Consider the following 48,346-nt stretch of genomic DNA (forward strand, 5'->3'; position numbering starts at 1 on the left):
GGCTCTCAGGATAGAGCGCGTTTTTCAACGCCTCCCCTCATCCGGCCCTCCGGACCACCTTCTCCCCTCCACAGGGGAGAAGGGACTTGAAAATGCTTCCGCTGCGCCTTCCCGAACCGCCCGCCAAGATTGACTCCCGCGCGGCGCTGATTAGGTTCTGGCCCAGTCGTGGGAGAGACCGGATTCGTCCGGCGCCGAAGGCGCAACCGCCCCGGAAACGCTCAGGTGCAAGGGACCGCGACTGACAACACGCTGGAAAGCGGCGCGGCATTTTTTCCGCCGACGCCCGCCGAAGGAGCAAGCGGAGAGCATATTCTCCCGCGAATCTCTCAGGCGCCACGACAGCGGGGGCGGATTGCCGGGCGATGAGGCCCGGTCAAGCTGTCGAGGCAAAATGAGCGATCAAGCGTTGAAGCGCACCCCCCTATATGACCTCCACGTCGCCCTTGGCGCGCGCATGGTGCCGTTTGCCGGCTATGAAATGCCGGTTCAGTACCCCATGGGCATCCTGAAGGAGCACGCCCAGGTGCGAGAGCGCGCCGGCCTGTTCGACGTCTCCCACATGGGTCAGGCCCGCCTGACCGGCGATGACGCCGCGGCCGCGCTGGAAAGCGTTTCCAGCGGCGATCTGCAAAGCCTCGAACACGGCCAGCAGAAATATACGCTGCTGCTGAACGGGGACGGCGGCATCATGGACGACCTCATGGTCTCGCGGCCCGACGAGAACGGCCTGTTCCTGGTCGTCAACGCCGACACCAAGGACGGCGATTTCGACTATATCGCGAAGACGCTGGAAGGCCGCGCCAAGCTGGACCGCCGGGACGACCGCGCGCTGCTGGCGCTGCAGGGCCCCGCAGCCATGCGCGTGATGCAGGCCGTCGCCCCGAAAGCGGCGAAGCTGACCTTCATGCAGGCCGCCCGCGCCGATATTTTTGACGTCAACGCCATCGTCTCCCGCTCCGGCTATACCGGCGAGGACGGGTTCGAGATTTCCGTGCCCGCCGACAAGGCCGTGGAAGTGGCCGAGAAATTCCTGTCCTTCGACGATGTGGAGCCCATAGGCCTCGGCGCGCGGGACTCGCTGCGCCTGGAAGCCGGTCTCTGCCTCTATGGCCACGACATCGACAACACGACCTCCCCGGTCGAGGCCTCGCTGCTCTGGGCGTTGCCCAAGGTGCGGCGCGAGCGCGGCGATTTCCCGGGCGCCGAGCGTATCCTGAAAGAGATCGCGGACGGTCCGACGCGCAAGCGCGTTGGCCTGAAACTGGCCGACCGCGCCCCGGCGCGCGAAGGCGCGGACGTGGCGGACAAGGACGGCAACATCATCGGCGTCGTCACCTCCGGCAGCCTCGCCCCGACGCTGGGCGAGCCCATCGCCATGGCCTATGTGACGCCCGATTTCGCGAAGACCGGAACGGAACTGGACATCCTGGTGCGCGGCAAGGCGCGCGCCGCCGAGGTCGTGAAGACCCCCTTCGTCCCCCAGAATTACTATCGCGGTTGAGGAGACCCCGCCCATGACCACCAAATACACCAAAGACCATGAATGGATCCGCGTTGAAGGCGAAGTCGGCACGGTGGGCATCACCCCGCACGCCGCCGAACAGCTGGGCGACGTGGTGTTCGTCGAGCTGCCCGATGTCGGCGCCAGTCTGAAAAAAGGCGACGAGGCCGCGGTCGTGGAATCGGTGAAGGCCGCCAGCGAGGTTTACGCCCCGGTCTCCGGCGAGGTCGTCGAGGTGAACTCCGCCATCGCCGACAATCCCGGCACGGTGAACGAAGCCGCCGACGGCGCGGGCTGGTTCATCAAGCTCAAGCTCTCCGATGCGGGCGAGCTGGACGGCCTGATGGACGACGGCGCCTACAAGGAATTTGCCGCCAACGAGGGCTGATTTGGCCGAAAAGCGCACGATGAACGCGGGTACCGGCATCGCCATTGGCGTTGCCATCGGCGTGGCGATCGGCGCGGCCATGGATGAAATTGCGCTTGGCGTCGCTCTGGGCGTGGCGCTCGGCGCGGCTTTCGGGGCCGGCTTTGGCCGCCGCGAGCGCAAAAAAGACGATAGTCGAGGCGACGGCGAAGAATGACCTTCCGGGTCGCCATAGCCCTGATTGCCGGACTTCTGATCGGCGCCCTGTTTGGCCTCCAGCTCTCAGAAGGAACGGGCGCTGGCTGGATAGGCGCGGTGATGGGCGCCGTGGCGGGTTTGCCGATTGGCGTGAACTGGGCGGCGCGGACAGAGAACAAATTGGACGTTTCAAACGGACGGAACGAAGACGAATGAGATATCTCCCCCTATCCGACGCCGAACGCGGCGAGATGATGAAGACGATCGGGGTGTCCTCGATCGATGAAATCTTCTCCGATGTTCCGGAATCGGCCCGCCTGGACGGGTTGATCGATCTGCCGCGCCAGAAATCCGAGATGGAGGTCGAGCGCGCCCTGAGGAAGCTCTCGAACATGTCGCTCAGCGCGGGCGAGGCGCCGTTCTTCTGTGGCGCGGGCGCCTATCGCCATCATGTCCCGGCCAGCGTCGATCACATCATCCAGCGGTCGGAGTTCCTCACCGCCTACACGCCGTACCAGCCGGAAATCAGCCAGGGCACGCTGCAGACCCTGTTCGAATTCCAGACCCAGGTCGCGCTCCTGACCGGCATGGAGGTCGCCAACGCCTCCATGTATGACGGCTCCACCTCCACGGCCGAGGCCGTGCTGATGGCCGCCCGCGTCACGCGCCGCAACAAGTGCGTCTTTGCCCCCGGTCTGCACCCCCATTACGCCGAGGCCACCCAGATGCTGGCCCGCACCACCGATATCGACATCACAGAGATCCCGTCCGCCATCGACGCGGACGCGCAGGTGATTGACCAGATCGATGACGAGACCGCCTGCGTGGTCGTGCAGACGCCCAATGTCTTCGGCACGCTGGTGGACCTTGAACTCATCGCCAAAGCCGCGCACGAAAAGGGCGCGCTGGTCATCGCCGTGGTGACCGAAGTGGTCAGCCTCGGCGCGGTGAAGTCGCCGGGCGAAATGGGCGCGGACATCGTCACCGCGGAAGGCCAGTCCATCGGCAACCCGCTGACCTTCGGCGGCCCGTATGTCGGCCTGTTTGCCTGCCGCGAAAAATTCGTCCGCCAGATGCCGGGGCGCCTGGCCGGCGAGACGGTGGACGCCGACGGCAATCGCGGCTTCGTGCTGACCCTCTCGACGCGGGAGCAGCATATCCGCCGCGGCCGCGCCACTTCCAATATCTGCACCAATGCCGGCCTCTGCGCGCTGGCCTGGACCATTCACATGACCCTGCTGGGCGAGAAGGGGCTGAGGGAGCTGGCGACGCTCAATCACCGCCGCGCCCGACAGCTCGCCGAACGCCTCGGCAAGCTGGACGGGGTCGAGGTGGTCACGCCGCGCTTCTTCAATGAATTCGCGCTGCGCCTCGCCAAGCCCGCCGCCGGGGTGGTGGAAACGCTGGCCGCCCAGAACGTCCTCGCCGGCGTGCCGTTCAGCCGCCTGGATCCCAACGCGGGCCTGCACGACATCCTGCTGGTCGCGGTCACAGAGACCGTCACCGACGATGATTTCGACGCGCTGGAAAACGCCCTGAAGGGAGCGCTGTAAGATGAGCGCAATGAAAAATAGGTCAGATATTGAGCTTCGTGATTCAGGTTACGATATTGTTCATCAAACTGAAAAAGTTAGCGAAATCACTCTGAATCTCTCAAGCCGTTATATTTACACCTCCAAGGAGTCGTCCGCATGGAACTTCATAGCTCATCCGGACGATCATCGTTTGTTGCGGCATATCTCGGATTTGAGATTGGGTAAATACATGGAATATTTCAATTCTAATATGCGAAACTTTCCGAAAAAGCTCAATAAAGGGTCAGAGCCGACTTGCTATGGAATCAAGCTTGAATTCCCGGATAGGTCACAATTCATTGAAGCGGTTAGCGACTACGAAGACAATACGAAATAGGGCTTTGGTTTAACTCGATGAATACGCTCAACAAGCAAGGACGCCCGTCCCGCCCCGCCGTCGCGCAGGCAGAGAATGAAGGCCAGTTCGAGACCTTTTCCGGCTCCAAGGCGCTGCAGCAGACAGAGCTTCTGCTGTTCGATCGCGGCGACAATGAACGCACCGGCGTGGACCTGCCCGAGACTCCGGACATCGCGGACGATCTCGGCGATTTCGCACGCAAGGACGCCATCGGCCTGCCCGGCCTGACCGAGCCCGAGGCGATGCGCCATTATGTGCGTCTCAGCCAGAAGAACTACGCCATTGATCTGGGCGTCTATCCGCTCGGCTCCTGCACGATGAAGCACAATCCGCGCCTGAACGAGAAGATGGCGCGCCTGCCGGGCTTTGGCGATCTGCACCCGCTGCAGCCGGAATCCACCGTGCAGGGCGCGCTGGCCCTGATGGACCAGCTCAGCCACTGGCTCACCACGCTCACCGGCATGCCCGCCGTCGCGCTCAGTCCCAAGGCCGGTGCCCATGGCGAGCTTTGCGGCATGCTGGCGATCCGCGCCAAGCTGGACGCGGATGGCCAGACAAAGCGCCGCCGCGTGCTGGTCCCGGACTCCGCCCACGGCACCAATCCGGCCACGGCCGTGCAGTGCGGCTTCACCGTCGACGAGATCCCCAGCGATGACACCGGCCGCGTCGATCTGGAGGCGCTGAAGGGCAAGCTGGGCGACGATGTCGCCGGCATCATGCTGACCAACCCCAATACGTGCGGCCTGTTCGAACGCGACATCCGCACCATCGCCGACCTGATTCACGAGGCGGGGGGCTATTTCTACTGCGACGGCGCCAATTTCAACGCCATTGTCGGCCGGGTCCGCCCGGGCGATCTCGGCGTCGACGCCATGCACATCAACCTGCACAAGACCTTCTCCACCCCGCATGGCGGCGGCGGCCCCGGTGCCGGCCCGACCGTGTTCTCCGACGCGCTGGCCCCGTACGCGCCGGTCCCTTACGTCGTGAAGGACGGCGATAAGTGGAAACTGGTTGAGCGCAACGAAGACGCCGAAGGCGCGCCCTTCGGCCGCATGTCGGCCTTCCATGGCCAGATGGGCATGTTCGTCCGCGCGCTCTCCTACATGATGAGCCACGGCGCCGACGGCCTGAAACAGGCCAGCGAGGACGCGGTCCTCAACGCCAACTACCTGCTGGCCCTGCTGGACGGCCCGATGACCCGCGCCTTCGACGGCTATTGCATGCACGAAGCGCTGTTCAACGATAATTTCCTGAAAGACACCGGCGTGGAAACGCTCGACTTCGCCAAGGCGATGATCGACGAGGGCTACCACCCCATGACCATGTATTTCCCGCTGGTCGTGCACGGCGCCCTGCTGATCGAGCCGACGGAGTCGGAGTCGAAAACCTCGCTGGACCGCTTCGCCGACACGCTTCTGGCCCTGGCCGAAGCCGCCAAGGCGGGCGAGACCGAACGCTTCAAACAGGCCCCGGTCCACGCCCCCCTGCGACGCCTCGACGAAACCCGGGCCGCCCGGCAACCCGTCCTCCGCTGGAAACCCGCGGAAGCCGAAGCCCAGGCCGCACAATAAGAAAAGCCCCTCCCGGAAACGGGAGGGGCTTTTTTTCCCCGTCTTTCTCTGGCCTGAGCGGAGGTTGACGGGGAAACTCCGCCGAATTTCCCGGGAAAGTCCCGCCTTCTGGACCCCGCCTTCGAGACGCTGCTCCGCAGCTCCTCAGGCTAAGGAATTGGGGTTGGAAACTATTGTTTCTCCATCCCTTCCTATCACCCTTCCCCTGAGGAGCCGCGCCTTCAGGCGCGGCGTCTCGAAGGGCCGTCACAGAATAAAACGCGTCCTCCCTATCCCCCCATTGTCATCCCGGACTTGATCCGGGATCCCGGCGAACAAGCGCGCAAGCTCCGCCGAGATCCCGCATCTCCGCTGCGCTCCGTGCGGGATGACAATTTAGGAGGATGAATCACAAACAATCCGCCCGGCTTCCCACCTGAGCCATACTCGTCGGTGTTCGCCGTCATGCGAGGGGCTTCGGATCCGGTCGCCCGAGGGACGGAGTGAACGCGGTTCCCGGGATACGGCATGGCTCGGCCGAGTCCGTGCGCGTCCCGGCGCACCGCCAGGCGCCAGTCTGAGGCTGAAATGCCCTGGCTATTAAGACTCTGGCGGAAAGCGGATGGAGAGGCCGGTCGAGGCGACTCCCGCCCTCCGCAAAAGAACCGCGCGGCGCGTCTCAAGGACGCGAAACATACAAACACACGGTAACCGGCGTCCCGAAAGACGCGCCGCACCACCCTCGTGTTTTCTTGGATAACTCTGCGGCGGACGCGCCGTGGAGCCAAACGCGTAACCGAAGACACCAACCACCATCGTCATCCTCCGACGAAGCGAAGCGGAGATCGGAGGATGACGATGAAGAGAGGTGTGGGGCCGAAAGAGAGAAACCCTCGTCCCCTTAATTGGGGGAAAGGGAGAAACTGATAATCGACGCAAAGGCCCCGCGTGAAACCGTAACCCGCCGGCCATGCAGACGCCTTTGCGCGCCTTCCGCCCAGCCCTTATGCTCCGCGCCAAATATTCACAGCCTGAAAAGAGGCCCTCCATGCGCGCTCTGCTGCTTTCCTCCGCCGCCTTCGCCCTTCTCGCCGCCTGCGGGTCCGACGCGCCCGAAGCGCCGGAAGACGAGGCCCCGGCGGGCGAGGCCCTGCCGCAGGACGCAGATCCCGCCGATGAGGCCGGCGCGATGGACGAGGCGGACGCGGACGCGGACGGGACCGCCGCCGAAGACACCGCTTCCGCCGCCGAGGCCGCTTATGACATCAAGGCCCAGCGCGCCAAGATCGCCCGCATCGAGATGAACCCCGACGTCTCCTTCCTCAATGAGGAAGAGCGCGAGGTCGTCAATATCCTGATCGACGCCGCCGAGATCATGACCGATCTCTATGTCCGCCAGATCCGCGAGGGCAATCAGGAATTGCGCGCCGAAATCGCCCGGAGCGATCCGGAAAATCGCGGCCGCCTGCTGGACATGTACGATCTGCATCTGGGCGCCTGGGACAGCCTGGACGAATACCATCCCTTCTATGGCGACGAGGAACTGCCGCTGGGCGCGGGCTTCTATCCCGAAGACATTACGCGTGAGGAATTCCAGACCTGGGTTGATGAGCACCCCGATCAGGCGGACGCCTTCACCGATCCCTATACCGTCATCCGCCGCACCGATGATGGCGGGCTGGAGGCGACCCCGTATTCCGAGTTCTACGCCGGCAAGCTGTCACAGGCCGCCGATCTGCTGCGCCAGGCGGCGGAGACGACCTCCAATGAAAGCCTGAAAAACTATCTCAACCTGCGGGCCGAGGCGTTCCGCACGAACGACTATTTCGACTCCGACATGGCGTGGATGGACCTGGAAGGCACGCCCATCGAAGTCGTGATCGGCCCCTATGAGGTCTATACGGACCGCCTGCTGGGCCAGAAAGCGGCCTTCGAGGCCTTCATCACGGTCAAGGATCCCGAGGAAAGCGCGGCGCTGGACAAGTACAAGGCGCATCTGCGCGACATGGAGGAAAACCTCCCGGTCGAGGATTCCTACAAGAATTTCCAGCGCGGTTTTGAATCGCCCATCGTCGTGGCCGATCAGGTCCATGGCGGCGGCGACAATGTGCCGGGCGTGCAGACCATCGCCTTCAACCTGCCCAATGACGAGCGCGTGCGCGAGGCCAAGGGCGCCAAGAAGGTGATCCTGGAAAACGTGCTGGGCGCGAAATACGACCGCATCCTGTCGCCGATGGCGGACAAGGTCCTTGTCGCCGATCAGGCGGACCTGGTGTCGCGGGTCTATATGCAGCGTAACACGCTGTTCCATGAGCTGAGCCACAGCCTCGGCCCGGGTACGATCACCCTTGACGGCCGCGAGACCACCGTCAGCGCCGTGCTGAAAGAGGTTTATTCCGCCTCGGAAGAGGCCAAGGCGGACGTCATGGGCGTCTATAACATCCTCTACATGATGAATGAGGGCGAGCTGCCCGAGGCCGAGCGGGACGAGCTGCTGGCGACCTATTTTGCCGGCATTTTCCGCGCCGTCCGCTTCGGCATTGACGAGGCGCACGGCCGCGGCGCGGCGCTGCAATACTCCTATTACAAGGAGAAGGGCGCATTTGAGTGGGTCGCTGAAGAGAACCGCTACCGCGTCGATTATGACGCGCTGGAAGGCGCCGTCACCGACCTGACGGGGGACCTCATCCGTCTGCAGGGCGACGGCGATTATGACGGCATGAAAGCCTTTTTCGAGAAATATGCCCGTCTGGACGGCAATGCGCGGGCCGTCCTGAACTCGATGGGCGGCATCCCGGTGGACATTCAGCCGATCTATCCGGACGAGATCTGATCCGGGCGCCGGGCCGCGCCAGCGCCGCGCGGCCCGGCTACCAGATGCGGGAGGCGATGCGCCCGCCTTCGGGCTTGCGCGCCGCGAATATCCGGCTGCGCAGCCGCGCCGCCGCGCCGATGACCGGCCGCTCGAAAAAGGTGAAGGCCAGCCAGGCCAGCATGACCGAGGCCCCGGCCATCACAATGGCCGCAAGCACATTATCCCAAAGCGTTCCGTACGCGGAGACCGGCGCCCACAGCCGCGACAGGGCCGAAATGACAAGGAAATGGCCCAGATAGAGCGAATAGGACCAGTCGCCCAGCCGCACCGCCCATCCCGGCGCGCGCCAGCCATGGTCCAGCTCCAGCCCCACCGCGCCATAGACGATCAGCGCGCAGGCCGGCGCGAAGATCAGCGTGCGGGGCCAGTTTGTCGCCGTCCCCGTGGTCGCCTGCTCCGGCCCGATGGCGCCCATGCCAAGGATCAGGCCGGCCAGCCCAAGCGCCAGCGCGACATGCGCCCCGGCGCGCCGCCCGGACGTTAACAGCAGGCCCACGACCGCCCCGGCGATGAATTCCAGCGTCAGCGGGTCGAAGATCAGGCGGATGACTGGCCGCGCCTCCCCCGCGCCCAGCGCCTGCCCGCCCACAACCATCGCCGCCCAGCCGGCCAGCAGGAAAGGAAGGAAGCGGCCCGGCAGCAAAATGAACAGCGTGAAGACCAGGTAGAAATACATCTCGTGAACCAGCGTCCACGCCAGGCCCAGAAACATTGTCGCATCCGACGGCCACAGTGCCAGCGACGCGGCCAGATTTCCGGCCTCCAGCTTCACCGCCAGCGACCCGGTGAAGGCGAAGGCCAGCGCCGCCAGACCGCAGAACAGCCAGTAGGTCGGATAAATGCGCGCGAACCGGCTGAACAGAAACGACCCGGCCTGCGTTTTTGAGCCCAGCCGCCCGCGCGTGACCAGGACCATGACGAAGCCGGAAATGACGAAGAACAGATCCACGCCCGAATAGCCATAGAGCAGGAAGACCGGAACGGCGGCCTCCGCATGGTCGCGCATCTCGATGTAGTGAATATGCGAAAAAAGCACGAGGCAGGCGGCCAGAGCCCGCAGGGCCTGAACGCCCAGTATCCTGTCTGTCATGTCCGCCCGCCCGTTGCGATTCCGTGACCGATGTTAGCCGCCGTGGCGAAGGCTTGGTAGAGAAAGAACCGTTCGTGGAAAGCGTGACCGGGAGCCCCTAGCGATGCAATTTCTTCAGGAACTGACGATGGGCGGGCTGGATTTCCTGGCCACGCTTTTCATTTTCTGCATCGGCGCGGGCCTGTTCGCCGTGGTGGTCCTGTGGATCGCCGACGCCACGCAAAGCCAGGATTCCATCCGGCACAACTATCCGGTGATTGGCCGCTTCCGGACCATCTTCAACCGGCTGGGCGAGTTCTTCCGGCAATATTTCTTCGCGCTGGACCGGGAGGAAATGCCCTTCAACCGCGCCCAGCGGGAATGGGTCTACAAGTCGTCGAAGGGCGCGCCGAACATCCAGCCTTTCGGCTCCACCCTCAATCTGAATCTCATCGGCACGCCGGTCTTCATCAACGCCGCCTATCCCTATCTGGACGCCGGCGGCGACCATGACGATCCGCCGGAACTGGTGTTCGGCCCGCAGACGCCAAACCCCTATCGCACGCAGCGCCTGATCAATATCTCGGCCATGAGCTACGGCTCGATCTCCAAACCGGCCGTGCAGGCGCTGTCGCGCGGCGCGGCCCAGATCGGGTGCTGGCTGAACACGGGGGAGGGCGGGCTCTCGCCGCACCACCTCGAGGGCGGCTGCGACATCGTCTTCCAGATCGGGACGGCGAAATACGGCGTGCGCAATTCCGACGGCTCGCTGTCGGACGAACGTCTGGCCGAAATCGCCGCGCATGATCAGGTGAAGATGATCGAGGTGAAACTCAGCCAGGGCGCCAAGCCGGGCAAGGGCGGCATCCTGCCCGGCGACAAGGTGACAGAGGAAATCGCGGAAATTCGCGGCATCCCGGCCGGGCTCGATTCCATCTCTCCCAACCGGTTCGAGGAAATCGCCGATAATTCCGACCTTCTGGATTTTATCGCGCGGGTCCGGGGCGTGGCGAACAAGCCGGTCGGGTTCAAATCCTGCTTTGGCTCCTATGACTGGCTGGAAGATCTCTGCGACGAAATTCATCGCCGCGGGCCGGACAGCGCGCCCGACTTCATCACCGTGGATGGCGGGGAGGGCGGCACCGGCGCCGCGCCCATGCCGCTGATGGACAATATGGGCCTGTCCATCCGCCAGTCCCTGCCCGGCGTTGTCGATACGCTGATCCGCAAGGGGCTGCGCGACCGCATCAAGGTGATCGCCTCGGGCAAGCTGATCACCCCGGCGGAGGCCAGCTGGGCCTATTGCGCCGGCGCGGATTCGGTCAATTCGGCGCGCGGATTCATGTTTTCGATCGGCTGTATCCAGGCCATGCGCTGCCACACCAATAACTGTCCGACGGGCGTGACCACCCACAAGGAAAGCCTGCAAGGCGGGCTGGACCCGGAACAGAAATCAAAATCGGTGGCCAATTATGTCGGACGCATCGAATACGGCATCGGCGTCATCGCCCATTCCTGCGGCGTCGCCCATGGCCGGAACCTGGAGCGGCGGCATGTCCGCATCGTCCAGCCTGACGGGCGCGCTGTGCCGCTCAGCGAAATCTGCCCGGCCGCCCCTGCGAAGCCCGCCGCCGCGGCGGAATGATGGGAAAGCCGTTTGAGGCCGCGCCGGGCGCTGCTACCAGAAACCCTGTTGTTTGACGCTTGAACGGAATAGCCCATGGAAATCGCCGCCATCATCGCCGGACTTGTCTTCCTGACCGTCGGGGGGGACGCGCTGGTGCGCGGATCGGTGGCGACGGCGCGGCGGCTGGGCGTTTCGCCCATGATCATTGGCCTGACGCTGGTCGGGTTCGGCACCTCGACGCCGGAACTGGTGACCAGCCTGCAGGCGGCCTTCGCCGGATCGCCGGGCGTGGCGGTGGGCAATGTCGTCGGCTCCAACATTGCCAATTTCCTTCTGATCCTGGGCGTGTCCGCGCTGGTCTTCCCGGTCGTCTGTGATCGCCGGGCGCTGGGCTGGGACGGCTTGATTGCCGCGGGCGCGGCCATCGCGCTGACGCTGGCCGCGCTGACGGTCGGTTTCGACCGCTGGGTAGGCCTCGCCTTTGTCGCGCTCTTGGCGGGGTATCTGTTCGCGACATGGCTGCGCGAGCGCGGCGGCGTCGCGCCGGAGGAAGCGGACCTGCATGTGCGCGAGGGCGGGGTGGTGGGAGAGGGCGCGGCCCCGCTCTGGCGTTCCCTGCTGATCGCGTTCGCCGGCATCGTCATCACCATCCTGGGCGCGCGATTCCTCGTCTTCGGGGCGATCGAGGTGGCGCGCGGCTTCTCCGTGCCCGAAACGGTGATCGGTCTGACCATCGTGGCGGTCGGCACCTCCCTGCCGGAGCTGGTGACGTCCCTGATCGCGGCTTTCCGCAAGGAAAGCGATATTGCGCTGGGCAATGTCCTCGGCTCCAACATTTTCAACGTGCTGGCCATTCTGGGCGTCACCGCAATGATCCGCCCGATGGAAGCCCCGGCGGACATCGCGGGAACCGATGTCTGGGTGATGCTGGCCGCGACCGCGCTGGTGCTGTTCTTTGCGTTCACGAACCGCAAGATCAGCCGTCTGGAAGGCGGGGTGATGGTGCTGCTCTACGCGACCTATATCGGTCTGCTGGCCATTCGCGCAGGCGCGGGGGCGGCCTAGGGCGCGCCCGCGCCGCGCCAGGCCGGCTTGCGCCCGAAGATCCGCCGCCGCAGCGTTCGCGTGACATGCAGCATCGGCTTCTCCGCCAGAAGATGCGCGGCCGCGGAGGCGGCGATGGCGGCCGCCGACAGGATGATGAGGGCCGCGACATTGTCGATTGCCCCGCCAGTGGCGACGGGCGCCCAGAGCCGCCCCAGCGCCGACAGGGTCAGCACATGGGTCAGGTACAGCGCATAGGACCAGTCGCCGAACACGCCGGACCACGCGGGCGCGGCGCGGCCGCGATGCTCCATCGCCGCCAGTCCATAGACGATCAGCGCCCCCGGCGGTCCGAATAACAGCGCCCGCGCCCAGTGATCGGGGAACGCGCCGGGCCAGTTCGCGCCGGCATAGATCAGCGCGGCGCAGAACGCCGCAACGCCCAGCGCCAGAATGGCGGCCCCCGCGCGTTTTTCGCCGGGCAGCCCATGGAAAATCAGCGCCGCCGCGGCGCCCAGAACGAATTCCAGCGTCAGAGGGTGAAAGACGATAGCCAGTTCCGGACTGACCCCGCCAAGGCCCGCCAGCGCGCCCAGCGTCACCGCGCCCATCCACAGCGCCAGCAGGGCGGGCAGCCAGCGGCGCGGCGCCAGAAGCATCGCCGCGAATACCAGATAGAAATAAAGTTCATGTATCAGGGTCCAGCCCACAGCCAGAAGCGGAGGGCGGCTTTCGGGCCACAGGGCGAGGGATTTTATCAGATCGGGGCTTCCGGTCGCCGATGCGAACACCATATCAGGCCAACGTAGCCAGACGACGATGAGGAAAAGACTGACCAGCCAGTAGAGCGGATAGATGCGCGTGAAGCGCGAGAACAGGAACGCCCCCGCCTTTCGCGGAGCCCCGAAATCGCCCTGCGTGACATGGACCATGATGAATCCGGAGATGACGAAGAACAGGTCGACCCCGGAGAATCCCAGTATGGTCTCTCCGGGAAGGATCGTATCTCCGCCATATTTGGCTTCTACCACGCCCAGATGTGACAGGACGACGAGACTGGCCGCAACGCCGCGAAGCGCCTGAATATTGACGAGATAGCGGTTCATATCGCGAAACAGGCTTTCAGGCGGCGGCCCCGGGCAGGCCTTTAGACAAGGGGGACGATATTCATCGAACCCCGACCCCCAGGGCAACCATGAATGCTCATCGCGCGTTCAGCCGCGGTCTGTGAGACTTCTTGCAGCCCGTTTTGAGAAGAAAGGAGCCGGCGCCTTCAAGACGCGTCGAAACTGATGATCGCACTGATACTCCGCCCCATCATGGCGACGTTCGGCGTGCTGCTGATTCTGCTCGGCATTCCGATCACGCCGCTACCGATTCCTCTGGGGCTTCCCATGATCATCACGGGCACGTTCCTGCTGATGCACAGCGTGCCGCGCTTCCGCCGGGCCGTGATGGCGTGGCTGCACAATCACCCGCGTGTCCATGCCCGGGTGCGCGCCGTCCAGCGCCGCACCCGCCGCCGGAAAACAACCTCGGAAAATTAGCGGGCGTTCGCCCTTAGCGGATCTGCGGATTGCCGCCCGATAGCAGCCCCGGCTTTCAATTCCTGTTCTTCGCCGATGCCTGTTTTGTCATTGCGCTTGTCTTTGCCGACTCTGCCGCGCGCCGCGCCACCGTACTGCGTAGGGCAGCACGAACATATACAAACCCGTCGCCAGCAGCAGGAAGAGCGGCCCCAGCGCCAGGAAATAAACCCAGACCGGCGGCTCCTCCCCGCTCATCGTGGCGACGAAATTGACGATTACGCCGAGCGTAAAGGCGATAGACAGCCAGCGATGTATCTGGCGAATCCATTTGCTAAAGATCATAGGGACTCCTTCAGGAAAAAATCTGAACCGGGATTATCGCGTCGCGCTGGAAGCGGACCTCAGGCGGTCTTTTCCAGGACCTGCTCCAGCGCATCGAAAAAGCGCGGCCAACCGGCCCGCGCGCCGTGGAAGTATCGCGGCTGTCCAGTCGGGAAGCCCGTCTGCTCCATGCGAAGCCGGGTTCCGCCGCCGGCCGGTTCAAGCGTCCAGGCGACAACGCTCTCAAGCTCGCCCGATACCCACGTATAGGTCAGCGCCCTTTGCGGCTCGACTTCCAACACCTGGCAATCGACGACGCCCCAGTCGAACTGGAAATCGAAACGGTGATCCACGACAGGTTTGAAATCGCTCTTCATCAGCCACTCCTCAATCAGGTGCGGCTGTGTGAGAGCCCGCCAGATTTTTTCCGGCGGATAGGGCAGGTCCCGCTCCACGACGACTGCGCGCGGTTCGGCTGACGGTTCGGTCATTGATCCATCCTTTTGAGAAGATCTTCGAGGGCGTCCAGCCGGTTCTCCCAGAACCCGGCCATCTCCCCCGTCCAGTCATTCAGCGGCGTCAGAGCGCCGGGCAGGGGGCTGTAATGGGTTTCGCGGCCCTGATGACGGTCGCGCACAAGCCCGGCCTGTTTCAGCAGCCTGAGATGCTTCGAGACCGCCGGTTGCGAAATTCCCGCCGCCGCCGTCAGTCCGCCGACCGTCTGTTCTCCCTCACGGCACAGCCGCTCGAAAATCGCCCGCCGGGTTGGATCGGCGAGCGCCTTGAACAGAACTTCATGGGCATCGGGCATAGAGACACATAACTGGCTGGTTATTGAATGAGCCAATAACCAGCCAGTTATGCATGAGTCAAACAGGAATGAGGGTGCTGAATAGCAAAACGGCCGCGCCGGAAAGGGCGCGGCCGTTCAAAGCCTGAAAAATGTACGGTCAGGAAAAGCTAGTTAAGGCGTTTTTCCAGATCGGAGAGGCTGGATTTCAGGATCGCGTCGCGGCCCTTTTCGTCCAGCTTGTCGCGGATCAGGGCCTCGGCGGCCGCGACCGCCTGATCGGCGGCGGCGGCGCGGACTTCCGCGGCAGCCTGTTTTTCGGCCTGGGCGATCTTGGCCTCGGCCATCACCGCGCGGCGCTCCAGACGGTCCTCCAGGTCCTTGCGGGCCTGTTCGCGGATGCGCGTGGCTTCCTTCTTGGCCTGGGAGACGATGGTCTCCGCCTCGGTCTCGGCCTCGCGCTGACGGCGCTGATAGGAGGCCAGAAGCTCCTGCGCCTCTTCCCGCATGCGGCGGGCGTCTTCCAACTCGTCCGCGATCTTCTGGGCGCGGTCATCAAGGCGCGAGCCCAGCGATCCCGGCACCTTGAAATAGAACAGGACGACAAAGAACAGGATCAGCCCGACAGTCGCGATGAAGGCCGGATCAGAAATGAATGCCATAGCGGTTTCCTCGTCTCGTCCTTCGCCCTAGCCCCGGGAGGCCGCTTTCACGGCCTTCTGGGCTTCGGCGTCCGTCGGGGCCTTGCCGATCAGTTTCTCGACAATGGCCGAGGTCGCCGAACCGGCAATTTCCTGAACATGGGCCAGCGCTTCGGCTTTCGCCTCGCGGATGCGGGACTCGGCCTCTTCGTGCTTGGCGTCCATCTCCGCTTCGACCTTGCCGGTCTCTTCGGCGATTTCCGCGTCAATCTTGGCCTTGGCGTCGGCGGCGATGGTGTGCGCCTTGGCGCGGGCGTCAGCCAGCGCGTTCTCGTAAGCCGTGGCCGCCGCCTTGGCTTCTTCGTTCAGGCGGCCCGCCTCGTCCAGATCGTCGGCGATCTTGTCGCGGCGCTCTTCCAGGATCTGGCCAAGACGCGGCAGCAGGAAGCGCGACAGCACGAGGTAGAGCAGGCCGAACGAGACGACCAGCCAGAACAGCTGCGAGCCGAAATATTGCGGATCGAACGGCGGAAAGACGCCGTGGGCCTCCGTGGCCCCATGCGTTTCAGGCGCGGCCATGGCCACACTCCTTCAAGAAAATACGGCTCCCGCGCGCCCGTTCAGCAGGCGCGCGGGAAACGGATTAAAGCGCGAACAGCAGCAGCAGGGCGATCAGCAGGGAGAAGATGCCCAGGGCTTCCGTCACGGCGAAGCCGAAGATCAGGTTGCCGAACTGCGCCGGCGCGGCCGACGGGTTGCGCATGGCGGCTTGCAAGAAGCTGCCGAAGATGTTGCCGACGCCAATGGCGGCGCCGAGCATGCCGAGGCAGGCCAGGCCCGCACCGATGAATTTAGCCGCTTCCGCTTCCATTTGAATGCTCCTCTTCGATCGGGGAAGTTGGCGAATAGAAAACGCGTTGTCCGTTTTAGTGTCCCGGGTGCAGCGCGTCGTTGAGATAGATGCAGGTCAGGATCGCGAAGACGTAGGCCTGCAGGAAAGCCACAAGGAATTCAAGCGCGGTCAGGGCCACGGTCATGAACAGGGGCAGGGACGCGCCAAGCACGCCCACCAGCCCGATGCCCGCCATGGAGGCCACGAAACCGGCGAAAACCTTCAGAAGGATGTGTCCGGCCAGCATGTTCGCAAACAGACGGACCGAGTGGCTGACCGGGCGGGAAATGAACGAGATCACCTCGATCAGCACGACAAAGGGAAGAATATAGATCGGCACGCCGGAGGGCACGAAAACCCGCAGGAAGCCGAAGCCGTTCTTGAACACGCCGTAGCCGATCACGATGAAGAAAACGAGAAGGGCCAGGGCGGACGTCACCACGATCTGGGCGGTCGTGGTGAAGAAATACGGGAACATGCCCAGCATGTTGGCCATCAGAATGAAGCCGAACAGGGTGAACACGAACGGGAAGAAGCGCAGACCGTCAGAGCCGGCGGTGGAGCGGATCATGTCCGCCACGAATTCGTAGGAAATCTCCGCCATGGACTGCATGCGGCCGGGGACCAGCGCGCGGCGCGAGGTGGAGACCATCAGCAGCAGGATGATCGCGGCGCTGGCCAGCACCATAAAGAGGCTGGAATTGGTGAATGTCAGGTCCAGCGGGCCAACCAGAATCGGTTCGCCAATGGTCTGGATCTGAAACTGATGCGTCGGATCTTTTGCCACGCCCGAGGCCTCCTCGCGCCGGACCTCGCCTGATCCGGCCTTAATTCCTTACGCGCCGTCGGGCGGCGAGCCCTTGGCGTTCAAATCCTGCGCCGCGCGCACGACGTTTCTCACGCCCGCGGCAAATCCAAGCATGGCGCCGATAAACAGCCCCCAGGGCGGCGCGCCAGTGGCCAGATCGACCAGGAAACCCAAACCCGCGCCGATCAGCACGCCCGCCGCAAACTCTCCGCCGTAACGGAGCCCTGCGGCCAGTCCGCCGCGTTCCGCCTCGCTCGGCTCCCGTTTCGCGTTTTGCGCCTGATGCGTGGCGCGGCGCGCTTGGAGCCGTTGTTCGAATTCGTCGAGTTCGCTGATTGAGGCGTCGCGCTTTGGCTTGTTCGGGTCAGACATGGTCTTTGACCGTCCAGCATCCCAGCCGGACGCCGCGGAAACTACCCACGCCCTTGCATGAAGTCAAGAAAGGGGCGCCGCGTGTTATCATCCTGTTTTAAAAGGTAAAATTACTCCGCCGCCGCCAGCTGTTCAGCGCGCGCGAGATCGACGGAGACAATCTGGGACACGCCCTGCTCGGCCATGGTCACGCCGAACAGGCGATCGGCCCGCGCCATCGTCACCGCATTATGGGTAATAATCAGGAAGCGCGTCTGGGTCCGGCGGGTCATTTCGTCCAGCATATCGCAGAAACGGCCGACATTGGCGTCGTCCAGCGGCGCGTCCACCTCGTCCAGCACGCAGAGCGGCGCCGGGTTGGACAGGAACACCGCGAAAATCAGCGCCGTGGCGGTCAGGGCCTGCTCGCCGCCCGACATCAGGGACAGCGCGGCCAGCCGCTTGCCCGGGGGCGAGGCGAAGATTTCCAGGCCGGCTTCCAGCGGATCCTCGCTCTCGGTCAGCTCCAGATGCGCTTCGCCGCCCTCGAACAGGGTCTGGAAGAGGCTCTGGAAATGGCCGTTGATGACCTCGAACGCTTCCAGCAGCCGGTTACGGCCTTCCTCGTTCAGCTTCTCGACGCCGCCCCGCAGCTTGGAGATGGCGGCGACCAGATCCTCGCGGTCGGTCTCCAGCGAACCGCGGCGTTCCTCGATTTCCTGCGATTCGATGTCGGAACGCAGATTGACCTCGCCAATGGATTCGCGGCCGCGCTTGGCCTTTTCCAGCTGGCTCTCCGCCTGATCGGCGGTGAGGTTCGCCTCCATCAGCTCGCCCGCCCGTTCGGGCAGGTCCGCCGGGGCGCATTCCAGATTCTTCTCGATCTCGGCGCGGCGCTCCTCAAGGCGCTCTTCCGCGCCGGCTCGTTTCTGTTGCGCCGCCGCGCTCTGTTCGCGCAGCGCGGCGTGGCGGTTTTCGGCTTCGCGCGCGGCGCGGGCGGCGGTCTGGGCGGCGGCTTCCGCCTCGGCCAGAGCATCGGCGGCTTTCGCCGCGCGCTCTTCCGCTTCCTTCAACTCGCCCTGCAGGCCCTGGGCGCGCTCTTCGATTTCGTGGGGCTGGTCCTTGGCGGCGGAGCGGGCGTTTTGCGCCTCTTCCAGCAGCCCGGCCAGTTCGTCTATGCGCCGGCCGGCGTTCTCGCCGCGGCGGCTCCATTGCTCGCGGTCGCTCTTGATCGATTGCAGGCGGGATTCGCGGCGTTGCGCCTCGCCCCGCAGGGAATCGTAAGCGGCGCGGGCCTCGGCGGCGGCGTTGCGCAGCGCGTTCGTTTCCTCGCGCGCGGCCTCGATCTCAGACTCGTCAATATCGTCGCTGGCGGTTTCGGCCAGCGCGGCCTGCGCGGTTTCCAGCTCGCTATCGAGATTATCCGCTTCGTCGGCCAGCCGGGTCAGGCGGTCTTCCAGCGCCGCGCGCTTGCGTTCGGTTTCGGCCTGCGCCCCGGCTTCGCGGTCGAGCGCCTTACGGTTCTCGCCAACCTTGCGGTCGGTTTCCGCCATGTCGCGGCGGGCGGCGCGCAGCGCCTCCACGGCGACGCGATTGTGATTGACCGCGCCGTCCCGCGCCTCGCGCGCCGCGGTCAGGGCGGCCTCGGCGGCCTCGCGCTCGGCGGCCAGCTGTTTCAGGCGCGTGCGCTGTTCCAGCCGCGCGGCGGCGGCCGACGGCGTGCCGGCGGCGCTGCGATAGCCGTCCCAGCGCCACAGTCCGCCATCGGGGCTGACCAGGCGCTGTCCCGGCTTCAGGTCATTGACCAGCGCGGCGGCCGCGCCGGCCTCCGCGACGCCAACCTGTGACAGGCGCGCGGCGAGTTCCGGCGGCGCCTCGACGAAATCCGATAGCGGCTTGGCGCCGGCGGGCAGGGCGGAGTCGGGCTTTGCCGCGCCGGCCCATTGCCGCGCCGCTTCGCCGCCCACGGCCGCGTTCAGGTCATCGCCCAGCGCGGCGGCGAGGGCGTGTTCATAGCCGGCCTCGGCGCGGACGCGGGCCAGGGCGGGCTCCCAGTCCCGGCTGTCTTCGCTTTGCAGAGCGCGTTCCAGGCCCCGGGCCTCGGCCTCCAGCGCGCCGGCGTTTTCGCGGGCCTCGTTGAAGGCGCGCTGAGAGTCGCGTTCGGATTGGGCGGCTTCCTCGGCGTTCTGTTCGGCGCGCTCCAGCGCCTCGCGCGCGGCCTCGGCCGCGCCCTGCGCCTTGTTCAGATGGGCGCGGAACATGTCCAGCTGGTCGGCGCTGTCGGGATCGTCCAGTTCGGCCAGCGATTTGCGGGTCTGGTCGCGCTCGGCGGCGAGACGGCGGACACGCTGATCCAGTTGTTCGGCGTGGCGGCGGGCCGCCTGTTCGCGGGCGCGCGCGGCGGCGGCCTGTGATGTCAGGTCGGACAGGCGCGCTTCCGCCTCGTCGCGTTTCGCGGCGGCGTCCTCATGCGCGGCTTTCGCCGTCTGCAGGCGCTTCGCCTCGTTCTCCGCTCCGGCGGCCAGCTCCGCGGCTTCGGCGTCCAGACGCTCCAGCGCCTGTTTTGCGTCGGCGGCGATGTCCTCCTCGCGCTGGCGGCTGGCGGTCATTTCATTGATGCGCGCTTCGATCCGCTCCAGCTCGGCGCGCGCTTCGCGGGCGTCGCGGTCGATGGCGTCGCGCTTGATCTGCACATGACGCAGAACGGCGGAGGCTTCGGCGTCGGCCTGACGGGCTTCGGGCAGGGCCGTTTCGGACGTGCTGGCCTGCGCCCGGGCGGAAGCCGCTTCCTCCGAGGTTTCGTTCACTTCGGCGGCGATGCGGCGAAGGTCCGCGTCAGCCTCTTGAAGTCCGCGCTCGGCGGCGGTCCATTTCAGGTGCTGGATCAGCGCTTCGAGGCGGCGGATCTCCGCGCCCAGCCGGCGATAGCGGGAAGCCTGACGGGACTGGCGCTTGAGCTTGGCCAGTTCGCCTTCCAGCCGCCCCAGCTCCTCGTCCAGCCGGTCCAGATTGGCCTCGGCGGCGCGAAGCTTCAGCTCCGCCTCGTGACGGCGGGCGTGCAGGCCGGCAATGCCCGCGGCTTCCTCCAGCACGCGGCGGCGGTTCTGCGGCTTGGCGGAGACCAGTTCGGAGACCTGCCCCTGCCGCACCAGCGCCGGGGAATTGGCCCCGGTGGACGCGTCGGCGAACAGAAGCTGCACGTCCTTGGCCCGCATCTCCTTGCCGTTGATGCGGTAGGCGGACCCGCCGCCGCGCGTGATGCGGCGGCTGATTTCCAGCTCCTGGGCGTGTTCGAAGGGCGCGGGGGCCTTGCCCTCGTCATTCTCGATGACCAGCGTGACTTCGGCGTGGTTGCGGGCCGGGCGGCGGCCCGTGCCGGCGAAGATCACGTCCTCCATCCCCGCCCCGCGCAGCGCCTTGGCGGAGGTCGCCCCCATCACCCAGCGCACGGATTCGAACAGGTTGGACTTGCCGCAGCCGTTCGGCCCCACAACGCCGGTCAGCCCCGGTTCGATCCGGATATCCACCGGATCGACGAAGGACTTGAAGCCTGCAATGCGGAGCTGGCGGAATTTCACAGCCTGGTCGCGCCTTATCCTTCCGCCGGCGTCGCGGCGTCTTCGCCGTCTTCGCCCGCGTCTTCTTCAGACGGCGGCGGGGCCTGGTCGCCCAGCAGCGGCGCGAACTTCTCGTCAAAGAAGCTGAGCGCCCGCGCGCCGGCATAGGTCTCGCCGTCGATGATGAAGGTGGGGGTGGAGCTCACATTGAACTTGGCGGAGGCCTCGTCGACGACATCGTTGATGCGGTTGATCTGTTCCTCGTCCCGGATGCAGGCGTCGAATTCCTCTTCATCGATCCCGGCGGCGCGGGCGATATTCAGAAGCTCCTCGCGCGGCTCCTGCGAGCGGACGATCTGCTCCTGCCGTTCAAACAGCGTGTCCAGCACGTCGTAATACTGGCTGTCCGGCGCGCAGCGCGCGACCAGGAAGCCGGCCATGGCCAGCGGCACGGGCGGGGTGGGCAGTTCGCGGAACGTGTATTTCACCAGCCCGGTATCGACATATTTCTCCTTCACCTCCGGCCACGTCGTCTCGTGGAAGGCCGCGCAGTGCGGGCAGGTGACCGAGGCGTATTCGATCAGAAGCACGGGCGCGTCGGCGTCGCCCAGGATGATGTCGTCCGCGCGCTGGTTCTCGGCCAGCGGGCCGTCGGCGCTGGCGCCGTCTCCGCCCCCGCACGCGGCGAGGAGGAGGGCCGGCGCGGCGATGGCCGCGGTCAGAAGGCTGCGTCTGGTGGCTGTGTTCACGTCAAATCTCCGCTCAATCCTTAATAAATCCGCCGATTCTCTTGAGTCTGGCAAGCTCGGCTCATGGGGCGCTGCGCGAAAGCACCGCCCGGCCGAGCCGTTGCAGCGCCGCGCGAAGGCGTTCGGACTCGATCCCGTGCAGCGAGTTTTCCAGCGATTGCGTCTCGCTGGGCGTCAGGCCGCGGCGGACGGGCGGGGCCTTTTTCGGGGTCATGGCCGGCTTGAAGCTCAGCGGCCCTTGCTGGAAGGCGATGCGGGCAATCGCGCCTTCGCCGCAATAAAGGTTCGCCCGCTCGATCAGGCGCGGCGTCTCCGCCTGCAGCAGCGTGGCGGCGGGCCCGCGCGTGCGCAGGGTCAGGGTGCCGCCCTTGCGTCCGCGCGTCAGTTTCACCGGCCGCGCCAGCTTCGAGAGACGCTCGCCCGCAATCTCGTTCCAGTGTTCCGTGATTTCAGTCAGACCCGGCCCATATTTCTTCGCCAGCGGCCGCAGGACGGCGGCCACGGCGCGCCCGGCCTGCGGCGCCGGCTTGATCGCCGCACGTCCGCGCGCGCTATTCAGGCGCTGCAAGGCGGTGCGGGAATCGAGACGGGGCGGACGCATGGGAGCCATGGCCGCAAGCCTCGCTTTTCGCGCCGCGGCGGTCCAGAGGGGAAGGCATGAACGATCCACAGGGAAATGAAGGCCCGCCGGCCATGCGCGCGGCGCTTCTGGCCTGGTATGACCGCCATGCCCGCAGCCTGCCCTGGCGCGCCCCGCCGGGATCGGGGAGCCGGACCGACCCCTATCGCGTCTGGCTGTCGGAAATCATGCTGCAGCAGACCACCGTGCCGCACGCCGCGCCCTACTTTGCCAAATTCACCGAACGCTGGCCGCGCGTGGAGGCTCTCGCCGCCGCCGACCGCGATGACGTGCTGGCCGCCTGGGCGGGGCTGGGCTACTACGCCCGCGCCCGAAACCTGCACAAATGCGCGCAGGCGCTGGCGGCGCAGGGCGGATTTCCGGAAACGGTCGAAGGGCTGAAGGCGCTGCCGGGGGTGGGCGACTATACCTCTGCCGCCATCGGCGCCATTGCGTTTGACCTCCCCCACGTTCCCGTGGACGGCAATGTGGAGCGGGTGATGGCGCGGATATTTGCCCTGGAAACGCCGCTGCCTGCCGCCAAGCCGGAGATAAGGGCGCTGGCCGCGCGCTTCGCCGCCGATGACCGGCCGGGCGATTTTGCGCAGGCCTTGATGGATCTGGGCGCGACGGTATGCACCCCGAAATCTCCCGCCTGCGCGCTGTGCCCGTGGCGGGACAATTGCGCGGCCTTCGCGCAGGGCGACCCCGCCGCTTATCCCAAACGCGCGCCCAAGAAGAAAAAGCCCCACCGTCAGGGCGTGGCGTTCTGGATGCAGCGGGACGGCGCGGTGCTGCTGCGCCGTCAGCCGGACGAAGGCCTGCTGGGCGGCATGTGGCTGCCGCCCTCAACGCCATGGCGCGAAGAGGCATGGAGCGAAGGCGAGGCGCTGGGCCACGCGCCCGCCGCCGCCGAATGGGAAGATATCGGGGCGGAGGCCCGGCACGTCTTCACGCATTTTTCTCTGGGGCTGGAAATCTGGCGCGCGGCCGCCCCCGCCGGTTTTACGCCGGATGCGGAAGAACGGTTCGTGAAGCTGGAGGATTTGCCGGAAAGCGGCCTGCCGAGTGTCGGGCGCAAGGTGTGGAAACTGGCGGCGTCCTAGTCCTGTCCGCCCGCCCAGGCGATGCATTCCACCTCGACCGCCGCGCCCAGCGCCAGCCCATCGGCCCCCAGCGCGCTGCGCGCGGGATAGGCGCCGGCCTCGAAATAGCTCGCATAGACTTCGTTGAAGGCGGGCCATTCGGCCATGTCGTCCAGAAAGACGGTGCATTTAACGACATCGCCGAAACCGAGGCCGCGGCGGTCCAGCGCCGCGCCGATATTATCCATGGTCTGGCGGGCCTCGGCGGCCATGCCGCCTTCCGCAAGGCTGGCTTCGCCCGGGATCGTGCCGATCATGCCGGACAGATAGAGAAATCCGCCCGCCTCGACGCTTTCGGAGAACGGGTAATCGGCCAGCGCCGGGTCCGGACTGGGGTGATGCAGAGGATCAGCGCCTGCGCTGAGTGTCAGAGCGGCGAGGGCAATCAGCAGCGATGTCATGTCGGCGTCTCCGTTAAGCCAGCTGGCCGAACGTGTTGACCAGCGAGTCCAGCATAAGCTGGGCGGCGAGCGCCGCCAGTATCACGCCCAGAACGCGGGTGATCGCGCTGGCGGCGGACGGGCCGGTCAGACGCAGGATCGCGCCGGCGGCCAGGAACAGGATCAGTGAGAGCGCCAGCGTCGCCGCCATGGCGCCCAGCGTCACGCCCTTTTCCGCCAGCGACAGCTTCTCGTCTGACATATAGAGCAGCACGGTGGCGATGGAGCCCGGACCGGCCAGCATGGGCAGCGCCATAGGGAAGACGGAGATATCCTCCCGGTGCTCGATCTCGCCCGGATGCGCCTCGCCGTCCTCTTCCCATTCCTCCTTCACCGTTTCGGCGCGTTCCTCGCGCCGCTCGCTGCGCTTTTCAAAAATCATGTCCAGCGCGATCAGGAACAGCAGCACCCCGCCGGCCAGCCGGAAAGCGTCCAGCCCCACATGCAGGGCGTCCAGCACGAAATCGCCGATGGCCGCGAAGCCGAACAGGATGATGGCGGAGATGATGATGGATTTCACCGCCATGGTGCGCGCCCAGCGTTTCGGCGCGCCCTCGGTCAGGCTGGCGAAAACCGGCGCGACCCCAAGCGGGTCGATCACCACGAAAAACGTGACGAAGGAGACGATGAAGAGTTCAAGCATGGCGCGGCTCTAACGCTTTGCGCGCGCCGGGGGAAGCCCCGAAATTGCGGGCAAACAGGTCAGCGGCGAAACGCCGCGCGCGCAAACGCCGCTTTGCCTTCCGCCGGTCAGGCAATCACAATGGCGGAAACGGCGGCCGCGGTTTTTGGAGAGTTGAACGATGGATTTATCCGATCCGGTCATTCTGGCGCGAATACAGTTCGCGTTCACGATATCGTTCCACATCATCTTTCCGGCCTTCACCATCGGGCTGGCCAGCTATCTGGCCGTGCTGGAAGGCCTGTGGCTGTACACCAAGCGCGACGTTTATCTGCGCGTCTTCAAGTTCTGGCTGCCCATCTTCGCCGTGGCGTTCGCCATGGGCGTCGTTTCCGGCATCGTGATGAGCTATCAGTTCGGCACCAATTGGGGGCCGTTCGCAGAGCGCACCGCGCCGATCCTCGGCCCCTTGCTGGCCTATGAAGTCCTGACCGCGTTTTTCCTGGAGGCGGGCTTCCTGGGCATCATGCTGTTCGGGCTGAAGCGCGTGGGACCGAAACTGCATTTCGCAGCCACGTTGATGGTCGCCATCGGCACGCTGATTTCCGCCTTCTGGATCCTGTCGGCCAATAGCTGGATGCAGACGCCGGTCGCCTACAATATCGAACCGGGCACGGGGCGCTTCACGCCGGACACTTGGATGGGCGTCATCTTCAATCCGTCCTTCCCCTACCGCTTCGCGCACATGACGCTGGCCGCCTATCTGACGACCGCCTTCGTGGTCGGCGGGGTGGGCGCGTGGCACCTCCTGAAGGACCGCGCCAATCGCGGCGCGCGGGTGATGTTCACCATGGCGGCCCTGATGGCGATGGTGGTCGCGCCGCTGCAGCTGGTGGTCGGCGATCTGCATGGCCTGAACACCAAGGAGCATCAGCCGGCCAAGGTCGCCGCGATGGAGGGCCATTTCGAGTCCAGGGAGGGCGCGCCCCTGATCCTGTTCGGCCTGCCGGACCGGGAAGCGGAAAAGGTCCATGCGGAGATCGGCATTCCCAAGCTGGGAAGCCTGATCCTGGAGCATGATCTGAATGCGGAGGTGACCGGGCTGGATGCCTTCCCGAAGGAAGATTGGCCCTATGTGGCGCTGACCTTCTGGAGCTTCCGCGTGATGGTCGGGATCGGCATGCTGATGATCCTGTTCGGCGCGGTCTCCGCGCTGCAGCTTTTCCGCGGCAGGCTCTATGATTCCGGCTGGCTGCACCGCTGGGCCGTGGGCATGGCCCCGCTCGGTTTTATCGCCATCCTCGCCGGCTGGTTCGTCACGGAAACGGGCCGCCAGCCCTGGGTGGTTTACGGACTTATGCGCACGGCGGACGCCGCCTCGCCCGTCGGCGCGCCCGGCGTCGGGATCAGCCTGATCGCTTTTGTCGCGATCTACATGATCGTTTTCGGCGCCGGGACTTTTTATCTGATCCGCCTGATGGGCCGCACGCCCGAGATTGAGGATGACCGCACGCTGGAGAAGGGCCCGATCCGCACCGCGGGCGTCAATCCCGGCCCGGCGCAGGAAGATGGAGGCAGGGAATGATGGACCTTCCAACAATCTGGGCCGGACTGATCTGCATCGCCCTGCTGGCCTATGTCGTGCTGGACGGGTTCGATCTGGGCGTCGGGATCCTGTTCCTCACCGGCAAGGATACGCGCGAGCGCGACACGATGATGAACACGGTCGCGCCGGTCTGGGACGGCAACGAGACATGGCTGGTTCTGGGGGGAGGCGGCCTGTTCGCGGCCTTTCCGCTGGCCTACTCGGTGCTTCTGACGGGCTTTTACGCGCCGATCATCGCCATGCTTCTGGCGCTGGTGCTGCGCGGGGTGGCGTTCGAGTTCCGCTTCAAGACGGAGCGGTGGAAGCATTACTGGAGCTGGGCCTTTTTCGGCGGCTCCACCATGGCGGCCTTCACGCAGGGCATCATGGTCGGCGCCTTCGTGCAGGGCGTGGAGGTTCAGGACAATGTCTATGCCGGCGGCTGGTTCGACTGGCTGACGCCGTTCACAATCCTCTGCGGCCTCGCCCTGACGGCGGGGTACGCGATGCTGGGCGCGGGCTGGATGGTGATCAAGACGGACGGCGAACTGCATGACCGCATGAATCGCTGGCGCATCCCCATCGGGGTTATCGCCATCGGCCTGCTGGCGCTGGTCAGTTTCGGCACGCTCTACCAGCAGGAAACGGTGCGTCTGCGCTGGCTCACGGCGCAGGATGGCTGGTGGTTCTGGATCATCCCGGCGGGCAGCGCGATCGCCGGTCTGGCCTTCCTCTACACCGCGCGGAAGGGGAAGGAGGTCACGCCCTTCCTGTGGACCCTAGTCCTGTTCGCCACCGGTTTCGCCGGGCTGGCGGCCAGCCTCTATCCCTATCTGATCCCGCCGGACATCACCTATCGGGAAGCCGCGAACTATGACGCCAGCCTGGTCTTCATGCTGGTCGGCGCGCTGATCATGCTGCCGATCATCCTGGCCTATACCGCGTTCGCCTACTGGACCTTCCGCGGAAAGGTGGACCCCGATCATGGCTACCACTGATCCCGAAGAAACGCCGGGCGGCCCGGCGCGCAAGGCGCTGTGGTTCGTCGGGCTGTGGATCGCCGGCTTCGCGGTGGTGGTCGGCGGCGCCTACGGCCTGAAACTGATTATGGGGATGGTGGTCGGGCTCTAGTTCGGCCGGCTCGGCGACCCGCTGATCCCGCCCGCTTCGCGCACCTGACGGCGCAGCACGTCCAGCGGGATCAGGCCGCCGTCCGTGCGCACATGCCAGAACGTCCAGCCATTGCAGGCCGGGGCCTTCAGAACATGCGCCCCCACCTGATGGATAGAGCCCCGCGCGTCCCCGGTAACGATGGAGCCGTCGGCGCGGATGCGCGCCACGTGGCGGCCATCCGGGCTATGCAGCTTGTCGCCCGCCGAAAGCAGGCCGCGCTCGATAATCGTGCCGAACGGCACGCGCGGCAGGGCGCGGGCGGATTCGGTGACTTCCAGATCCTCCGGCGCGGCGCCGACAACCTTGTCGATCCGTTCGCGCGCGGCGATGCAGTAATCGTGATCGGCGTCCACGCCCATGAAGCGGCGGCCCAGCTTCTTGGCGACCGCCCCGGTGGTGCCGGTGCCGAAGAACGGGTCCAGGATCACGTCGCCCGGATTGGTGGTGGACAGGATCACCCGGTGCAGCAGCGATTCCGGCTTCTGCGTCGGGTGGGTCTTTTCGCCGTCATCCTTCTTCAGGCGCTCGCCGCCCGTGCAGATCGGCAGCGTCCAGTCGGAGCGCATCTGCACGCCGTCATTGAGCATCTTCATCGCCGAATAATTGAAGGTCGGCTTGGAATCCTTGTGCTTGGCCGCCCAGATCAGCGTCTCATGCGCATTGGTGAAGCGCGTGCCGCGGAAATTGGGCATCGGGTTGGATTTGCGCCAGATGATGTCGTTCAGCATCCAGAACCCGGCGTCCTGCAAAATGCCGCCGACGCGGAAGATGTTGTGATAGCTGCCGATCACCCAGATCGCGCCATCGTCCTTCAGAACGCGCCGCGCCTCGTCCAGCCAGCGCCAGGTGAACAGGTCATATTCGTCGAACCCGCCGACTTGGTCCCAGGCCGCTTCCACGCCGTCCACGCGGGAATTGTCCGGGCGGTGCAGTTCGCCGCCAAGCTGGAGATTATAGGGGGGGTCCGCGAACACCAGATCGACGCTGCCGTCCGGCAGCGTCTTCATGAATTCCACGCAGTCGCCTTCGTAAATCTCGTCGAGCGGCAAATCCGCCATGGCCCACGCCCCTTTGTTTCTTGCTCTATTCAAGCCCGTCGAATCGGAAGCGTCCAGATTCGTGCGCTCACGGTTAGCGAGGGGCTAAGGAACGTGGTTAACCGGTTTTAACGGGGCGGCGAGGGGGACTCAGATCGCTTTGCCAAAGGCGAAAGCGGCCTGCTGACCTTCTTCTGCAATCCGCACGGGCGCGAAGCTGCGCCGGTGAATCGGCGTGGGGCCCAGCTTGGTCAGCGCCGCCTTGTGGGACGGGCAGCCATAGCCCTTGTGGCTGGCGAAGCCGTAGCCGGGATAGACGGCGTCCATCTCGATCATGATGCGGTCGCGCGTGACCTTGGCGATGATGGAGGCCGCGGCGATGGAGACGGACTTGCCGTCGCCGCCAATGATCGTCTCGCACGCGCAGCTCAGCATGGCGGGCCGCGCATTGCCGTCGATCAGGGCGAAGGCGGCGCGCTCGGGCAGGGCGGAAACCGCCCGCGCCATCGCCGTCATTGTGGCGTGATAGATGTTCAGCTGATCAATTTCCCGATGGTCGCACATGCCGACGCCCACCACGGCGCTCTCACGGATGCGGGCATAGAGCGTCTCGCGTTGCTCATGGCTCAGAACCTTGGAGTCGTTCAGCCCGCGCGGGCGGCGCTTGCGGTCCGGGAAAAAGACGGCGGCGGCCACCACCGGCCCGGCCAGCGGGCCGCGCCCGGCTTCGTCCACGCCGCAGACCGGCGTTTTCGCGCATCGTCTTTCGTACAGAAAATCGGGCATCGTTCCTAATCCCAACCTGCCGCGATTCAGCGCCAATCGGCAAGCAGGCCTCGCACGCGGGGCGGCGCGGCTGTAAGGGTTGAGACGATGCTCAGCGCCGTCATCCCCGCCCTCAACGCCGCCGCCACGTTGCCCGCGACGCTGGAAAGCGTGACCGGGGCGGACGAGATCGTTCTTGCCGATGGCGGGTCCGGCGATGCGACGGTTTCGGTGGCGGAGGGCGCGGGCGCGCGCCTCGTTTCATCGCCGCCCGGTCGCGGGCGGCAGCTCATCGCCGGGGCGTCGGCGGCGCGCGGCGACTGGCTTCTCTTCCTGCACGCCGATACGCGACTCTCGCCGGAATGGCGGCGGGCCGTGGATTCCTTCACCGCCGACCCCACCAATCGGGAGCGCGCCGCCGTTTTCACTTTTGCGCTGGATGATGATTCCCCCGCCGCTAAACGCCTTGCCTGGTCCGTGAACCGCCGAACGGATTGGTTCGGCCTGCCCTATGGCGATCAGGGCCTGCTGGTCTCGCGTCGCTTCTATGACAGCCTTGGCGGCTATCGCCCGTTTCCGCTGTTCGAGGACGTGGACCTTGTCCGCCGCATCGGCCGGACGCGCCTGACCCGCCTGCCGGTCCGCGCGGTAACCAGCGCCGAGGCGTTCCGGCGCGACGGTTATTTGAGGCGCTCCTTGCGCAATCTCACCCTCCTGACCCGCTATCTGGCGGGCGCCTCGCCGGAATCGCTTGCAGAGGAATACAGGCGATGAGGCCCCGTCTGGTCATCTTCGCCAAGCCGCCGGCGATGGGGCGGGCCAAGACGCGGCTGGCTGCCGATATTGGGCCGGTCCGGGCGATGCGGCTCTACCGCGCCATGGTCGCCCGCACCCTGAGAAATACGCGCGATCCGCGCTGGCAAACCCTGCTGGCGCTGCCCGACGATAGCCTGAGTGCCCGTCACCCGGTCTGGCCGCAGGATCTGCCACGCATCCCACAAGGGCCAGGCGATCTGGGCGCGCGGCAGGCGCGGGCCTTCGATGCGCCCATGACTGTGGTGATCGGAACCGACACGCCGGACGTGACTGCGCGCGACATCGCCGCCGCCTTCGCCGCGTTGAGGCGGCGCGAGGCGGTGACCGGACCGGCGGTCGATGGCGGCTACTGGTTGCTGGGCTTGAAGCGGCCCGCGCGGCCGGGCCTGTTCGACGGCGTGCGCTGGTCGCACGCCAACACCTTGAATGATCTTGAGAAACGTCTGCCGCGCCCTATCATGAGGCTCGCCGCCAAGCGCGACATCGACGACGGGACGGACCTTTGAAAACACGCCTTCTGGCCTGGTGGGACGATCTGCGTTCCAGCTACTGGTTCATCCCCGCGGTGATGACCGTTTCGGCAATCATCCTGTCCTTCGCCTCCACCGCTTTCGACCAGATGATCGGTCAGGACTGGGTGGAGGGGTTCGGCTGGGTCTACGCCAACAAGCCGGAGGGCGCGCGGGCCTTCCTTTCCACCATCGCCGGGTCAATGATCGGCGTGGCGGGGGTGACGTTTTCCATCACCATCGCCGCGGTAGTCTATGCGACGTCGCAATTCGGTCCGCGCCTTTTGACCAATTTCATGCGCGACACCGGAAACCAGGTCACGCTGGGCGCTTTCATCGCCACCTTTATCTATTGCCTGATGGTCCTGCGCACCGTGCGCAGCGCGGACGAGCCGGTCGGCGATTTGCCGGAAGGGGCGGAGCTGTTTACCGGCTTCGTGCCGCATTTCTCCATTCTTCTGGCGATCGGGTTCGTCCTGCTCAGCGTCGCGGTGCTGATCTATTTCATCCATCACATCCCGGACTCGGTCCACGCCTCCAATGTCACCGCCGGCGTGGGGCGCGAGCTGAAGAACAAGATCGCCGATTTTTATCCGGCGCGGGAGGAAAAGGACGCAATCCTCCCCATGGATGATGCGCCTTTTGATCCGCCGGACGCTCCGGCGCGGCTGGCCGCGAAATCCGCCGGCTATCTTCAGTTTCTCTCCGTCTCCTCGCTGATAGAGACCGCCCGCGCCCGGGATGCGGTGATAGAGCTGCGCTTCCGCCCCGGCGATTTCGTCACGCCCGGCCATGCGCTGGTCCGCGTCTGGCCCGCCGAGGCGCTGGACGAGGATATGGAGTCGTCCATCCGCAGCGCCTTCTCCTTTGGCCGCAAGCGCACGCAGGGGCAGGACCCGATCTTTCTGGCGAACGAACTGGTGGAGATAGCCGGGCGCGCCCTGTCGCCCGGCATCAATGATCCGTTCACGGCAATATCCTGCATGGACTGGCTGGCCAACGCGCTGGGCGAACTGGCGCAGCGACGCGCCGTTTCCGAACGGCGTCTGGACGATGACGGCGATCTGCGCGTCATTCTCTCCACCCCCGATTTCGAGGAATTCTGCGAAGTCGCCTGGGGTCAACTGCGCCCCTATGTGCAGTCGGACCGCAACGCCGCCCTGCACATGATGGCCTTGCTGGCCGCCGCGTCCGAGGTGACGCCCGCGCGCGCCGACCGCGAAACCCTCGCCCGCCACGCCGGCGCTCTGAATGACGGCGCCACGGAATCGCTGGACGCCCGGTCCGCCGCCGCCGTGGCGGAGCGCTACGCGGTGGCGGTCAGCCTTCTGGAGACCCCGTCCGGCTTCGATGACGCCGTGGCAGAGCATCGCTGGCTGAGCGGACGGGGATGAGCGGCAAGACGATCCGCGAAAGCTGGGACGCCAACGCCGCGCGCTGGATCGATGTTGCGCGGGAGGGCCGCTTGCCCAGCCGCGCGGTCACAAGCCCCGCCATCCTCAAGGCCGCCGCGGCCCTGGCGCCGGATCGCGTGCTTGATCTTGGTTGCGGGGAGGGCTGGCTGGCCCGCGCCCTGACGGAGAAGACGGGCGCGCGAGTCACGGGAATCGATACGTCGGCTGCATTGATCAAGGCGGCGCAGGCGGAGGATCCGGAGAATGATTACCGCGCCCTCGCCTATGAAGACGCCGCGGCGGATCCGGCCCGGCTCGGCGGCCCGTACAATCTGGTTATCGCCAATTTCGCTCTGTTCGACGAAGATCTGACGCCCGTCCTCCGCGCTATCGCGCAGGCGCTGACGCCGCAGGGCCGCCTCCTTATCCAGACGCTCCACCCGTCCCTGCTCGACCCTCAGGGAGACGGCTGGCGCACCGAAAAATGGGACCGCTTCGCCGGCGAAGGCTGGACGGACATGCCGCTCTATCTGCGGACCATGGAGGGCTGGCAGGCTGTCCTCGATGAGGCCGGTTTCGAGCTTACGGAGACGATTGAGCCAAAGGACGAAACGGGGGCTCCGCTCTCCATCATCTTCGCCGCCTCAATATGAGGGCCTAACCCTCCTCCAGCCGCTTCTGCAGGCTCAGCAAATCGCGCCAGGTCTGGCGTTTGAAGTCGGGTTTTCGCAGCAGGAAGGCGGGGTGGAAAATGGGCAGGGCGGGGATGGTCTGGGCCTGCGATTCATCGCCGGCGGCGGGGGTGTAGGCCCCCCACTTGCCGCGCATCCGCATGATGCCCTCGCTGGAATTCAGGATGGCCTGCGCCGAGGTTTTGCCAGCCAGAACGAGTATCCTGGGCTGCGCCAGCGCGATATGCCGCTCCACGAACGCCATGCAGGCGGCGAGGTCCGATTGCGACGGGTCGCGGTTTTTCGGCGGTCGCCAGAACAGCATGTTGGTGACATAGATGTCCTCGCGGTCCAGCCCGATGGAAGCGAATATCCTGTCCAGCAACTGGCCCGAACGTCCAACAAACGGCAGGCCCTGCCGGTCCTCGTCGAAGCCCGGCGCCTCGCCGATGATCATCACGCCCGATTTCATGGATCCGCGCGCGAAAACCGTGTTCTGCGCCGTGGCTTTCAGGGTGCAGCCCTCAAACCCTTCAATGGCGGTTTTCAGCTCCTCAATGGTGGAGGCCGAGGCGGCCAGGCGGCGGGCGTCGCGCGGGGCGTCGTCTTCCGGCGCGCCGGCGCGTGAGGGAGAGGGTGCTGTCACGCGCTGCGGACGCGGCGCGCTGGGCTTTTCGGGCGCGCCCGGCGCGCGGGATTCCCGCCGTTCCGGCGCAGCGGCGGACCTGGCGCGCGCCGATGGTGGCGGCGCGACCGGGTCAACCCCCGCATCGGCCCACCATTCGATCAGGCTGCGCGCGGCGTCATTTATCGCCGCATCCTGTGGTTCGGGCTTTGTCACGCCCTAGCTCCCTCAACGTCCATACGCTAAGACCTTAGGACGAAACGGAGAAACAAGGGAGAGGCCGCTTCATGAGCGACGCCGGCGAACAGCGCGAATCCATGGAATATGACGTCGTGATCGTGGGGGCGGGGCCTGCCGGGCTGGCCGCCGCGATCCGGCTGAAGCAGCGCGCCGAGGAAGCGGGGAGCGAGCTGAATGTCGCGGTTCTGGAGAAGGGCTCCGAGGTCGGCGCGCATATTCTTTCCGGCGCCGTGATCGACCCCAAGGCGATGGACGAGCTGCTGCCGAACTGGCTGGAGGACGGCTGTCCGCTGAACACGCCAGTGAAGCAGGACAAGTTCTTCGTTATGGGCGAGGCCGGGTCTCTGGCCATCCCGAATTTCATCATGCCGCCGCTGATGAACAATCACGGCAATTATGTCGGCAGTCTCGGCGATATGTGCCGCTGGCTGGCCGAGCAGGCCGAGAATCTGGGCGTCGAGGTTTATCCCGGCTTCGCGGCCGGCGAGCTGATCGAGGAAGACGGCGTGATCCGCGGCGTCGCGACCGAGCCGTTCGGCGTCGGCAAGAACGGCGAGAAGAAGGACAGCTATCAGCCGCCGATGGAGCTGCGCGGCAAATATGTGCTGCTGGGCGAGGGCGTGCGCGGCTCGCTCTCCAAGTCTGTCATCAAGCGTTACGGGCTGGACGAGGGCAAGGAGCCTTCAAAATTCGGCATCGGCCTGAAAGAGCTGTGGCGCGTGGCCGAGGGCAAGCACCAGCCGGGTCATGTGCAGCATTCCTTCGGCTGGCCCCTGAAATCCGACACCGGCGGGGGCAGCTTCATCTATCACTTCGGATCGGACGAGAACCGCTATGTCTATGTCGGTTTCGTTGTCCATCTGAACTACAAGAATCCGTATCTGAACCCGTTCCAGGAATTCCAGCGCTTCAAGACGCACCCGGACGTGAAGGAGCTGCTGGAAGGCGGCGAGCGCATTTCCTATGGCGCCCGCGCGATTACCGAGGGCGGCTACCAGTCTGTTCCGAAACTGTCCTTCCCCGGCGGCGCGCTGATCGGCTGTTCCGCCGGACTGGTGAACGTGCCGCGCATCAAGGGCAGCCATAACGCCATGAAGACCGGCATGATGGCCGCCGAAGCCGCGTTTGACGCCATTGCGGAAGGGCGCGCCGGCGACGAACTGGCCGCCTATCAGGACGCCTATGAGGGGAGCTGGGTGGCGAAGGACCTCAAGAAGGTCCGCAACGTCAAACCGCTCTGGTCGAAATTCGGCCTGGTCGGCGGGGTGACGCTGGGCGGCATCGATATGTGGACCAATACGCTGCTGGGCTTTTCGGTCTTCGGCACGATGAAGCACGGCAAGACGGACGCGGCCTGCACCGAGCCGGAGAGCAAGCACAAGCCGATCGTCTATCCCAAGCCCGACGGCGTCTTCAGCTTCGACCGCCTGTCCTCGGTGTTCATTTCCAACACCAATCACGAGGAAGACCAGCCCTCGCACTTGAAGCTGCGCGACCCGGATTACCCGGAAGAAACGGAAATGCCGGTCTATGCCGGCCCGTCCCAGCGCTATTGCCCTGCGGGGGTCTATGAATATGTCGAGGGCGATCCGAAGCGTTTCCAGATCAACGCCCAGAACTGCGTCCACTGCAAAACGTGCGACATCAAGGATCCGGAGCAGGTAATCTACTGGACGACGCCGGAAGGCGGCGGCGGGCCCAACTATCCCAACATGTAAGGGCATGAGTGACGGCAGGCTTGAAACATAAGGTGCGGCGGGCGCTGGGCGCCGGGGTTTCCATCCTCGCGCTGGCGGCCTGTTCGACTGCCTCGGCGCCGTTCGCCGGGGATGCGCCGCGTTCGGTTTACGGCGATTATCTCGCCGCGCGCTGGGCCGATGCGCGCAACCATTCCGGCGACGCGGTCAGCTATTATCAGCGCGCGCTGGAGAAAGAGCCCGAAAGCGCCTTTCTGGCGGAACGGGCCTTTTTCTCCGCCCTGACTTCCGGCGATCAGGCCGCCGCGGCGGATTTCGCCACGCGCACCATGCAGACCGACCCGGACAATCGTCTGGCGCGTCTGACGCTGGCCGCCGACGCGCTGGCCGAGCGGCGCTATAACGATACGCTGATGCTGCTGGACCAGACGACTCTGGGGCCGTTCAACCGGGTCGTCGGCTCGCTTCTGATCGCCTGGGCGGAAGCGGGGAAGGGCAATGCGCAAGCCGCGCTGGACGCCATCGCCGCGCCGAACGAATCCGGGGCGTTCGCCTCCCTGTCCGGTCTTCATTATGCGCTGATCCTGGCGAAGTTCGAGAGACCGGGGGCGGAAGAGGCTTTCCAGAGCGCGGTTGAAACGTCCGCCCTGCCGTCCTTCGCCATTCGCGAATACGGCCGCTGGCTGGAGCGGGCGGGCCGCGTGGACGAGGCGCGAAGCCTCTATGAAGACCGCCTCGCCGAGTCGCCCAATGACGCGGTGACGCATGCGGAAATGGCGCGTCTGGTCAGCGGGCAACGCCCGCCCGCCCCGGTCACGGCGGCCGAGGGCGCGGCTATCGGCGTCTATGGCCCGGCAGCGGCGCTTTCCACGCAGGAACAGACCCAGCTTTCGCAGATCTATCTGGAAATCGCCCTGCGGCTGGACCCGGAATTCGGCCCGGCGCGCGTGCTGCTGGCGCGGCTGTTCAGTCAGGACGGGCGGCTGGCGGAGGCGGATCGTCTGCTCGCCGCGTTGCAGCCGAATGCCGCGTCCGCGCTGGAGGCCGAAATCATCCGCGCCCAGATCAAACTGGTGCAGGGCGACACCGAAACCGGAATCGCCCTTCTGCAGGAGGCGTGGCGGCGCAGCGGCGACCGGCAGGCGGGCCAGTCTCTGGCCGAAGCCCTGCGCATCGCCGAACGCTGGGAAGAGGCGGAAACCGTCTCCACCACGCTGATCGAGCGGGCGGGCGAAGCGGCGGATGGCGAGCTTTATTATGGCCGGGGCATTGCCCGCGAACGCCAGAATAAATGGCCCTCCGCGCGGTCCGATTTCCGCCGCGCCCTGCAGCAATCGCCGGACGACCCGGAAATCCTGAACTATCTCGGCTACACGATGGTCGAACGCGGCGAGAATATCGACGAAGCGTTCGGCATGATCGAACGCGCCATCATGCTGCGCCCGCGCGCCGGCTATATCGTCGATAGCCTGGGCTGGGCGCACTACAAGCGCGGCGATTACGCCGAAGCGGTCACCCATCTGGAGCGCGCCGTGGCGCTGGAGCCCGCCGACGCCACCATCAACGCGCATCTGGGCGACGCCTACTGGATGACCGGCCGTCGTCTGGAAGCCCGCTTCCAGTGGGAGCGCGCGCTCAGCTTCGATCCCGAACCATCCATCGAACAGGAACTGGCCGAGAAGCTGGAGAACGGCCTGAATTCCACGCCGTCCAGCATGGCGGATACGCGATGAGGCCCGCCGCGGCCCCGGCAAAAGTGAATCTCTGGCTGCATGTCGGGCGCAAGCGCCGGCGCGACGGCTATCACAAGCTCAACAGCCTGATCGTTTTTGCGACCGAGTTCGACGAAGTCGCGGCCGAGCCGGCGGACGACCTGACGCTGGAAATCGAGGGGCCGTATGGCGAGGGGCTGAGCACGACCGATAATCTGGTGCTGGACGCCGCCGAAGCCTTCGCCAAGGCGGCGCGCAAGGCCCGTCCGGGCGCGCATATCCGCCTGACCAAGAATCTCCCCGTCGCGTCCGGCATGGGCGGCGGGTCTTCCGATGCGGCCGCGACGCTGCGCGTGCTGAACGAAATCTGGGAAATCGACTGGCCGCTGGGGCGGCTGCAGGATGTCGCCGCGAAGATCGGCGCGGACACGCCGGTCTGCGTCGATCCCCGCCCGACCATCGTGACGGGCGTGGGGGAGCGTCTGGCGCCGCTGGAATCCTGGCCCGCCCTGCACGCCGTCCTGGTCAATCCGGGCGTGGAGCTTTCCACGGCGGAAGTGTTCCGCGCCTATGATGTCGGACATCGCGACCAGCCGCATGATCTGCGCATCCCGCTGGGCCTGTCCGATCCGGCCCACGCGATCCGCCTGATCAAGGAAGGCTCGAACGATCTGGAAGGCCCGGCGGTGCGCCTGTGCAGCCAGATTACGCCGGTGCTTGAAACGATCCGGGCAAGCGAGAATTGCTGTCTTGCCCGCATGTCCGGCTCGGGCGCGACCTGTTTCGGGCTCTATGAGAGCGAGGCCGAGGCGAAACGCGCCGCCGAATCTATCGCCGCCGATCACGGCGAATGGTGGGTGCGCGCGGTGAAGCTGGGCGGCTGCGATATTGACGGTCAGGAAGCCTAGTAGACCCGGCTGACCACGAAGTCGGGCAGGTCCATCATGGCCGTGCGCAGCGGGCTTTCCTCGAAAATTTCCAGCGATCCGGCGGCTTTGTTGGCGTGATGCCGGGCGGCGTCCAGCGTCTTCTCGACGCCGTTGTGCCGGGCCACGATCTCCAGCGCGCGTTCGAAATCGCCGTCCGTCTGTTCCAGATCGGTCAGGGTGCGGGCCCAGAAGGCGCGTTCCTCCGCGTCGCCGCGCGCATAGGCGACGGCGACGGGCATGGTGATCTTGCCTTCCCGGAAATCGTCGCCCACCGACTTGCCCATCGCCAGGGTGGCGCCGGCATAGTCCAGCGCGTCGTCGACAAGCTGGAAGGCCAGGCCCAGGGACTGGCCATACTGGCGCATCGCCTGGCGGCGCTTGTGCGGCGTTCCGGCCAGAACGCTGGGGGATTCCGCGGCGGCGGCGAACAGCTCTGCGGTCTTGGACGCGATGATGTCCAGATAGGCCTCAGCGGACAGTTCCACGTCGCCGATGGCGGCCAGCTGTTTCACTTCGCCTTCGGCGATCACGCTGGCCGCGTCGGCCAGCACGTTCAGCGCCTCGATGCTGCCTGCTTCCACCATCAGGTTGAAGGAGCGCGCGAACAGGAAATCCCCGACCAGCACGCTGGCCGAATTGCCCCAGATCGTGTTGGCCGATTCCTTGCCGCGCCGCAGGCCGGACTGGTCGACCACGTCGTCATGCAGCAGGGTGGCGGTGTGGATGAACTCGACCGCCGCGGCCAGTTTCAGATGCCCGTCGCCGCGATAGCCCAGAAGGCGCGCGGCGGCGCAGGCGATCATCGGGCGCAGGCGTTTGCCGCCGGCGCCGACCAGGTGGTCGGCGACGTCGGGAATCATTCCCACCGGGCTTTGCATGCGCTCGTCGATCAGCGCTTCAACCCGGTCCATGTCGTCGGAGAGCAGGCGCGACAGGCGGTCAGCCGGCGTCTCTGCCGGCGCGCTGTCACGCGGCGCTTCAGCGGTCAGTCCCAAAAAGACGCCCCTTGTCGAAAACCATCAGCCTGCCAGACAATAGAAACCGGCCCCCGCGCGGGCAAGCAATGAGCGCCGCGCAATGGCGCCGCAGGGAAAACTGGAGATAAGCCCCCGTGATCGAAATTCTACGCACCAATGACGCCGTCATGCTGAGCTTTGCCGAAACCCTGCTGCGCGAAGCGGATCTGGATCCGGTGATCATGGATACGCATGCCTCCGTGCTGGACGGATCGGTGCTGGCGATCCAGCGGCGGCTGATGGTCCCGGACGATGCGGCGGACGAGGCCCGCCAGATCCTGAAAGACGCCGGCTTGAACCCGAAGTGAGCGACGCCTTCCTCGACGGCGCGATCACGCTGCGCCAGCCGGCGCGGGGATTCCGCGCCGGAACGGACAGCGTGCTGCTGGGCGCGGCGGTCCGGGCGGGGCGCGGCGAGCGCGTGTTCGAGCCGGGTTGCGGCGCTGGGGCGGCGCTGCTGATCGCTGCGCACCGTAACCCGGAGGCGATGTTTGCCGGGCTGGAACAGGACGGCGGGACAGCGGCGCTGGCGGCGGAGAACGCGGCGGAGAACGGGCTGGGGGAGCGCGTTGTAATCCATGAGGGCGATATCGCCGCGCCGCCGGATGCGGTGCGGGAAGCGCTGTTCGACCAGGTTTTTCTCAATCCCCCCTTCTTCGATCCGGAAGGCGGCTGGCGGCCGCCGCGGGAGGATAAGCGGGCCGCGCACTGGGAGGGCGCGCCGCTGGAGGGGTGGCTGGACTTCGCGCTGCGGCGGCTGAAGCCGGAGGGGCGGATCACGCTGATCCACCGGACCGAACGTCTGCCGGATATTCTGGCCGCCTTTGCCGGCCGCGCGGGCAGCGTGCGGGTGAAGCCGGTGGCCTCGCGGCCGGGGCGCGCGGCGGGGCGGGCGCTGGTCACCGCGGTCAAGTGCGGGCGGTCGCCCTTTACGCTGCTGCCCCCGCTTGTGATGCATGGGACTGAAGGCAAGGCGTTCAGCGCGGAGGGCGAGGCCATATTGCGCGGCCGCGCCGGGATCGACTGGGAGGAATGATGGCGGATCGGGAGAATATCGTTGTTCTGACCGGGGCGGGCATTTCCGCCGAGTCGGGCGTGGCGACTTTTCGCGACAAGGACGGCATATGGTCGAAATTCGACTGGCAGAAGCTGGCGACGCCGGAGGCGTTCGAGAGCGACCAGCAGACCGTCTATGATTTCTACAATACGCGCCGCCACAAGCTGCGCGATGTCTCGCCCAACCCGGCGCATGAGGCGCTGGCCCGGCTGGAGCGTGAATGGGGCGGCGGGTTCACGCTGATCACCCAGAATATCGACAATCTGCATGAGCGCGCGGGCTCGCAGGCGCTGATCCACATGCACGGCGAGATGATGAAAATCCGCTGCGCCGAGTGCGAGACGGTAACCCCTTACGATGACGATCTCTCTTTCGATCTGGCGTGCCGGGCGTGCGGCGAATCCGGGCGGATGCGGCCCCATGTCGTGTGGTTCGGCGAAATGCCGCTGGAGATGGAGGGCATCTACCGGGCGCTGCAGGAGGCCGATCTGTTCGTCGCCATCGGCACGTCCGGGGCGGTCTATCCGGCGGCCGGGTTCGCAGCGGAGGCGCAGGCCATGGGGGCGCGGACGCTGGAGCTGAACCTCGAGGATTCGGACATCACGCCGCGGTTCGACGCGGTGCGGCGCGGCCCGGCGGGCGCGGTCGTGCCCGAATGGGTTGAGGAATTACTGGACGCTTGAGCCGCTTGCGCTGGCCGAGGCGGAGCGGTCTTCCAGATCGAAATAATAGCGGGTCATCGCCTCCCGCCACAGCGGGATGAGGGAGGAAACGTGGCCGACGGTCACCCCGCCCTCCGCATTGATGTCCATTTCCAGAACCGCCGACCCGTCTTCGGCGCGATAGGCGCGGGTGAAGCGATGGGTGCGGTTCCAGTCATTGATGGCGTCGAGCGAGGGCGCGGCGCCGGAAAAGGCGGTGCGCAGCTGGATATCGCTGCAGCGGCCCTGATCGTTGCAATTATAGAGATAGACGAACCAGGCGATGCGGTCGCTGACCACCACGCGCTGATCGGCCACCACGCCTCCGCCGGGGATGGAGTCCAGCTCCGCCGGCAGGGCGTTGAGCAGCAGAATCTCCATCACGTCCTTGGGGCTGAGGGCCTGATAGACGACTTCTTCCGCCGCGCGCGCCGGGGACGCCTGACCAAGCGCGGCCAGCAGCAGCGCCGCGATCAGGCCCAGAACTGGCAGCCGGCAGGGTTTCATTGACGTCATTTCCGTTCGGTGTTCGCCCTCTTCAAAGGGCATCAAATCAGCAAGCCTGCTTGCGGACAACGCTCAGGCGCTGTCCTCGATCCGGTGCATGTCCTCGTCGGAGAGGCCGAAATGATGGCCGATCTCGTGCACGATGACGTGGGAAATCAGCTCGCCCAGCGTGATGTCTCCGCGCTCGCACCACTCGTCCAGCAGCGGGCGGCGATAGAGGAAGACCATGTCGGGCTCCCCGCCCGGGTCGAGATGCGATTTCTGGGTCAGGTCCACGCCCTGATAAAGCCCGGTCAGCTCGAACGGGTTCTCGATCCCTAAGTCGCGAAGCACCTCCTCCTCGGCGAAGTCGTCCACCCGCATGATGACGGGGCCGCACAGCTTGGTGAATTCAGGCGGCAGCTTCGCCCAGGCGTCTTCGGCGATGGCCTGAAAGTCGTCGAGCGAGGGGGCGTATTCGTTAGTGCGTTCGGTCATGGGACTCATGTAGCGCAGAATTGGACGGGTTGCCCCGGAAACAAAACCGGAACATTATGCGGGAATGATGGATCAGAGCAGCGCCGTTTCCGCCAGCAATCCCGCCATTGACGATGCGTCCGCCCTGATGCGCGGCGTGGCGCGGCTTTTTGCCGAGCGCGGCTATGCCTGCGTGCCGGAGCTGATCCTGGCCAATGGCCGCCGCGCCGACATCGCCGCGCTGGGGCCGAAGGGCGAGCTGGCCGTGGTGGAGATCAAGTCGGGGCTGGCCGATTTCCGTTCTGACGCGAAATGGCCGGACTATGTGGGCTATTGCGACTCCTTCTATTTCGCCGTCTCGCCGCGCTTTCCGCGCGACATCATCCCCGAAGAGGCCGGCCTGATCGTCGCCGACGCCTGGGGCGGGGCCATCCTGCGCGAAGCCCCGCCGCGGCTCGTGAAGCCGGCGCGGCGCAAGGCGGTGATGCTGAGATTCGCCCACTGCGCCGCCGGCCGGCTGATGCGCGGATAGGGGAGGCAATCTCCTCTTTGTCAGTTCCTTCTCCCCTATGGAGGGGAGAAGGTGGTCCGGAGGACCGGATGAGGGGAGGCGTTGGAGGGCGCGCTTTATTCTGAGACCCGCCCCCTCACCCTTTCGGCTGGCCAAATCCGGTGGATTTGGAGCCTCAAAACCTTCGTCGGAAAATCGATTCACTGGATCGATTTTCTCTCCTCAGCCCCCTCTCGGGGGCGAGGGGACTTTTTCTACCCTCCACTTCTCTTCAATCGTCATCCTCCGATCTCCGCTGCGCTCCGTCGGAGGATGACGGGGTTGGTTTGGGTTTCCGGTTATGCCTACGCCTCCACGGCCGCGCGTTAGTTTCTGTGACGGGCCTTCGAGACGCCGCGCTCTGGCGCGGCTCCTCAGGGTGAGGGTGATGGGAAAGGGATAGGAGAAAGAGGGGCTTCCAGCCCCTCAAACCTTAGCCTGAGGAGCCCGGAAGGGCGTCTCGAAGGCGGGCTCTAGAACCGCGAATTTCCCCGGGAAAATCCGGGGAAATTCCCTATTTGGGGGCGCGTTTGGCGAGGATGCGTTGCAGGGTGCGGCGGTGCATGCCGAGGCGGCGGGCGGTTTCGGAGACGTTGCGGTTGCACAGCTCGTAGACGCGGAGGATGTGCTCCCACCGCACGCGGTCGGCGGACATGGGGTTGTCCGGCGGCTCGGGCAGTTTGCCGGGGCCGGCCAGCAGGGCGTTGGTGATGGCGTCGGCGTCGGCGGGCTTGGAAAGATAGTCCACGGCGCCGGCCTTCACGGCGGCCACCGCCGAGGCGATGCCGCCATAGCCGGTCAGCATCACCACGCGGCAATCGGGGCGGTATTCGCGCAGGGCCTCGACGACATAGAGGCCGTTGCCGTCCTCCAGCCGCAGGTCGAGCACGGCGAAGGCGGGCGGGTTGAGGCGGGCGATGTCGATGGCGTCCTCGACCGTGGCGACGGCGCTGACCGAGAAGCCGCGCTGTGTCATGGCCTGACCAAGACGGGTGCGGAACGCGCCGTCATCGTCGAGAATCAAAAGCGAATGATCCTCCGGCAATTCAAGACGGTCCGGCTTCACGTCGGGGTGGGACTGGGGCGTATTCATCATCAAGCTGCCTCCTGCCCGGTCTATATAGGTTGCGGATCCGCCGAGGGCGAGTAGGGCGGCGCTTGAATTGCACCAATCGGCCACACAGCCACGGCGCGCGCGCCCGAAGCGGTGTTGGAAAAGGCGATCTTTCCGCCCGTGCGGGTGATCAGCGTGTCGGCGATGAACACGCCAAGACCCATGCCGCCGGCGTCCGCCGCCCCTTCGCGGGTCGAGACATAGGGCTCGCCCAGCTTGGCCAGCACTTCCGGGTCGAAGCCTTCGCCGTCATCCTCGATGGTCACGGTGACGTCGCGGTCGGTCCAGACGCCGGTGACGGTGACGCGGGCGGCGGCGAAATCCACCGCGTTCTCCACGATATTGCCGAGGCCATAGATGATCTCTGGCGCGCGGGTGAGATCGGGCATGCGGCCCGGACCGGAAACGGAGATATCGATCTCCGCCCCGAAATGGCGGAAGGGTTCGGCGATTTCCTCCAGCAATGTGCGGAAATCGGCGCGGGCGATGCCGGCGTCGGCCTCGTCCCCGCGGCGGGAGAGCTGTCCCAGAATGTCGCGGCACCGCTCGGCCTGCTGGACCAGGAGGCGGGCGTCATCGGCCAGCGGGCTGTCTTCGGGGATGGCGCGCGCCATTTCCTTGGCGGTGAGCTGGATGGTGGCCAGGGGCGTGCCCAGCTCATGCGCGGCGGCGGCGGCGATGCCGCCAATGGCAGCCAGGCGCTGTTCCCGCGCCAGCACGGCCTGCGTGGCGGTGAGGGCCAGAGCGTTGCGCGCGGCCTCCGCCGAGGCGCGCCAGGCGGTTAGGCCGGCAAAGGCCATGGTGATGACCAGCGCGGTCCACAGGCCGAACACATACATGGTCGGCAGGATGAGGGGCTGACCCTCCGACCAGGGCAGGGGATGGCCCAGTACGGCGATGGCGGCGGTGCAGGACAGGGCGAACACCGCCAGCGACAGCGCCATGCGGCCGGGAAGGGTGGCCGCGCCGATAACGACCGGGGCGGCGAGGATGACGACATAAGGGTTTTCGAGTCCGCCGGTGAGGCCGAGGATGAGGGCAAGCTGGGCGATATCGAAGGCGAGCTGCCACATCGCCTCCTGCGGGCGGGCGAGGCGCGACAGGCGCAGCCGCACCGACATGGCGAGGTTGAGGCCGATCGAGGCGGCGATGGCGGCGAAACAGGCGGCCAGCGGCAGCTCGAACCCCAGGCCGAACTGCACCACCAGCACGGTCGCCATCTGCCCGGCGGCGGCGAACCAGCGCAGCATGACCAGGGTGCGCAGGCGGACCGTGCCCCGGACCGGCGGCGTGAGGGGGCGGTCATCGGGGGGCGCGGCGTATGTGTCGCCTTTCATGGACATGGAATTTGCGCTTTCCTAACTGGCCTCTGCACGGGCGCTCGGCCCGGCCCATTGTTACGCCCCGCGCGCCCCGCGCGCCAACACGCAAAAAGGACACGCCATGCGACCGGCGTCCGGATTTTCCACCCTATCCAAGATTATTATCGGCGGTTCGTTGGCGCTGATCGTGGTGCTTGTGGCGGCGGTGCTGCTGCGCCCGCAGCCGCAGGGGCCGAGCATCGCCCAGCCGATGGGCAGCGCGGCGATCGGCGGCGAATTCACCCTTACCGACGATTCCGGCGAGACGTTCACTGACGAGGATCTGAAGGGCAAGGCCAGCCTGATCTATTTCGGCTATACCTATTGCCCCGATGTCTGCCCCTATTCGCTGCAGGCGATGAAGGCGGCGCTGGGGCAGCTCGGCGCAAGCGAACGCGAACAGTTCCGCACAGTCCTGATCAGCGTCGATCCGGAGCGCGACACCGTTGATGCGCTGCACCAATATGTTCAGTCCGAAGCGTTCCCCGAAGGCCTGATCGGCCTGACCGGGACGGCCGAACAGGTCGATGCGGCGAAGGCGGCCTACAAGGTCTATTCCGCGAAAGTCGAGGATGAAGGCTCATCCGCTCAATACCTTGTGGATCATACAAGCCTGATCTTCCTGATGGGCAAGGACGGAGAATTCGTCTCCGCCTTTACCCACCAGGAGCCGCCGGAAACGATTGCGAAAGGCCTCCGCGACTATATTGCAGCGCAGTAAAAGCGTTTGCCCTTGCCGGTGCGGCGGGCCTATCCTTTTCCGCTGACAAGACCGCAAGAGTCGAAATTTCAGAGGGGGCGCAGATTTGCTTTACGCAATGTACGAGATGGGGCGCGCCGCGATGACGCCCTGGCGCGCGGCGGTGAACGCCGGGCGCAATGCGGCCCTGTCGCCGATGAACCCGTTTTTCGAAACCCCGGCCGCGCGGACCTGGGCCGCGGCGGCGGAAGTGTTCGAGCGGGCCTCCCGCGCCTATAACCGCCCCGACTGGATGATCGAGGCGACCGAGATCGGGGGGAGCCGCGTTCCGGTCAGCCCCGAGACGATCTTCGAGACGCCCTGGATGGAGCTGACCTGGTTCCGCCGCGAGGCCGGGGCGCTGAAGGCGGCGACGGGCGGCAAGGCGCAGCCGAAACTGCTGCTGGTCGCGCCGATGTCCGGCCATTACGCCACGCTGCTGCGCGGCACGGTCGAGGCCTTCCTGCCCGATTTCGAAGTCTTCATCACCGAATGGAAAAACGCCCGCGCTGTCCCCTTGAGCGACGGGCGTTTTGATTTGAACGACTATGTCGATCACGTGATCGACGCGCTGCACGTGCTGGGGCCGCAGACCCATGTCGCCGCGGTGTGCCAGCCGGGGCCGCTGGTGCTGGCCGCCACGGCCGTGATGGCGGACAATGACGATCCGTGCACGCCGGCCAGCATGACGCATATGGGATCGCCCATCGACGCCCGGCGCTCGCCCACCGTTCCCAATGTGCTGGCCATGCAACGGCCGCTGAGCTGGTTCAGGGATAATCTGGTCCACACCACGCCGCCGCCCTATCCGGGGGCCCTGCGCCGGGTCTATCCGGGCTTCCTGCAGCTGATGAGCTTCATGAACATGAACTGGGACCGGCACGTGGACGCGCACTGGTCCTTTTTCGAGCATCTGGTCGATGGCGACGGCGACAGCGCCGAGAAGCACCGGGAATTCTATGACGAATACCTGGCGGTTATGGATCTGTCGGAGGAATTCTACATCCAGACCGTGGACGAGGTGTTCCAGCAATTTACCCTGGCGCGCGGCAAGATGATGCATCGCGGCCAGCGCGTGCGGCCGCAGGCGATCACAAAGACGGCGCTGATGACGGTCGAGGGCGAGAACGACGATATTTCCGGCATCGGCCAGACTCAGGCCGCGCATGATCTTTGCGAGAATATCCCCGAGGAGATGCGTCTGGACCACGTGCAGGACGGGGTGGGGCATTACGGCGTGTTCAACGGCCGCCGCTTCCGCGAGGAAATCGCGCCCTGCATGAAAGGCTTCATGCGCAGCCACTGGGATGAAAAGGCGGACCTGAAGGCCCGCCCGGACTTCGCGGCGCTGATCCGCTAGGCCGCTAGTTTTCGGTCGCCTCGGCGGAGAAGTTCAGGGCGTCCTCGTCGACCACGCCGCCCTCGCCGACAAACTCGCTGAGGGCCAGCGGGGCGTCCGGCGCCACGCGGATGGTCAGAACGCCGGGATCCTGAAGGAAGCTGGTCAGCGCGGTCGAAAGCTCGGTCAGCGCGGCGCGCGGGGCCTGTTCGGGGGCGAAGGCGGACATCAGGGCCACCATGCCTACGGCCTGCGCGCGGACGGTTTCGGGGTCGGCGCCCTGCATCTGCGCCGTTCCGTTGAAGATATTGTCGGTCAGGCCGCGATCCTCCAGCCGCAGCATGAAGTCGCGCAGCTTGATGTCTTCCAGCGGCAGGTCGGCGGCGGCGGGCGGCGCATCGCCCGGCTCGGCCGCGGCGAGATCGGTGCTCAGGGCGACATATTCGCCATAGCCGTCCATATCCAGCGTGGTTTCAAGGCGGAAGCCGTCCTCCATCTCCACCCAGCTATCCTCGATAATCAGGCGGTCGGCCTCGCGGTCCCAGACCTGGCGGCCGGCGCTGGACAGTTTCAGCGTGTCATAGCCGAACATGCCGGCCATGACCCCGCCCTGCATCCCCAGCGGGCCGGACGTGTCGAAGCTGATCTCCATGGCCGGAACTTCGCTGAGCGAGACCATGCGCTTGCCTTCGGTGCGGTTGGAGAAGGCCGCTTCGGGCATGTCGAGCTTCACCCCGCCAATATCGGCGGTCAGGCCCTCGATCCTGCCGTCCATGTCGAAATCGCCCTGCATCTGGTCCTGCTGCATCTGCTCCATCAGCTCGCCAAGGGCGTCCGGATCGCTGTCGGCCAGCGAGAACATGTCCATGGAGCGGGCATAGACGTCGTTCATGCGGATGGCCTCGACCGCGAGGGCGGCGTTGACCGGCTGGCCGGTCTGTTGGTCGGTGAAGGTCGCCGTGAAGTCGAAATCATTGAAATTCATGGCGCCGAGCGTGCCGTCCTCCAGATCGTCCATCTCGATGGAGGCCAGCGTCATGGCGCCTTCGCCCTCGCCTTCCTCGGCGAAGGTCAGCTCCAGATCCTCCAGCAGGAAGGCGTCGAAGGCGAGTTCGGAGAAACGGGCGGCGTCCTCCGCAGAGCTTCTGGCGCCGTCATCGTCGTTGTCGTCGGCCTCCTGCATGGCGCGGACCATGGCGGCGTTCGGGCCGGCCAGGCTGATGCGCGCGACAGTTATTTCCGAGCCTTCGCCGCTGGCGGAGAAGTTTTCCATTTCCCAGAGGTCGAAGACCGGCTGGCCGTCATCCATGCGCGGGTTCTCGACGACCAGGGACTCCAGCTCGGCCGTTCCGTCCAGATCGCCGCCCGCCTCTGCCATATCGAAGGTGAGGCCGGTGAAGACCGCGCGGTCGCCGTCGCGGCGGTAATCGTCCCAGGTGACGCCTTCGGCGGTGTCCTCGGTCAGCTCCAGCGCGGCCAGGGCTTCATCGAACGCGGCGTCGCCGCCGCCGCGGCCGCAGGCGGCCAGAAGGACAAAGGCGGCGGGAACGATCAGGGATTTCTTCATGGACGCGGTCTCCGGCAGGGAATGGCTGGGCGTTTTTCAGCAAACTAGCGGGCCGGACGCGGTCTGTGAACGCGAACGGCGGTTATCACGGATATTTTTTGCGCAAGGCCGGAGGGCGGGCGGTCAGTCGCCGCCGGCGCCGTTTTCGCGGAC

52 protein-coding genes and 1 riboswitch are annotated in these 48,346 nt (G+C 65.8%); of the genes, 28 read left to right on the plus strand and 24 right to left on the minus strand.

Annotated elements, in window-relative coordinates; genetic code table 11:
* Window positions 1-242: 242 nt before the first annotated feature.
* A riboswitch (glycine riboswitch) is annotated at window positions 243-355 on the plus strand.
* A 39-nt stretch (window positions 356-394) separates the two neighbouring features.
* From gcvT to L338_RS14035, 8 genes are all read left to right on the plus strand, one after another.
* The gene (gene gcvT, locus L338_RS14005; protein WP_022699022.1) at window positions 395-1,504 is read left to right on the plus strand and encodes a glycine cleavage system aminomethyltransferase GcvT; all 1,110 of its coding nucleotides are present in this window, start codon (window positions 395-397) and stop codon (window positions 1,502-1,504) included.
* A gap of 13 nt (window positions 1,505-1,517) precedes the next feature.
* On the plus strand, window positions 1,518-1,892 hold the full coding sequence (gene gcvH / locus L338_RS14010; RefSeq protein WP_022699023.1) for a glycine cleavage system protein GcvH: 375 nt from the start codon (window positions 1,518-1,520) through the stop codon (window positions 1,890-1,892).
* Window positions 1,893-1,911: 19 nt separating this feature from the next.
* Window positions 1,912-2,088 (plus strand): glycine zipper domain-containing protein, encoded by a 177-nt coding sequence (locus L338_RS17735; protein ID WP_169435144.1) that lies wholly within the window; start codon window positions 1,912-1,914, stop codon window positions 2,086-2,088.
* Entirely contained in the window at window positions 2,085-2,285 is a 201-nt protein-coding gene (locus tag L338_RS14020) for a hypothetical protein (protein WP_022699025.1), read from the plus strand. The genes L338_RS17735 and L338_RS14020 overlap by 4 nt, the downstream gene beginning before the upstream one ends.
* Window positions 2,282-3,622, plus strand: coding sequence for an aminomethyl-transferring glycine dehydrogenase subunit GcvPA (gcvPA, locus tag L338_RS14025; RefSeq protein ID WP_022699026.1), 1,341 nt, complete (start codon window positions 2,282-2,284; stop codon window positions 3,620-3,622). Before L338_RS14020 ends, gcvPA begins: the two co-directional genes overlap by 4 nt.
* 1 nt (window position 3,623) lies before the next feature.
* Window positions 3,624-3,980, plus strand: coding sequence for a hypothetical protein (locus L338_RS17440; RefSeq protein WP_152485909.1), 357 nt, complete (start codon window positions 3,624-3,626; stop codon window positions 3,978-3,980).
* 17 nt (window positions 3,981-3,997) lie between these two features.
* The gene (gcvPB, locus tag L338_RS14030) at window positions 3,998-5,575 is read left to right on the plus strand and encodes an aminomethyl-transferring glycine dehydrogenase subunit GcvPB (RefSeq protein ID WP_022699027.1); all 1,578 of its coding nucleotides are present in this window, start codon (window positions 3,998-4,000) and stop codon (window positions 5,573-5,575) included.
* A 1,027-nt stretch (window positions 5,576-6,602) separates the two neighbouring features.
* Entirely contained in the window at window positions 6,603-8,387 is a 1,785-nt protein-coding gene (locus L338_RS14035) for a dipeptidyl-peptidase 3 family protein (protein ID WP_022699028.1), read from the plus strand.
* 37 nt (window positions 8,388-8,424) lie between these two features.
* Here the strand turns inward: L338_RS14035 and L338_RS14040 are convergent, their stop codons facing one another.
* Entirely contained in the window at window positions 8,425-9,519 is a 1,095-nt protein-coding gene (locus tag L338_RS14040; RefSeq protein ID WP_022699029.1) for an acyltransferase family protein, read from the minus strand.
* Between the two features lie 103 nt (window positions 9,520-9,622).
* Here L338_RS14040 and L338_RS14045 point away from each other — a divergent pair, with 103 nt between their 5' ends.
* Together L338_RS14045 and L338_RS14050 are read left to right on the plus strand one after the other, a co-directional pair.
* Window positions 9,623-11,143, plus strand: a complete 1,521-nt coding sequence (locus L338_RS14045) for an FMN-binding glutamate synthase family protein (RefSeq protein ID WP_022699030.1) — start codon at window positions 9,623-9,625, stop codon at window positions 11,141-11,143.
* A 75-nt stretch (window positions 11,144-11,218) separates the two neighbouring features.
* Entirely contained in the window at window positions 11,219-12,190 is a 972-nt protein-coding gene (locus tag L338_RS14050; protein WP_022699031.1) for a calcium/sodium antiporter, read from the plus strand.
* Here L338_RS14050 and L338_RS14055 read toward each other — a convergent pair.
* Complete coding sequence (locus tag L338_RS14055; RefSeq protein WP_022699032.1) at window positions 12,187-13,275, minus strand: acyltransferase family protein; 1,089 nt, start codon at window positions 13,273-13,275, stop codon at window positions 12,187-12,189. The two genes, L338_RS14050 and L338_RS14055, sit on opposite strands and share 4 nt — an antisense overlap.
* Window positions 13,276-13,461: 186 nt before the next feature.
* On the opposite strand from L338_RS14055, the gene L338_RS14060 reads away from it, so the two are divergent.
* The gene (locus L338_RS14060) at window positions 13,462-13,716 is read left to right on the plus strand and encodes a hypothetical protein (protein WP_022699033.1); all 255 of its coding nucleotides are present in this window, start codon (window positions 13,462-13,464) and stop codon (window positions 13,714-13,716) included.
* A gap of 87 nt (window positions 13,717-13,803) precedes the next feature.
* Here the strand turns inward: L338_RS14060 and L338_RS14065 are convergent, their stop codons facing one another.
* From L338_RS14065 to L338_RS14115, 11 genes are all read right to left on the minus strand, one after another.
* On the minus strand, window positions 13,804-14,040 hold the full coding sequence (locus tag L338_RS14065; protein WP_022699034.1) for a hypothetical protein: 237 nt from the start codon (window positions 14,038-14,040) through the stop codon (window positions 13,804-13,806).
* Window positions 14,041-14,099: 59 nt separating this feature from the next.
* Window positions 14,100-14,510 (minus strand): SRPBCC family protein, encoded by a 411-nt coding sequence (locus L338_RS14070; RefSeq protein ID WP_022699035.1) that lies wholly within the window; start codon window positions 14,508-14,510, stop codon window positions 14,100-14,102.
* Window positions 14,507-14,830 (minus strand): ArsR/SmtB family transcription factor, encoded by a 324-nt coding sequence (locus L338_RS14075; protein WP_022699036.1) that lies wholly within the window; start codon window positions 14,828-14,830, stop codon window positions 14,507-14,509. The genes L338_RS14070 and L338_RS14075 overlap by 4 nt, the downstream gene beginning before the upstream one ends.
* 149 nt (window positions 14,831-14,979) lie before the next feature.
* Entirely contained in the window at window positions 14,980-15,471 is a 492-nt protein-coding gene (atpF, locus tag L338_RS14080; protein WP_022699037.1) for a F0F1 ATP synthase subunit B, read from the minus strand.
* Between the two features lie 27 nt (window positions 15,472-15,498).
* Entirely contained in the window at window positions 15,499-16,029 is a 531-nt protein-coding gene (locus tag L338_RS14085) for a F0F1 ATP synthase subunit B (RefSeq protein ID WP_022699038.1), read from the minus strand.
* A 64-nt stretch (window positions 16,030-16,093) separates the two neighbouring features.
* A complete protein-coding gene (locus tag L338_RS14090) occupies window positions 16,094-16,321 on the minus strand; it encodes a F0F1 ATP synthase subunit C (protein ID WP_022699039.1) in 228 nt (75 codons plus the stop codon).
* A gap of 55 nt (window positions 16,322-16,376) precedes the next feature.
* A complete protein-coding gene (locus L338_RS14095; protein ID WP_022699040.1) occupies window positions 16,377-17,129 on the minus strand; it encodes a F0F1 ATP synthase subunit A in 753 nt (250 codons plus the stop codon).
* A 48-nt stretch (window positions 17,130-17,177) separates the two neighbouring features.
* Window positions 17,178-17,522 carry an AtpZ/AtpI family protein gene (locus L338_RS14100; RefSeq protein WP_022699041.1) on the minus strand — a complete coding sequence of 115 codons (345 nt, stop codon included), beginning with the start codon at window positions 17,520-17,522 and terminating at the stop codon, window positions 17,178-17,180.
* A 110-nt stretch (window positions 17,523-17,632) separates the two neighbouring features.
* A complete protein-coding gene (smc, locus tag L338_RS14105) occupies window positions 17,633-21,079 on the minus strand; it encodes a chromosome segregation protein SMC (RefSeq protein WP_022699042.1) in 3,447 nt (1,148 codons plus the stop codon).
* A 14-nt stretch (window positions 21,080-21,093) separates the two neighbouring features.
* On the minus strand, window positions 21,094-21,807 hold the full coding sequence (locus tag L338_RS14110) for a DsbA family protein (RefSeq protein WP_022699043.1): 714 nt from the start codon (window positions 21,805-21,807) through the stop codon (window positions 21,094-21,096).
* A 61-nt stretch (window positions 21,808-21,868) separates the two neighbouring features.
* Window positions 21,869-22,417, minus strand: coding sequence for a DUF721 domain-containing protein (locus L338_RS14115; RefSeq protein ID WP_081639649.1), 549 nt, complete (start codon window positions 22,415-22,417; stop codon window positions 21,869-21,871).
* Between the two features lie 47 nt (window positions 22,418-22,464).
* Here L338_RS14115 and mutY point away from each other — a divergent pair, with 47 nt between their 5' ends.
* The gene (gene mutY, locus L338_RS14120; RefSeq protein WP_022699045.1) at window positions 22,465-23,532 is read left to right on the plus strand and encodes an A/G-specific adenine glycosylase; all 1,068 of its coding nucleotides are present in this window, start codon (window positions 22,465-22,467) and stop codon (window positions 23,530-23,532) included.
* On the opposite strand, the gene L338_RS14125 is transcribed toward mutY, so the two are convergent.
* On the minus strand, window positions 23,529-23,972 hold the full coding sequence (locus L338_RS14125; protein WP_022699046.1) for a RidA family protein: 444 nt from the start codon (window positions 23,970-23,972) through the stop codon (window positions 23,529-23,531). The two genes, mutY and L338_RS14125, sit on opposite strands and share 4 nt — an antisense overlap.
* 13 nt (window positions 23,973-23,985) lie before the next feature.
* Window positions 23,986-24,654 carry a MarC family protein gene (locus L338_RS14130; protein WP_022699047.1) on the minus strand — a complete coding sequence of 223 codons (669 nt, stop codon included), beginning with the start codon at window positions 24,652-24,654 and terminating at the stop codon, window positions 23,986-23,988.
* 160 nt (window positions 24,655-24,814) lie between these two features.
* Between L338_RS14130 and L338_RS14135 the strand changes: the two genes are divergently transcribed.
* Genes L338_RS14135 through L338_RS17445 form a run of 3 tightly spaced genes read left to right on the plus strand, consistent with a single transcriptional unit; the run spans window position 24,815 to window position 27,349 of the window.
* Window positions 24,815-26,218 (plus strand): cytochrome ubiquinol oxidase subunit I, encoded by a 1,404-nt coding sequence (locus tag L338_RS14135; RefSeq protein ID WP_022699048.1) that lies wholly within the window; start codon window positions 24,815-24,817, stop codon window positions 26,216-26,218.
* Window positions 26,215-27,216 (plus strand): cytochrome d ubiquinol oxidase subunit II, encoded by a 1,002-nt coding sequence (gene cydB / locus L338_RS14140; protein WP_027068569.1) that lies wholly within the window; start codon window positions 26,215-26,217, stop codon window positions 27,214-27,216. The genes L338_RS14135 and cydB overlap by 4 nt, the downstream gene beginning before the upstream one ends.
* Window positions 27,203-27,349 (plus strand): hypothetical protein, encoded by a 147-nt coding sequence (locus tag L338_RS17445; protein WP_022699050.1) that lies wholly within the window; start codon window positions 27,203-27,205, stop codon window positions 27,347-27,349. The genes cydB and L338_RS17445 overlap by 14 nt, the downstream gene beginning before the upstream one ends.
* On the opposite strand, the gene L338_RS14145 is transcribed toward L338_RS17445, so the two are convergent.
* Both L338_RS14145 and L338_RS14150 read right to left on the minus strand, forming a co-directional pair.
* Window positions 27,346-28,449 (minus strand): site-specific DNA-methyltransferase, encoded by a 1,104-nt coding sequence (locus L338_RS14145; protein WP_022699051.1) that lies wholly within the window; start codon window positions 28,447-28,449, stop codon window positions 27,346-27,348. The two genes, L338_RS17445 and L338_RS14145, sit on opposite strands and share 4 nt — an antisense overlap.
* Before the next feature lie 129 nt (window positions 28,450-28,578).
* On the minus strand, window positions 28,579-29,214 hold the full coding sequence (locus L338_RS14150) for a ribonuclease HII (protein ID WP_051122806.1): 636 nt from the start codon (window positions 29,212-29,214) through the stop codon (window positions 28,579-28,581).
* An 87-nt stretch (window positions 29,215-29,301) separates the two neighbouring features.
* Here L338_RS14150 and L338_RS14155 point away from each other — a divergent pair, with 87 nt between their 5' ends.
* From L338_RS14155 to L338_RS14170, 4 genes are read left to right on the plus strand one after another with little or no spacing between them, the layout of a single operon-like run.
* The gene (locus L338_RS14155; protein ID WP_022699053.1) at window positions 29,302-29,967 is read left to right on the plus strand and encodes a TIGR04283 family arsenosugar biosynthesis glycosyltransferase; all 666 of its coding nucleotides are present in this window, start codon (window positions 29,302-29,304) and stop codon (window positions 29,965-29,967) included.
* Window positions 29,964-30,515: a TIGR04282 family arsenosugar biosynthesis glycosyltransferase gene (locus L338_RS14160; RefSeq protein ID WP_022699054.1), complete on the plus strand. Its 552-nt coding sequence runs from the start codon at window positions 29,964-29,966 to the stop codon at window positions 30,513-30,515. The genes L338_RS14155 and L338_RS14160 overlap by 4 nt, the downstream gene beginning before the upstream one ends.
* A complete protein-coding gene (locus L338_RS14165; protein ID WP_022699055.1) occupies window positions 30,512-31,912 on the plus strand; it encodes a DUF2254 domain-containing protein in 1,401 nt (466 codons plus the stop codon). The genes L338_RS14160 and L338_RS14165 overlap by 4 nt, the downstream gene beginning before the upstream one ends.
* Complete coding sequence (locus L338_RS14170; RefSeq protein WP_022699056.1) at window positions 31,909-32,565, plus strand: class I SAM-dependent methyltransferase; 657 nt, start codon at window positions 31,909-31,911, stop codon at window positions 32,563-32,565. The genes L338_RS14165 and L338_RS14170 overlap by 4 nt, the downstream gene beginning before the upstream one ends.
* 4 nt (window positions 32,566-32,569) lie before the next feature.
* Here the strand turns inward: L338_RS14170 and L338_RS14175 are convergent, their stop codons facing one another.
* Window positions 32,570-33,424 (minus strand): uracil-DNA glycosylase, encoded by an 855-nt coding sequence (locus tag L338_RS14175; protein ID WP_022699057.1) that lies wholly within the window; start codon window positions 33,422-33,424, stop codon window positions 32,570-32,572.
* A gap of 71 nt (window positions 33,425-33,495) precedes the next feature.
* On the opposite strand from L338_RS14175, the gene L338_RS14180 reads away from it, so the two are divergent.
* From L338_RS14180 to L338_RS14190, 3 genes are read left to right on the plus strand one after another with little or no spacing between them, the layout of a single operon-like run.
* Window positions 33,496-35,166, plus strand: a complete 1,671-nt coding sequence (locus L338_RS14180) for an electron transfer flavoprotein-ubiquinone oxidoreductase (protein WP_022699058.1) — start codon at window positions 33,496-33,498, stop codon at window positions 35,164-35,166.
* 20 nt (window positions 35,167-35,186) lie between these two features.
* Window positions 35,187-36,878 (plus strand): tetratricopeptide repeat protein, encoded by a 1,692-nt coding sequence (locus tag L338_RS14185; RefSeq protein WP_022699059.1) that lies wholly within the window; start codon window positions 35,187-35,189, stop codon window positions 36,876-36,878.
* Window positions 36,875-37,765: a 4-(cytidine 5'-diphospho)-2-C-methyl-D-erythritol kinase gene (locus L338_RS14190; RefSeq protein ID WP_022699060.1), complete on the plus strand. Its 891-nt coding sequence runs from the start codon at window positions 36,875-36,877 to the stop codon at window positions 37,763-37,765. The genes L338_RS14185 and L338_RS14190 overlap by 4 nt, the downstream gene beginning before the upstream one ends.
* On the opposite strand, the gene L338_RS14195 is transcribed toward L338_RS14190, so the two are convergent.
* Window positions 37,762-38,781, minus strand: a complete 1,020-nt coding sequence (locus L338_RS14195; protein WP_022699061.1) for a polyprenyl synthetase family protein — start codon at window positions 38,779-38,781, stop codon at window positions 37,762-37,764. The two genes, L338_RS14190 and L338_RS14195, sit on opposite strands and share 4 nt — an antisense overlap.
* A gap of 116 nt (window positions 38,782-38,897) precedes the next feature.
* Between L338_RS14195 and L338_RS14200 the strand changes: the two genes are divergently transcribed.
* Genes L338_RS14200 through L338_RS14210 form a run of 3 tightly spaced genes read left to right on the plus strand, consistent with a single transcriptional unit; the run spans window position 38,898 to window position 40,542 of the window.
* The gene (locus L338_RS14200; RefSeq protein ID WP_022699062.1) at window positions 38,898-39,110 is read left to right on the plus strand and encodes a putative signal transducing protein; all 213 of its coding nucleotides are present in this window, start codon (window positions 38,898-38,900) and stop codon (window positions 39,108-39,110) included.
* Entirely contained in the window at window positions 39,107-39,838 is a 732-nt protein-coding gene (locus L338_RS14205; RefSeq protein ID WP_022699063.1) for a tRNA1(Val) (adenine(37)-N6)-methyltransferase, read from the plus strand. Before L338_RS14200 ends, L338_RS14205 begins: the two co-directional genes overlap by 4 nt.
* Window positions 39,835-40,542: an NAD-dependent deacylase gene (locus L338_RS14210; RefSeq protein WP_027068571.1), complete on the plus strand. Its 708-nt coding sequence runs from the start codon at window positions 39,835-39,837 to the stop codon at window positions 40,540-40,542. Before L338_RS14205 ends, L338_RS14210 begins: the two co-directional genes overlap by 4 nt.
* Here the strand turns inward: L338_RS14210 and L338_RS14215 are convergent.
* Complete coding sequence (locus L338_RS14215) at window positions 40,528-41,067, minus strand: YbjN domain-containing protein (RefSeq protein WP_161624637.1); 540 nt, start codon at window positions 41,065-41,067, stop codon at window positions 40,528-40,530. The genes L338_RS14210 and L338_RS14215 overlap by 15 nt on opposite strands.
* A gap of 72 nt (window positions 41,068-41,139) precedes the next feature.
* A complete protein-coding gene (locus tag L338_RS14220; RefSeq protein WP_022699066.1) occupies window positions 41,140-41,544 on the minus strand; it encodes a metallopeptidase family protein in 405 nt (134 codons plus the stop codon).
* Between the two features lie 67 nt (window positions 41,545-41,611).
* On the opposite strand from L338_RS14220, the gene L338_RS14225 reads away from it, so the two are divergent.
* A complete protein-coding gene (locus L338_RS14225; protein WP_027068572.1) occupies window positions 41,612-42,055 on the plus strand; it encodes an MmcB family DNA repair protein in 444 nt (147 codons plus the stop codon).
* A 532-nt stretch (window positions 42,056-42,587) separates the two neighbouring features.
* On the opposite strand, the gene L338_RS14230 is transcribed toward L338_RS14225, so the two are convergent.
* Together L338_RS14230 and L338_RS14235 are read right to left on the minus strand one after the other, a co-directional pair.
* Window positions 42,588-43,169 carry an ActR/PrrA/RegA family redox response regulator transcription factor gene (locus L338_RS14230; RefSeq protein WP_022699068.1) on the minus strand — a complete coding sequence of 194 codons (582 nt, stop codon included), beginning with the start codon at window positions 43,167-43,169 and terminating at the stop codon, window positions 42,588-42,590.
* Between the two features lie 20 nt (window positions 43,170-43,189).
* Complete coding sequence (locus L338_RS14235) at window positions 43,190-44,530, minus strand: ActS/PrrB/RegB family redox-sensitive histidine kinase (RefSeq protein ID WP_022699069.1); 1,341 nt, start codon at window positions 44,528-44,530, stop codon at window positions 43,190-43,192.
* Window positions 44,531-44,630: 100 nt separating this feature from the next.
* Between L338_RS14235 and L338_RS14240 the strand changes: the two genes are divergently transcribed.
* Together L338_RS14240 and L338_RS14245 are read left to right on the plus strand one after the other, a co-directional pair.
* On the plus strand, window positions 44,631-45,269 hold the full coding sequence (locus L338_RS14240) for an SCO family protein (RefSeq protein WP_022699070.1): 639 nt from the start codon (window positions 44,631-44,633) through the stop codon (window positions 45,267-45,269).
* A gap of 85 nt (window positions 45,270-45,354) precedes the next feature.
* Window positions 45,355-46,647: a polyhydroxyalkanoate depolymerase gene (locus L338_RS14245; protein ID WP_022699071.1), complete on the plus strand. Its 1,293-nt coding sequence runs from the start codon at window positions 45,355-45,357 to the stop codon at window positions 46,645-46,647.
* A gap of 4 nt (window positions 46,648-46,651) precedes the next feature.
* Here L338_RS14245 and L338_RS14250 read toward each other — a convergent pair whose 3' ends face one another.
* Window positions 46,652-48,193, minus strand: a complete 1,542-nt coding sequence (locus tag L338_RS14250; protein ID WP_022699072.1) for an AsmA family protein — start codon at window positions 48,191-48,193, stop codon at window positions 46,652-46,654.
* Window positions 48,194-48,346: the final 153 nt, after the last annotated feature.

This window comes from Euryhalocaulis caribicus, assembly GCF_000412185.1.
Classification (GTDB): Bacteria; Pseudomonadota; Alphaproteobacteria; order Caulobacterales; family Maricaulaceae; genus Euryhalocaulis; species Euryhalocaulis caribicus.

Coding starts and splice junctions, on each gene's coding strand:
- gcvT (WP_022699022.1), top strand. CDS start 395: ATGAGCGATCAAGCGTTGAAGCGCACCCCCCTATATGACCTCCACGTC.
- gcvH (WP_022699023.1), top strand. CDS start 1,518: ATGACCACCAAATACACCAAAGACCATGAATGGATCCGCGTTGAAGGC.
- L338_RS17735 (WP_169435144.1), top strand. CDS start 1,912: ATGAACGCGGGTACCGGCATCGCCATTGGCGTTGCCATCGGCGTGGCG.
- L338_RS14020 (WP_022699025.1), top strand. CDS start 2,085: ATGACCTTCCGGGTCGCCATAGCCCTGATTGCCGGACTTCTGATCGGC.
- gcvPA (WP_022699026.1), top strand. CDS start 2,282: ATGAGATATCTCCCCCTATCCGACGCCGAACGCGGCGAGATGATGAAG.
- L338_RS17440 (WP_152485909.1), top strand. CDS start 3,624: ATGAGCGCAATGAAAAATAGGTCAGATATTGAGCTTCGTGATTCAGGT.
- gcvPB (WP_022699027.1), top strand. CDS start 3,998: ATGAATACGCTCAACAAGCAAGGACGCCCGTCCCGCCCCGCCGTCGCG.
- L338_RS14035 (WP_022699028.1), top strand. CDS start 6,603: ATGCGCGCTCTGCTGCTTTCCTCCGCCGCCTTCGCCCTTCTCGCCGCC.
- L338_RS14040 (WP_022699029.1), bottom strand. CDS start 9,519: ATGACAGACAGGATACTGGGCGTTCAGGCCCTGCGGGCTCTGGCCGCC.
- L338_RS14045 (WP_022699030.1), top strand. CDS start 9,623: ATGCAATTTCTTCAGGAACTGACGATGGGCGGGCTGGATTTCCTGGCC.
- L338_RS14050 (WP_022699031.1), top strand. CDS start 11,219: ATGGAAATCGCCGCCATCATCGCCGGACTTGTCTTCCTGACCGTCGGG.
- L338_RS14055 (WP_022699032.1), bottom strand. CDS start 13,275: ATGAACCGCTATCTCGTCAATATTCAGGCGCTTCGCGGCGTTGCGGCC.
- L338_RS14060 (WP_022699033.1), top strand. CDS start 13,462: ATGATCGCACTGATACTCCGCCCCATCATGGCGACGTTCGGCGTGCTG.
- L338_RS14065 (WP_022699034.1), bottom strand. CDS start 14,040: ATGATCTTTAGCAAATGGATTCGCCAGATACATCGCTGGCTGTCTATC.
- L338_RS14070 (WP_022699035.1), bottom strand. CDS start 14,510: ATGACCGAACCGTCAGCCGAACCGCGCGCAGTCGTCGTGGAGCGGGAC.
- L338_RS14075 (WP_022699036.1), bottom strand. CDS start 14,830: ATGCCCGATGCCCATGAAGTTCTGTTCAAGGCGCTCGCCGATCCAACC.
- atpF (WP_022699037.1), bottom strand. CDS start 15,471: ATGGCATTCATTTCTGATCCGGCCTTCATCGCGACTGTCGGGCTGATC.
- L338_RS14085 (WP_022699038.1), bottom strand. CDS start 16,029: ATGGCCGCGCCTGAAACGCATGGGGCCACGGAGGCCCACGGCGTCTTT.
- L338_RS14090 (WP_022699039.1), bottom strand. CDS start 16,321: ATGGAAGCGGAAGCGGCTAAATTCATCGGTGCGGGCCTGGCCTGCCTC.
- L338_RS14100 (WP_022699041.1), bottom strand. CDS start 17,522: ATGTCTGACCCGAACAAGCCAAAGCGCGACGCCTCAATCAGCGAACTC.
- L338_RS14115 (WP_081639649.1), bottom strand. CDS start 22,417: ATGGCTCCCATGCGTCCGCCCCGTCTCGATTCCCGCACCGCCTTGCAG.
- mutY (WP_022699045.1), top strand. CDS start 22,465: ATGAACGATCCACAGGGAAATGAAGGCCCGCCGGCCATGCGCGCGGCG.
- L338_RS14125 (WP_022699046.1), bottom strand. CDS start 23,972: ATGACATCGCTGCTGATTGCCCTCGCCGCTCTGACACTCAGCGCAGGC.
- L338_RS14130 (WP_022699047.1), bottom strand. CDS start 24,654: ATGCTTGAACTCTTCATCGTCTCCTTCGTCACGTTTTTCGTGGTGATC.
- L338_RS14135 (WP_022699048.1), top strand. CDS start 24,815: ATGGATTTATCCGATCCGGTCATTCTGGCGCGAATACAGTTCGCGTTC.
- cydB (WP_027068569.1), top strand. CDS start 26,215: ATGATGGACCTTCCAACAATCTGGGCCGGACTGATCTGCATCGCCCTG.
- L338_RS17445 (WP_022699050.1), top strand. CDS start 27,203: ATGGCTACCACTGATCCCGAAGAAACGCCGGGCGGCCCGGCGCGCAAG.
- L338_RS14145 (WP_022699051.1), bottom strand. CDS start 28,449: ATGGCGGATTTGCCGCTCGACGAGATTTACGAAGGCGACTGCGTGGAA.
- L338_RS14150 (WP_051122806.1), bottom strand. CDS start 29,214: ATGCCCGATTTTCTGTACGAAAGACGATGCGCGAAAACGCCGGTCTGC.
- L338_RS14155 (WP_022699053.1), top strand. CDS start 29,302: ATGCTCAGCGCCGTCATCCCCGCCCTCAACGCCGCCGCCACGTTGCCC.
- L338_RS14160 (WP_022699054.1), top strand. CDS start 29,964: ATGAGGCCCCGTCTGGTCATCTTCGCCAAGCCGCCGGCGATGGGGCGG.
- L338_RS14170 (WP_022699056.1), top strand. CDS start 31,909: ATGAGCGGCAAGACGATCCGCGAAAGCTGGGACGCCAACGCCGCGCGC.
- L338_RS14180 (WP_022699058.1), top strand. CDS start 33,496: ATGAGCGACGCCGGCGAACAGCGCGAATCCATGGAATATGACGTCGTG.
- L338_RS14190 (WP_022699060.1), top strand. CDS start 36,875: ATGAGGCCCGCCGCGGCCCCGGCAAAAGTGAATCTCTGGCTGCATGTC.
- L338_RS14210 (WP_027068571.1), top strand. CDS start 39,835: ATGATGGCGGATCGGGAGAATATCGTTGTTCTGACCGGGGCGGGCATT.
- L338_RS14215 (WP_161624637.1), bottom strand. CDS start 41,067: ATGAAACCCTGCCGGCTGCCAGTTCTGGGCCTGATCGCGGCGCTGCTG.
- L338_RS14220 (WP_022699066.1), bottom strand. CDS start 41,544: ATGACCGAACGCACTAACGAATACGCCCCCTCGCTCGACGACTTTCAG.
- L338_RS14225 (WP_027068572.1), top strand. CDS start 41,612: ATGGATCAGAGCAGCGCCGTTTCCGCCAGCAATCCCGCCATTGACGAT.
- L338_RS14230 (WP_022699068.1), bottom strand. CDS start 43,169: ATGATGAATACGCCCCAGTCCCACCCCGACGTGAAGCCGGACCGTCTT.
- L338_RS14235 (WP_022699069.1), bottom strand. CDS start 44,530: ATGTCCATGAAAGGCGACACATACGCCGCGCCCCCCGATGACCGCCCC.
- L338_RS14240 (WP_022699070.1), top strand. CDS start 44,631: ATGCGACCGGCGTCCGGATTTTCCACCCTATCCAAGATTATTATCGGC.
- L338_RS14250 (WP_022699072.1), bottom strand. CDS start 48,193: ATGAAGAAATCCCTGATCGTTCCCGCCGCCTTTGTCCTTCTGGCCGCC.